The 52,434-nt window shown below is 67.4% G+C and carries 59 protein-coding genes, 2 tRNA genes and 1 pseudogene (2 of these 62 cut by a window edge); 18 read left to right on the top strand and 44 right to left on the bottom strand.

What is annotated here, in order from left to right; genetic code table 11:
• Window positions 1–625, bottom strand: partial view of an SIR2 family NAD-dependent protein deacylase gene (locus L0C60_RS01790; protein WP_234504452.1) — the 5' portion only. The gene continues 113 nt to the left of window position 1, outside the view; only the first 625 of its 738 coding nucleotides appear in the window; it begins with the start codon at window positions 623–625; its stop codon lies beyond the left edge, outside the window.
• Between the two features lie 34 nt (window positions 626–659).
• Between L0C60_RS01790 and L0C60_RS01785 the strand changes: the two genes are divergently transcribed.
• The 3 genes from L0C60_RS01785 to L0C60_RS01775 are packed head-to-tail and all read left to right on the top strand — an operon-like array spanning window position 660 to window position 3,734.
• Complete coding sequence (locus L0C60_RS01785; RefSeq protein ID WP_243092428.1) at window positions 660–2,105, top strand: NAD(P)H-hydrate dehydratase; 1,446 nt, start codon at window positions 660–662, stop codon at window positions 2,103–2,105.
• 28 nt (window positions 2,106–2,133) lie between these two features.
• Window positions 2,134–3,009 (top strand): homoserine kinase, encoded by an 876-nt coding sequence (gene thrB / locus L0C60_RS01780; protein WP_234504447.1) that lies wholly within the window; start codon window positions 2,134–2,136, stop codon window positions 3,007–3,009.
• Window positions 2,994–3,734 carry a DUF4388 domain-containing protein gene (locus tag L0C60_RS01775; protein ID WP_234504445.1) on the top strand — a complete coding sequence of 247 codons (741 nt, stop codon included), beginning with the start codon at window positions 2,994–2,996 and terminating at the stop codon, window positions 3,732–3,734. The genes thrB and L0C60_RS01775 overlap by 16 nt, the downstream gene beginning before the upstream one ends.
• Before the next feature lie 29 nt (window positions 3,735–3,763).
• Here the strand turns inward: L0C60_RS01775 and L0C60_RS01770 are convergent, their stop codons facing one another.
• The 3 genes from L0C60_RS01770 to L0C60_RS01760 are packed head-to-tail and all read right to left on the bottom strand — an operon-like array spanning window position 3,764 to window position 4,593.
• Window positions 3,764–3,847, bottom strand: coding sequence for a 30S ribosomal protein THX (locus tag L0C60_RS01770; protein ID WP_008632889.1), 84 nt, complete (start codon window positions 3,845–3,847; stop codon window positions 3,764–3,766).
• 11 nt (window positions 3,848–3,858) lie between these two features.
• Window positions 3,859–4,158 (bottom strand): 30S ribosomal protein S20, encoded by a 300-nt coding sequence (gene rpsT, locus L0C60_RS01765; protein WP_234504442.1) that lies wholly within the window; start codon window positions 4,156–4,158, stop codon window positions 3,859–3,861.
• Window positions 4,159–4,215: 57 nt separating this feature from the next.
• Entirely contained in the window at window positions 4,216–4,593 is a 378-nt protein-coding gene (locus tag L0C60_RS01760; RefSeq protein ID WP_234504440.1) for a hypothetical protein, read from the bottom strand.
• Between the two features lie 22 nt (window positions 4,594–4,615).
• Between L0C60_RS01760 and tyrS the strand changes: the two genes are divergently transcribed.
• Window positions 4,616–5,920 (top strand): tyrosine--tRNA ligase, encoded by a 1,305-nt coding sequence (gene tyrS, locus L0C60_RS01755; protein ID WP_234504438.1) that lies wholly within the window; start codon window positions 4,616–4,618, stop codon window positions 5,918–5,920.
• Here the strand turns inward: tyrS and L0C60_RS01750 are convergent.
• The 22 genes and pseudogenes from L0C60_RS01750 to L0C60_RS01645 all read right to left on the bottom strand — a co-directional run bounded on the left by L0C60_RS01750 (window position 5,917) and on the right by L0C60_RS01645 (window position 22,564).
• On the bottom strand, window positions 5,917–6,471 hold the full coding sequence (locus tag L0C60_RS01750; protein WP_234504436.1) for a Rieske 2Fe-2S domain-containing protein: 555 nt from the start codon (window positions 6,469–6,471) through the stop codon (window positions 5,917–5,919). The genes tyrS and L0C60_RS01750 overlap by 4 nt on opposite strands.
• Window positions 6,468–7,448 (bottom strand): c-type cytochrome, encoded by a 981-nt coding sequence (locus L0C60_RS01745; RefSeq protein WP_234504434.1) that lies wholly within the window; start codon window positions 7,446–7,448, stop codon window positions 6,468–6,470. Before L0C60_RS01745 ends, L0C60_RS01750 begins: the two co-directional genes overlap by 4 nt.
• On the bottom strand, window positions 7,445–7,861 hold the full coding sequence (locus tag L0C60_RS01740; RefSeq protein ID WP_234504432.1) for a cytochrome c-type biogenesis protein: 417 nt from the start codon (window positions 7,859–7,861) through the stop codon (window positions 7,445–7,447). The genes L0C60_RS01745 and L0C60_RS01740 overlap by 4 nt, the downstream gene beginning before the upstream one ends.
• Entirely contained in the window at window positions 7,858–8,394 is a 537-nt protein-coding gene (locus tag L0C60_RS01735; protein WP_234504429.1) for a TlpA family protein disulfide reductase, read from the bottom strand. Before L0C60_RS01735 ends, L0C60_RS01740 begins: the two co-directional genes overlap by 4 nt.
• Window positions 8,391–10,322, bottom strand: a complete 1,932-nt coding sequence (locus L0C60_RS01730) for a heme lyase CcmF/NrfE family subunit (protein WP_234504426.1) — start codon at window positions 10,320–10,322, stop codon at window positions 8,391–8,393. The genes L0C60_RS01735 and L0C60_RS01730 overlap by 4 nt, the downstream gene beginning before the upstream one ends.
• Window positions 10,319–10,747, bottom strand: a complete 429-nt coding sequence (gene ccmE / locus L0C60_RS01725) for a cytochrome c maturation protein CcmE (RefSeq protein ID WP_234504423.1) — start codon at window positions 10,745–10,747, stop codon at window positions 10,319–10,321. Before ccmE ends, L0C60_RS01730 begins: the two co-directional genes overlap by 4 nt.
• Window positions 10,748–10,838: 91 nt before the next feature.
• Entirely contained in the window at window positions 10,839–11,525 is a 687-nt protein-coding gene (gene ccsA, locus L0C60_RS01720) for a cytochrome c biogenesis protein CcsA (RefSeq protein ID WP_234504418.1), read from the bottom strand.
• Between the two features lie 57 nt (window positions 11,526–11,582).
• Window positions 11,583–12,248 (bottom strand): heme exporter protein CcmB, encoded by a 666-nt coding sequence (locus L0C60_RS01715; protein WP_234505146.1) that lies wholly within the window; start codon window positions 12,246–12,248, stop codon window positions 11,583–11,585.
• A gap of 41 nt (window positions 12,249–12,289) precedes the next feature.
• Window positions 12,290–12,856, bottom strand: coding sequence for an ABC transporter ATP-binding protein (locus L0C60_RS01710; RefSeq protein WP_234504416.1), 567 nt, complete (start codon window positions 12,854–12,856; stop codon window positions 12,290–12,292).
• A gap of 42 nt (window positions 12,857–12,898) precedes the next feature.
• On the bottom strand, window positions 12,899–13,567 hold the full coding sequence (ccdA, locus tag L0C60_RS01705; RefSeq protein WP_234504414.1) for a cytochrome c biogenesis CcdA family protein: 669 nt from the start codon (window positions 13,565–13,567) through the stop codon (window positions 12,899–12,901).
• Between the two features lie 9 nt (window positions 13,568–13,576).
• Window positions 13,577–14,125, bottom strand: a complete 549-nt coding sequence (locus tag L0C60_RS01700; RefSeq protein ID WP_234504411.1) for a c-type cytochrome — start codon at window positions 14,123–14,125, stop codon at window positions 13,577–13,579.
• Window positions 14,118–15,401: a sulfite dehydrogenase gene (gene soxC, locus L0C60_RS01695; RefSeq protein WP_234504408.1), complete on the bottom strand. Its 1,284-nt coding sequence runs from the start codon at window positions 15,399–15,401 to the stop codon at window positions 14,118–14,120. Before soxC ends, L0C60_RS01700 begins: the two co-directional genes overlap by 8 nt.
• A 68-nt stretch (window positions 15,402–15,469) precedes the next feature.
• Window positions 15,470–16,759: an FAD-dependent oxidoreductase gene (locus L0C60_RS01690; RefSeq protein WP_234504403.1), complete on the bottom strand. Its 1,290-nt coding sequence runs from the start codon at window positions 16,757–16,759 to the stop codon at window positions 15,470–15,472.
• An 11-nt stretch (window positions 16,760–16,770) separates the two neighbouring features.
• A complete protein-coding gene (locus L0C60_RS01685) occupies window positions 16,771–17,622 on the bottom strand; it encodes a translation initiation factor 2 (protein ID WP_234504400.1) in 852 nt (283 codons plus the stop codon).
• Window positions 17,619–18,053 (bottom strand): rhodanese-like domain-containing protein, encoded by a 435-nt coding sequence (locus L0C60_RS01680; protein ID WP_234504397.1) that lies wholly within the window; start codon window positions 18,051–18,053, stop codon window positions 17,619–17,621. The genes L0C60_RS01685 and L0C60_RS01680 overlap by 4 nt, the downstream gene beginning before the upstream one ends.
• A 2-nt stretch (window positions 18,054–18,055) precedes the next feature.
• A complete protein-coding gene (soxA, locus tag L0C60_RS01675; protein WP_234504394.1) occupies window positions 18,056–18,856 on the bottom strand; it encodes a sulfur oxidation c-type cytochrome SoxA in 801 nt (266 codons plus the stop codon).
• A 3-nt stretch (window positions 18,857–18,859) separates the two neighbouring features.
• Window positions 18,860–19,420: a sulfur oxidation c-type cytochrome SoxX gene (gene soxX / locus L0C60_RS01670; RefSeq protein ID WP_234504391.1), complete on the bottom strand. Its 561-nt coding sequence runs from the start codon at window positions 19,418–19,420 to the stop codon at window positions 18,860–18,862.
• Window positions 19,417–21,138, bottom strand: a complete 1,722-nt coding sequence (soxB, locus tag L0C60_RS01665; RefSeq protein ID WP_234504389.1) for a thiosulfohydrolase SoxB — start codon at window positions 21,136–21,138, stop codon at window positions 19,417–19,419. Before soxB ends, soxX begins: the two co-directional genes overlap by 4 nt.
• Window positions 21,139–21,176: 38 nt before the next feature.
• Window positions 21,177–21,302 (bottom strand): annotated as a pseudogene (locus L0C60_RS01660) (sulfur oxidation c-type cytochrome SoxA); the annotation flags it as partial.
• Window positions 21,303–21,347: 45 nt separating this feature from the next.
• Window positions 21,348–21,674, bottom strand: coding sequence for a thiosulfate oxidation carrier complex protein SoxZ (gene soxZ, locus L0C60_RS01655; RefSeq protein ID WP_071676640.1), 327 nt, complete (start codon window positions 21,672–21,674; stop codon window positions 21,348–21,350).
• A 16-nt stretch (window positions 21,675–21,690) separates the two neighbouring features.
• On the bottom strand, window positions 21,691–22,143 hold the full coding sequence (gene soxY / locus L0C60_RS01650; protein ID WP_234504376.1) for a thiosulfate oxidation carrier protein SoxY: 453 nt from the start codon (window positions 22,141–22,143) through the stop codon (window positions 21,691–21,693).
• A complete protein-coding gene (locus L0C60_RS01645; protein ID WP_234504372.1) occupies window positions 22,136–22,564 on the bottom strand; it encodes a SoxW family protein in 429 nt (142 codons plus the stop codon). Before L0C60_RS01645 ends, soxY begins: the two co-directional genes overlap by 8 nt.
• Before the next feature lie 249 nt (window positions 22,565–22,813).
• Between L0C60_RS01645 and cycA the strand changes: the two genes are divergently transcribed.
• The 5 genes from cycA to L0C60_RS01620 all read left to right on the top strand — a co-directional run bounded on the left by cycA (window position 22,814) and on the right by L0C60_RS01620 (window position 26,058).
• A complete protein-coding gene (cycA, locus tag L0C60_RS01640) occupies window positions 22,814–23,260 on the top strand; it encodes a cytochrome C-552 (RefSeq protein ID WP_234504369.1) in 447 nt (148 codons plus the stop codon).
• Window positions 23,261–23,316: 56 nt separating this feature from the next.
• The gene (locus L0C60_RS01635; protein ID WP_234504366.1) at window positions 23,317–24,267 is read left to right on the top strand and encodes an ABC transporter ATP-binding protein; all 951 of its coding nucleotides are present in this window, start codon (window positions 23,317–23,319) and stop codon (window positions 24,265–24,267) included.
• Entirely contained in the window at window positions 24,264–24,875 is a 612-nt protein-coding gene (locus L0C60_RS01630) for a thiamine diphosphokinase (protein ID WP_234504363.1), read from the top strand. Before L0C60_RS01635 ends, L0C60_RS01630 begins: the two co-directional genes overlap by 4 nt.
• Window positions 24,876–24,914: 39 nt before the next feature.
• Window positions 24,915–24,990: transfer RNA gene (locus L0C60_RS01625), tRNA-Lys, on the top strand.
• A 42-nt stretch (window positions 24,991–25,032) separates the two neighbouring features.
• Window positions 25,033–26,058: a DUF815 domain-containing protein gene (locus L0C60_RS01620; RefSeq protein ID WP_234504359.1), complete on the top strand. Its 1,026-nt coding sequence runs from the start codon at window positions 25,033–25,035 to the stop codon at window positions 26,056–26,058.
• Here L0C60_RS01620 and L0C60_RS01615 read toward each other — a convergent pair.
• Window positions 26,055–27,698 (bottom strand): CTP synthase, encoded by a 1,644-nt coding sequence (locus L0C60_RS01615; RefSeq protein WP_234504356.1) that lies wholly within the window; start codon window positions 27,696–27,698, stop codon window positions 26,055–26,057. The genes L0C60_RS01620 and L0C60_RS01615 overlap by 4 nt on opposite strands.
• A 114-nt stretch (window positions 27,699–27,812) precedes the next feature.
• On the opposite strand from L0C60_RS01615, the gene rplM reads away from it, so the two are divergent.
• Window positions 27,813–28,238 (top strand): 50S ribosomal protein L13, encoded by a 426-nt coding sequence (rplM, locus tag L0C60_RS01610; protein WP_234504353.1) that lies wholly within the window; start codon window positions 27,813–27,815, stop codon window positions 28,236–28,238.
• Window positions 28,238–28,624, top strand: coding sequence for a 30S ribosomal protein S9 (rpsI, locus tag L0C60_RS01605; protein ID WP_234504350.1), 387 nt, complete (start codon window positions 28,238–28,240; stop codon window positions 28,622–28,624). Before rplM ends, rpsI begins: the two co-directional genes overlap by 1 nt.
• On the opposite strand, the gene L0C60_RS01600 is transcribed toward rpsI, so the two are convergent.
• From L0C60_RS01600 to L0C60_RS01565, 8 genes are read right to left on the bottom strand one after another with little or no spacing between them, the layout of a single operon-like run.
• Entirely contained in the window at window positions 28,621–31,215 is a 2,595-nt protein-coding gene (locus tag L0C60_RS01600) for a UvrD-helicase domain-containing protein (RefSeq protein WP_234504347.1), read from the bottom strand. The two genes, rpsI and L0C60_RS01600, sit on opposite strands and share 4 nt — an antisense overlap.
• On the bottom strand, window positions 31,212–33,419 hold the full coding sequence (locus tag L0C60_RS01595; RefSeq protein ID WP_234504345.1) for a PD-(D/E)XK nuclease family protein: 2,208 nt from the start codon (window positions 33,417–33,419) through the stop codon (window positions 31,212–31,214). The genes L0C60_RS01600 and L0C60_RS01595 overlap by 4 nt, the downstream gene beginning before the upstream one ends.
• 15 nt (window positions 33,420–33,434) lie before the next feature.
• The gene (locus L0C60_RS01590; protein WP_234504343.1) at window positions 33,435–33,830 is read right to left on the bottom strand and encodes a hypothetical protein; all 396 of its coding nucleotides are present in this window, start codon (window positions 33,828–33,830) and stop codon (window positions 33,435–33,437) included.
• Entirely contained in the window at window positions 33,831–34,391 is a 561-nt protein-coding gene (locus L0C60_RS01585) for a hypothetical protein (protein ID WP_234504340.1), read from the bottom strand. It abuts the gene before it with no gap.
• A gap of 23 nt (window positions 34,392–34,414) precedes the next feature.
• Window positions 34,415–35,716, bottom strand: coding sequence for a sensor histidine kinase (locus tag L0C60_RS01580; protein ID WP_234504337.1), 1,302 nt, complete (start codon window positions 35,714–35,716; stop codon window positions 34,415–34,417).
• Window positions 35,691–36,335, bottom strand: a complete 645-nt coding sequence (locus tag L0C60_RS01575; RefSeq protein WP_234505144.1) for a response regulator transcription factor — start codon at window positions 36,333–36,335, stop codon at window positions 35,691–35,693. The genes L0C60_RS01580 and L0C60_RS01575 overlap by 26 nt, the downstream gene beginning before the upstream one ends.
• Complete coding sequence (locus tag L0C60_RS01570) at window positions 36,332–38,284, bottom strand: protein kinase domain-containing protein (protein ID WP_234504334.1); 1,953 nt, start codon at window positions 38,282–38,284, stop codon at window positions 36,332–36,334. Before L0C60_RS01570 ends, L0C60_RS01575 begins: the two co-directional genes overlap by 4 nt.
• Complete coding sequence (locus tag L0C60_RS01565; protein WP_234504331.1) at window positions 38,284–39,039, bottom strand: PP2C family protein-serine/threonine phosphatase; 756 nt, start codon at window positions 39,037–39,039, stop codon at window positions 38,284–38,286. The genes L0C60_RS01570 and L0C60_RS01565 overlap by 1 nt, the downstream gene beginning before the upstream one ends.
• Before the next feature lie 25 nt (window positions 39,040–39,064).
• Here L0C60_RS01565 and L0C60_RS01560 point away from each other — a divergent pair, with 25 nt between their 5' ends.
• From L0C60_RS01560 to L0C60_RS01540, 5 genes are read left to right on the top strand one after another with little or no spacing between them, the layout of a single operon-like run.
• Entirely contained in the window at window positions 39,065–40,780 is a 1,716-nt protein-coding gene (locus tag L0C60_RS01560; protein ID WP_234504328.1) for a hypothetical protein, read from the top strand.
• A 41-nt stretch (window positions 40,781–40,821) separates the two neighbouring features.
• Window positions 40,822–42,027, top strand: coding sequence for an MFS transporter (locus L0C60_RS01555; RefSeq protein ID WP_234504325.1), 1,206 nt, complete (start codon window positions 40,822–40,824; stop codon window positions 42,025–42,027).
• A gap of 7 nt (window positions 42,028–42,034) precedes the next feature.
• Window positions 42,035–42,523, top strand: a complete 489-nt coding sequence (gene rnhA / locus L0C60_RS01550; RefSeq protein ID WP_234504322.1) for a ribonuclease HI — start codon at window positions 42,035–42,037, stop codon at window positions 42,521–42,523.
• A 24-nt stretch (window positions 42,524–42,547) separates the two neighbouring features.
• A complete protein-coding gene (locus tag L0C60_RS01545; protein WP_234504320.1) occupies window positions 42,548–44,209 on the top strand; it encodes an acyl-CoA carboxylase subunit beta in 1,662 nt (553 codons plus the stop codon).
• Window positions 44,206–45,060, top strand: a complete 855-nt coding sequence (locus tag L0C60_RS01540; RefSeq protein WP_234504316.1) for a hydroxymethylglutaryl-CoA lyase — start codon at window positions 44,206–44,208, stop codon at window positions 45,058–45,060. Before L0C60_RS01545 ends, L0C60_RS01540 begins: the two co-directional genes overlap by 4 nt.
• Here the strand turns inward: L0C60_RS01540 and L0C60_RS01535 are convergent.
• Genes L0C60_RS01535 through L0C60_RS01525 form a run of 3 tightly spaced genes read right to left on the bottom strand, consistent with a single transcriptional unit; the run spans window position 45,057 to window position 46,988 of the window.
• The gene (locus L0C60_RS01535; protein ID WP_234504313.1) at window positions 45,057–46,007 is read right to left on the bottom strand and encodes a zinc-dependent alcohol dehydrogenase family protein; all 951 of its coding nucleotides are present in this window, start codon (window positions 46,005–46,007) and stop codon (window positions 45,057–45,059) included. The genes L0C60_RS01540 and L0C60_RS01535 overlap by 4 nt on opposite strands.
• 59 nt (window positions 46,008–46,066) lie before the next feature.
• Window positions 46,067–46,462 carry a DUF3197 domain-containing protein gene (locus L0C60_RS01530; RefSeq protein ID WP_234504310.1) on the bottom strand — a complete coding sequence of 132 codons (396 nt, stop codon included), beginning with the start codon at window positions 46,460–46,462 and terminating at the stop codon, window positions 46,067–46,069.
• Between the two features lie 37 nt (window positions 46,463–46,499).
• Window positions 46,500–46,988, bottom strand: a complete 489-nt coding sequence (locus L0C60_RS01525) for a DinB family protein (protein WP_234504307.1) — start codon at window positions 46,986–46,988, stop codon at window positions 46,500–46,502.
• A 30-nt stretch (window positions 46,989–47,018) separates the two neighbouring features.
• Here L0C60_RS01525 and L0C60_RS01520 point away from each other — a divergent pair, with 30 nt between their 5' ends.
• Window positions 47,019–47,216: a hypothetical protein gene (locus tag L0C60_RS01520; protein WP_234504304.1), complete on the top strand. Its 198-nt coding sequence runs from the start codon at window positions 47,019–47,021 to the stop codon at window positions 47,214–47,216.
• Window positions 47,213–47,830, top strand: coding sequence for a YkgJ family cysteine cluster protein (locus L0C60_RS01515; RefSeq protein WP_234504302.1), 618 nt, complete (start codon window positions 47,213–47,215; stop codon window positions 47,828–47,830). Before L0C60_RS01520 ends, L0C60_RS01515 begins: the two co-directional genes overlap by 4 nt.
• On the opposite strand, the gene L0C60_RS01510 is transcribed toward L0C60_RS01515, so the two are convergent.
• The 6 genes from L0C60_RS01510 to tilS form a co-directional block, all read right to left on the bottom strand.
• A complete protein-coding gene (locus L0C60_RS01510) occupies window positions 47,824–49,740 on the bottom strand; it encodes a DUF4900 domain-containing protein (protein WP_234504299.1) in 1,917 nt (638 codons plus the stop codon). The two genes, L0C60_RS01515 and L0C60_RS01510, sit on opposite strands and share 7 nt — an antisense overlap.
• Window positions 49,741–49,753: 13 nt before the next feature.
• Window positions 49,754–50,650 carry a prepilin-type N-terminal cleavage/methylation domain-containing protein gene (locus L0C60_RS01505; protein ID WP_234504296.1) on the bottom strand — a complete coding sequence of 299 codons (897 nt, stop codon included), beginning with the start codon at window positions 50,648–50,650 and terminating at the stop codon, window positions 49,754–49,756.
• A 12-nt stretch (window positions 50,651–50,662) separates the two neighbouring features.
• Window positions 50,663–51,142 (bottom strand): prepilin-type N-terminal cleavage/methylation domain-containing protein, encoded by a 480-nt coding sequence (locus L0C60_RS01500; protein ID WP_234504294.1) that lies wholly within the window; start codon window positions 51,140–51,142, stop codon window positions 50,663–50,665.
• Complete coding sequence (locus L0C60_RS01495; protein WP_234504292.1) at window positions 51,139–51,576, bottom strand: type IV pilin; 438 nt, start codon at window positions 51,574–51,576, stop codon at window positions 51,139–51,141. The genes L0C60_RS01500 and L0C60_RS01495 overlap by 4 nt, the downstream gene beginning before the upstream one ends.
• A gap of 95 nt (window positions 51,577–51,671) precedes the next feature.
• Window positions 51,672–51,763 (bottom strand) — tRNA-Ser (locus L0C60_RS01490).
• On the bottom strand, window positions 51,742–52,434 hold the 3' end of the coding sequence (gene tilS, locus L0C60_RS01485) for a tRNA lysidine(34) synthetase TilS (protein WP_234504290.1). It continues 843 nt past the right edge of the window; 693 of the gene's 1,536 nt are visible here — the last part of the coding sequence; the start codon falls outside the window, past its right edge; the stop codon is at window positions 51,742–51,744. The genes L0C60_RS01490 and tilS overlap by 22 nt, the downstream gene beginning before the upstream one ends.

The following is a 52,434-nucleotide window of genomic DNA, read 5'->3' as shown; positions in this document are numbered from 1 at the left end:
CCCCGGCGGCGAAGGCGATGCGCCCCAAGGAGGCGGCGGGCTCCACCTCGGCGCTGGTGCCCACCACCAGGGCCACGTCCGCCTCGGCAAAGGCCCTTTCCGCCCTTTCCCAAGCCCCCTCGGGCAAGAACTCCCCAAACCAGACCACATCGGGCCGGGCCCGGTGGCCGCAGGCCGGGCAAAAGGGCGGGGGCGTGAAGGCCTCGGGGAGGGGAAAACGCTTTCCACACGCCTCGCACCGGGCCCTGAGGATGTTGCCGTGAAGCTCCACCAGGTTCTGGCTCCCCGCCAGGGCGTGGAGGCCGTCCACGTTCTGGGTCACCAGGAGGAAGCTCCCCCCCCGGGCGAGCACCCTCCGCTCCAGCTCCACCAGGGCGTGGTGGGCGGGGTTGGGCTTGGCCTCCCGCACCTTGGCGATGCGCCAGGCGTACCAAGCCCAGACCCTCTCCGGGTCCCGGGCGTAGGCCTCGGGGATGGCGTACTCCAGGGGGTTGAAGTTCCGCCAAAGCCCCTCGGCGTCCCGAAAGGTGGGGATGCCCGAGGGCTTGGAGATGCCCGCCCCCGTGAGGACCGCCACCCGCTTGGCCTCGGAAAGCCGCTTCCTTGCCTCGGAAAGCCTTTCCATCCCCACCCCATCCTAGCGCGGTAGGCTAAAGGGGATGCGGCTTTTCACCCCCGAGGCCATGCGGGAAGCGGACGGGAAAGCGGCGGAGATGGGCTACCCCACCCTCCTCCTCATGGAGTGGGCGGGGATGAAGGCGGCCTTGGTCTACCGGGAGCTCTTCGGCGACGCCCCTGCGGTGGTCCTCGCCGGCAAGGGGAATAACGGCGGGGACGGCCTGGCTCTGGCCCGGCACCTCCACCTTGGGGGGGTGCCCGTGCGGGTCCACGCCGCCAGCGGGCAAGGGGGGGATGCCCTCCTCATGCGCCAGGCCCTGGAGGCCCTGGGCCTTCCCCTCCTTCCCCTGGAGGAGGCCTCCTGGGGGGCGGGGGAGGTGTTGGTGGACGCCCTTTTCGGCACCGGGCTCAAGGGGCCCCTGGAGGGGTTCTACGCCGGGCTCGTGGAGCGGGTGAACGCCTCGAGCCTGCCCGTCCTCGCCCTGGACCTGCCCTCGGGCCTCCCCTTCACCCCCCACGTGCGGGCCACGGCCACCCTCGCCTTCGCCGCCCTGAAAACCCCCCACCTCCTGCACCGGGAGGCCTGCGGAAAGCTCTTTCTAGCCGAGATCGGCCTGCCAAAGGCCCTCTTGGAGCGGGAAGACCTCCCCGAGGTGGCGACCCCCCAGGCCCTAAAGCCCCTCCTCCCCAGGCGCCCCCTCACCGCCCACAAGGGGAGCGTGGGCCGGGTGGGGGTGCTGGGCGGCTACCGGGGGGACACCCTGCGCTACGCCGGGGCCCCCATCCTCGCCGCCCTGGGGGCCTACCGCATGGGGGCAGGGCTCGTGCACCTGGCCGTCCCGGAGGGAACGCCCCTGGAACCCCTGGAAGCCGTCTTCCACCCCGTGCCCGCCCCAGCCCTTCCCCCCATGCGGGTGGAGGCCCTGGCGGTGGGCATGGGCGGGGGGCCTTGGGGGAAGGCCTGGGCCCTGGAGGCCCTAAAGGCGGGCCTGCCCACGGTGTTGGACGCCGATGCGCTTCATCCCGAGGTGGTGGCCCTCTACCGCCAAGCCGGCGTCAAGGCGGTCCTCACCCCCCACGCCGGGGAGGCGGGGAGGCTTCTTGGCCTCCCTCCGGAGGAGGTAACCCAGGACCCCTTGGCCGCCGCCCGGGCCCTGGCGGAGGCCACGGGCCTCACCGTGGTCCTCAAGGGAAACCCCACGGTGGTGGCGGAAGGAAAGCGGCTTTCCGTGAACCCCACGGGCAACCCCGCCCTGGCCACCGGGGGCACCGGGGATGTCCTCTCGGGGGCCATCGCCGCCCTCATGGCGGCGGGGCTTGCCCCCTTTGACGCCGCAAGGCTCGCCGTCTACCTCCACGGCCTCGCCGGGGACCTCCTAGCGGAGGAAAGGGGGGTGGGCCTCCTCGCCCGGGAGGTGGCGGAAGCCCTGCCCCGGGCGCGGCGGGCCTTGGAAAAGGGCCTAGGCCTGCCCTTCGCCCTGGTATAGTCTTGGGCAAGGGGTTTTGCCCCGGACCATGGACCTGCCCCGGCTTTACGTTCCCGCCACCCTGGCCAACCTGGGCTCGGGGTTTGACGCCCTGGGCGTGGCCTTGGACCTCTACCTGGAGGTGGAGGCCGCCCCGGCCCGGGAAGACGCCTTCTTCTACGAAGGGGAGGGCCTGGTGAAGGGCACGGACAACCTGATCCACCAGGGCTACCGGGCGGGAATGGCCGCTTTGGGCCTTAAGGCGGAGCCCCTGGCCATCCGCGCCTTCAACCCCATCCCCTTGGCCCGGGGCATGGGGAGCTCCTCCGCCGCCTTGGTGGCGGGGGTGGCCCTGGCGGACTGGGTTTCCGGAGGGCGGCTTGGCCGGGACGGGGTCTTCCGGGTGGCGGCCCGGCTGGAAGGCCATCCGGACAACGTGGCTCCCGCGGTCTACGGGGGGTTTGTGGCCGCCCTGAGCGACCCCCCCTTGGCCATCCCCCTGCCCAGGCCCGAAGGGGTGCGCTTCGTCCTCGCCATCCCCCCTTATGCCGTGCCCACCCCCTGGGCCCGGGCGGCCCTGCCGGAAACGGTGCCCTTGGCCGATGCCGTCTACAACCTGGCCCGAAGCGCCCTCTGGCCCGCCGCCCTGGCCTCCGGGCGCCTCGAGGCCCTAAAGGAGGCCTGCCGGGACCGCCTCCACCAACCCCACCGGGCCCACCTCATGCCTGGGGTCCTGGAGGCCATAGAAAGCGCCCTGGAAGCGGGGGCCCTGGCCGCCTTCGTGGGCGGGGCCGGCCCCACCCTGGCCGCCTTGGTGCGCCAAGGGGAGGAGGAAGGGGTGGCCCGGGCCCTGGAGGCCTACCGCGGCCAGGGCCAGACTTGGGTCTTGAACCTAGGGGAGGGATACTTTTGGAAGGAAACCTGAACACCATCCCTCTTACGGAGCTCTTGGAGCTCATCCACGGACACCGCCGCTCGGGGGTTTTGGAGGTGCAGGTGGGCCCTTTGCCCCTTTCCTTGCGCTTTTCCGCCGGGGAGGTGGTGGGGGCGGCCATCCTGGACTGGGAGGGCCTCGAGGCCCTCTTCACCTTCCCCCTCCACCCCAAGGAAGGCCCCTTCCGCTTCCAGCCCACCCCCCCCTCCCAAGAACGCCCCCTCCTCCCCTTCGCCGCCCTGCTGGGGGAGTGGGCCCGGGTCAACGACGAGTGGGACCGCTTCCGCACCCTGGTGGACTCCCCAAGCCGCGTCCTGGAGGCCATCCGCCCCAAACCCCCTCTAGAGGTCTTCCAGGGGGGGAAAAGCGTCCGGGCCGCCGCCAAGGCCTGGGGCGTACCCCTCCTCATCGCCATGGAGCGAGCCTACATGGGGGTTAGGGAAGGGGACCTTTACCCCTTGCGCCGCTACGCCTGGTACGCCCTGCGCATCCGCTACCAAGGGCGCAAAGGCAAAACCCTGGAGGAGTTCGGCCAGCTCCAGGCCCTCCTGGACGGCACCCGCAACCTGGGCGAGGTCATCGCCAGCGGGGTGCCCGTGGGCCTGGTGCGCCGCTATCTGGTCCAGGCCCTGAGCAGCGGGGAGCTTGCGCCCCCGGGGCGGGGCTGGCTCTTGCGGGACCTCACCTGGGAGATGGAAAAAGAAGGGGAAGCCTAGGCGCACCTAGGCTCCCAAGCCCCTTTGGGTTACTTCTTCTTGCGGGGACGGTACTTGCCGTAGGTGCCCCGCCAGATCTTGCCCCTACGGGTACGACGGTCACCCTTGCCCATGCTTTCCCTCCTTAGGCGCTAGCCCCTTGGGCGGAAAGGAGCTGGTGCACCTTGCGCATCAGCCGGGACTTCCTGCGGGCGGCGGCGTTCTTGTGCAGGGTAGAGCCCTTGGCCGCCTTGTCAATCAGGCTCTGGGCCTTGCGCAGGATCTTGATGGCCTCCTCCGCCTTGCCCTCCTGGGCCAGTTGGACGGCCTTTTTGCTCAGGGTCTTGATGGCCGACTTCTTGGCCTTGTTGCGAAGCCGGCGCTTCAAGGACTGCCGGTGCCGCTTCAGAGCGGAAAGGTTCCTCTTGGGCTTCTTCTGCGCCATCGTTCTCCCCTTATGCCCCCTCGGGGCAGACCAGGCCTAAGTGTAGCACACCCCGCCCTACGGGGCAAACTTGGTGGCCACCCAGTCGTAGCGCACCTGGCCCTTGGCCTCTTGGAGGCGGAAGCGGAGGAGGTACTCCCCCGAGGAAACGGGAAAGCGCACCTCCTCCTGGAAACGCCCGCTATAGCGTTTTTCCCCCAAGACCCTCCCCCCCTGGACCAGGGCCACCTCCAACCTCCCCTCCTGGAGGCTTCCTTCCACCCGCACCTTCACCGCATCGTAAAGCCCCGTGACCCGCAAGGGGTAGCGGGCCTCCCCCGTGTACTTCCAGTAGAAAACGGGCAGGAAGGGCGGGTAACCCACGGCGAGGCCGTACCGCTCGGCGTACCAGTAAAGGCCCAGGGCCGCCAGGGCCAAAAGGAGCAGGCTCCGCATTGCCCTAAGTATACTTGGGCACATGGCAGGCACGGGCCACATCCCGCCAGAAGAAGCCTTCGCCCTTCTCAAGCGGGGAGCGGAGGAGATCATCCCCGAGGAAGAGCTTCTCCTTAAGCTCAAGGAAGGCAGGCCCCTCACGGTGAAGCTCGGGGCCGACCCCACCCGGCCCGACCTCCACCTGGGGCATGCGGTGGTCCTGAGAAAGATGCGCCAGTTCCAGGAGTTTGGGCACAAGGTGGTCCTCATCATCGGGGACTTCACCGGGATGATCGGGGACCCCTCGGGGCGGAGCAAGACCCGCCCGCCCCTCACCCTGGAAGAAACCCGGGAAAACGCCAAGACCTACGTGGAGCAGGCGGGCAAAATCCTTAGGCAAGAACCCGAGCTCTTTGAGCTCCGCTACAACTCCGAGTGGCTGGAACACCTCACCTTCAAGGAGGTGGTGCGCCTCACCTCCCTCCTCACCGTGGCCCAGATGCTGGAAAGGGAGGACTTCAAAAAGCGCTACGAGGCGGGCATCCCCATCTCCTTGCACGAGTTCCTCTACCCCTTCGCCCAGGCCTACGATTCCGTGGCCATAAGGGCCGATGTGGAAATGGGGGGAACGGACCAGAAGTTCAACCTCCTGGTGGGGCGGGAGGTGCAACGGGCCTACGGGCAAGACCCCCAGGTCTGCTTCCTCATGCCCCTTTTGGTGGGCCTGGATGGGCGGGAAAAGATGAGCAAGAGCCTGGACAACTACATCGGGGTGGCCGAACCCCCCGAGGTGATGTTCAAAAAGCTCATGCGGGTCCCCGACCCCCTGCTCCCAAGCTACTTCCGCCTCCTCACGGACCTCACGGAGGAGGAGATAGAAACCCTCCTAAAGGCGGGCCCGGTCCCCGCCCACCGGGTCCTGGCCCGCCTCCTCACCGCCGCCTACGCCAGGCCCCGGATCCCCGCCCGGCTGGACCGGGCCTTCTACGAGAGCCTGGGCTATGACTGGAAGGCCTTGGGAAGGGACAAGGAGGCGGGCCCCGAGGAGGTGCGGCAGGCGGAGGCCCGTTACGATGAGGTGGCCAAGGGCGGGATCCCCGAGGACATCCCCGAGGTGGCCATTTCCCCCTCCGAGCTCAAGGAGGGACGGATCTGGGTGGCGCGGCTTTTTACCCTAGCGGGCCTCACCCCCTCCAACGCCGAGGCCCGGAGGCTCATCCAGAACCGGGGCCTAAGGATTGACGGGGAGGTGGTCACCGACCCGAGCCTGGAGGTGGAGCTCTCCAAGCCCCTGGTCCTGCAACGGGGGAAGGACCGCTTCGTGCGGGTGCGGCTTGCGGAGGGCTAAACCCCCTCCATGGGCCTTAAGGGCACCTCGTGGCCGGTGGCGTAAAGGGTGTCCCCCTCCGCCTCGAGGCGGAGCCGGGGCAGGGGGTAGCGGGGAGGGCCGTAAATGGCCTTTCCCCCAAGCAAAGGGTCAAAGGCGCCGAAGTGGCAGGGGCAGCCCAGGAAGGGCCTTTCGTAGCGGAAGTTGTAGAGGAGGGAGGCGGCCTCGGGGTCGGGGACGTAGTTCAGGGTGCACCCCTGGTGCGTGCAGATGCGGCTAAAGGCGATGTAGTGCTCCTCCCCTAGGGAAAGCCCTCCAGGGGGGGCCTCGGGGAGCCGCAGGAGAAAGGCCTGGAGTTTCCCCTGGGGCAGGGGGTAAAGGAAGGGCTTGGCCTGCCAAAGGGCAAGCTCCCCCAGCCGGGCCACCGCCACCTTGGGCCCCTCCCGCCAGACGGGTTCGCCCGCCTCGGGCCGGGGGCGGAAGCGGAGGTTATAGGTGCGCACGCCAAACCAGGCGAAAAAGCCCCCCGCCACCGCCACGGGCACGTAGAAGAAGAGGTCCCGCCGCCTCATAGCCCCTGGAGGTAGGCGAGAAGCGCCGCAAGCTCCCCCTCGGAGAGGGGCACGGGGGGCATCTGGCCCCTTCCCTTGAGCACGATTTCCCGCACCGCCTCCGGCGCCTTCAGGATGGGGTTTCCTTGAAGCTTCGGCCCCACGCCCCCTTCCCCTCCCGCCCCGTGGCAAAGGGCGCAGCGGGCCAGGTAGACGCTTTGCCCGTCCTTTCCCCCTTGGGCCTGGGCCCGGGCCATGGCGATGAGGCCTTCCACCCTTTCCTTGGCCTCGCCCCCCACCTCCAAGTAGCGCTCCCAGGCGGCGATGGCCCGGTCCATCTCCCCCTTTTGGAAGTAGAGGTTGCCCAGGAAAAGCCACCCCTCGGCGGCCTTGGGGTCAGCGTGCTGGGCGATTTCCAAGAACATCTGGGCCTCCTCGGGCCTCCCCCCCATGAAGAGGAGGATCCCCACCCGCCGCAAGGCCTCCACGTTCCTAGGGTCTTTCTTCAGCACCTCCAGGTAGGCCTCCGCCGCTTGGTCATAAGCCTGGAGCGCATAGGCCCTCCGGCCCCAGGCGAGGAGGTCCTCCACGGCCCCCGTCCTCTTCGCCTTATCCGCCAGGGCCTTTAGCTCCCGGGCCTCGGCCCGTTGCGTCACCGTGGTCTCCCCGGGCAGGCGGGGCAGGGTGTAGCGCCAAAGGCCTACCCCCAAAAGGGCCACCACCCCCAAGACCAGGGCCACGGGCAAGGGGTTGAGGGGGCGCCTTTCCGGCGGGCGGTAGCCCTCCAGAGCCCTTTCCAGGGCCACCATGCGGGCGAGGGCCAGCTTTTTCTCCTCCCCCTCGAGGGCCTCCACCTCGGCCCGCAGGACCTCCAGCTCCCGAAGAAGCTCCTCCCGCCTGGGGGGCTCGGGAAAGGGCTCCTTCGGGCCCAGGAGGGGCCTGAGGGCCAGGACAAGCCCCAGGAGGAAAAGGGCGAGGAAAAGGAGGGTGGCGGTCATGCCGGGGGCTCCTTTAGGCGGCGCTCCGCCTCCTCCAGTAGGTCCTGGGGTACCCTCTTGGGGCGGAAGTAGGCGAAAAGCCCCAAACCCAAGAGGAGAAGGGCCAAAGGGGGCAACACCCACGCCCAAAGGGTCACCCCCCGCCTCGGGGGCGCGTACAGGATCCACTCCCCGTACCGGTCCACGAAAAAGGCCTTAATCTCCTCCTCCGTCTTGCCCTCCTGAAGCATCTCGGCGATGAGGCGCCGCATCTCCACCGCCACCCCCGAGTTGCTCTCGGCGGCGCTCTCCCCTTGGCACACGGGGCAACGGAGCTCCCGGGCGATGCGGAACACCTCCGGGGAAAGGTCCGGGGGAGGCCCCGCTTGGGCGAAGGCGGGCACGAGCAAGAGGGCGAGCAAAACCCACCTCACGGCAACACCTCCTTTAGGTACTTCTCCAAGGTGGCCTGGTCTAGAGCCCCGGCATGGCGCGCCAGGACCCGCCCCTCTCCGTCTATGAAGAAGGTTTCCGGCACCCCGTACATCCCGTAGTCCACCCCCACCCGGCCCCGGGGGTCAAAGACCTGGGGGAAGGTGAGGCCGAACTGGGCGATGAACCTGAGGGCCTCCGGCTCCTTGTCCTGGATGTTCACCCCGAGGAAAAGCACCCGGTCCTTGTAGCGCTGCCAGGCGGCCTCCAGCACCGGGGCCTCCTCGTAGCAGGCGGGGTAGCACCAGCTGGCCCAGAAGTTGAGGACGATGGGCCGCTTGCCCAAGTGATCGGCCAGGCGGAAGGTCTCCCCCCACGCCGCCCGGTAAGGGGGCAGGACGGGCAGGGTGAAGTCGGGGGCGGGGCGCCTTTCCTTGGCCAGGACCGAGGGGAGCTCCTTGGGGTTTCGCTGCATGCCCCAGAGGAATAACCCCCCTAGGGCCAGCACCCCTAGCACCCAAAGCCAAGCCCTCATGCCGGGCTCACCCCCCTGACCTCCTCCCTGCGGGACGCCGGCCAAAGGATGTAGAGGGTCCCCAACGCCATAAGCCCCCCCGCCACCCACATCCAGAAGACCAAGGGCGTGACGATGAGGCGCAAGGAGGCCCACTCCCCCTTCTCCCGGTCAAAGTCCATGAGGAGGAAGTAGTAGTCGTTCCCCGGGGTGTAGACCACCTTGGGAGAGGGCAGGGGGGAGTTCATCTGGGGGTAGAAGTGGAGCCTGGGCCTAACCTCGCCGAAGCGGTCCGTCTGGACCAAGGCCTCCACGGCGAAGCGCCGTCCCTCGTCCAAGGCCCGCACGCCCTGGAAGGTGAGCCTCAAGCCCGCCACCTCCCAAGCCTGCCCCCGGTAAAGGGTCTTTTCGCTCTCCAGGCGGTAGGTCTGGCTAAAGGCGATGGCGAGACCCATGAGGGCCACGGCGAAGTGGACCACGAGGCTTCCCACCCGCCTTCGGTTCTCCAAGAAACCCCACGGGGAAAGCCCCGCCCGCACCCGCCCCAAGACCCCTTCCCGCACCAGGAGGAGGATGGCGGCCAGGTTGTAGAGGAAAAGCCCCAGGGCCAAGGAGGCCCCCCAGGTATACCCCCTCTGGAGGCCGAGAAGCGTGCCCAAGGCCAAGACGGCTAGGAGCAGGTAAAGGTTGCGGAAGACCTCCACCCTGGCCCTGCGCCAAGGGAGCAAGGGCCCCACCCCCATGAGGAGCAAGATCCCCGCCCCAAGGGGCGCGGAAAACTGGTTGAAGAAGGGGGCCCCCACGCTCACCTTGGCCCCGGCGAAGGCCTCCACCAAAAGGGGATAAAAGGTGCCCAGGACCACCACCAAGGCCCAGCCCGCGAAGAAGAAGGCCCCCAAAAGGAGCGCCCCTTCCCGGGAGAAGGGCCGGAAAAGGGCGGTGTCCCGCACCTCCCGGGAAACCCGGGAAAGGAGCCCTAGGCCAAGGGAGGTGGCGAGGAGGAAGAAACCCAAGAAAGCGGGCCCCACCGGCCCCTCGGCGAAGGCGTGCACGGACTGGATCACCCCGCTTCGGGTGAGGAAGGTCCCGAGGACCGTGGCGGCAAAGGCCAGGGTGACGAAGGCGAAGTTCCAGGCCTTGAAAGCCCCCCGGGTCTTTTGCACGATGGCGGTGTGCAAAAAGGCCGTGGCCAGGAGCCAAGGGACGAAGCTGGCGTTTTCCACCGGGTCCCAGGCCCAGTACCCGCCCCAGCCCAGGACCTCGTAGCTCCACCACATCCCCGCCACCTTCCCGGCGGTGAGGAAGCCCCAGGCCACCAGGGTCCACCACCGGGTCTCCTCCACCCAGGTCTGGTAGCGGCGGGTGGCCATGGCGGCGATGGCGTAGGCGAAGGGGACGCTCAGGCCCACGAAGCCCAGGTACATGAGCACGGGGTGGACGGCCATCATCCAGTGGTTCTGCAGGAGGGGGTTGGGGCCCACCCCGTCCTGGGGAGGGTTGGGGAGGGTTTCAAAGGGGCTGGCGATGGTGGCCATGACCCCAAAGAAGAAGACCTGGACGCCGAAGAGCACGGCAAGCACCAAGGAAGCCCGCCAGGGGTCTAGGCTCCGGCGGCTGGCCAAGAGGGTGTAAAGGGTTTGCAAGAGCCCCCAGAGGAGGATGCTCCCCTCGAGGGCCGCCCACGGGGTGACCAGGGTGACCCACAAGGGGTCCTGGAGGGAGTGGTTCTTGGCCACGTAGGCCAAGGAGAAGTCGTGGGTGAGGAGCCCCCACTCCAGGGCCAAAAAGGCGGCCAAGGCGGCGAGGAAGGCGGGGAAGACGAGGCGCCTGGCCCCCCGCAGATAGCGGCCATCCCCCTGCCCGTAGGCGAGGAGGGCAAGGGCCAGGCCCAGGAGGCTAAAGGCCAGGGCCAGGCTCACGCCCAGGTTGCCCAAAAGGGCAGGGGTCATTTGGCCTCCTCAATGAGCTTGCGCACCTCCTCCGGGGTCCAGCCCGCCTTGGGCGCCTGGTAGGTTTCCGAGTGCTTCACCAGGAGGTTGGTGCCCTGGAAGACCCCGTCTTGGAAGCGCCCCTCCACCACCACCCCCTGCCCCTCCTTGAACATCCCCGGAGGGGTGCCCTTGTGGAAGACGGGGACCTCCGCCACCCCATCGGTGAGGACGAAGCGGAGCTCTAAGCGGTCCTTGTCGTACTGCACGGTGCCCTGCTTCACCAACCCCCCGAGGCGCACGGGGCGGTTTTGGTAGCGGGCCTGGTCCTGAAGGTACTCCGAAGGGGTCAAGAAATAGACCAGGTTCTGCCCTAAGCCCCCAAAGACGAGGTAGCCCAGAGCCCCGAGGATCACGGCAAGGCCCAGGAGGTACTTGGTTCTCATCGGGCCCTCCTATAGCGCCAGAAGAGGTAGGCCAGGTAGCCAAAGACCGTGAGGTAGGTGAGGGCGTAGACCCAGGTGACGAAGACCTCGTTCACGCCTCCTCCTTCCTGGCCTCGAGGGCCGCCACCAAGGCCCGAAAGCGCACGAAGCCCAGGTAGAGCAGGGTGAAGACCAAGAGATTGAAGAGGAGGGCCTGGAGCATGGCGGGGTCCATGTGGACCTTGCCCGTGGTGAGGTCAATGGACTGGGTCTGGTGTAGGCTCCGCCACCACTTCACCGACATGTAACTGATGGGCACGTTGATGAAGCCCAAAACCCCCACCGCCGCCGCCGCCTTGGCCCGAAGCTCCGGGTCCTCAATGGCCCCCCTAAGGAGGAAGTAGCCCACGTACACGGCGAAGAGGATGGCGGTGGTGGTGAGCCTGGGCTCCCAGGTCCAGTACACCCCCCAGGTGGGGCGGGCCCAGAGCATCCCCGTCACCAAGGCCAGGCCCATGAAGACGAGGCCGATCTCGGCGCTGGCCAGGGCCACCCGGTCGTACCGGGGGTCCTGCCGCAGGAGGTAAAGGAGGGAATAGAGGAAGGTGACGAAAAAGGCCAGGTAGCCGAGCCAGGCCCCCGGCACGTGCAGGTACATGATCCGGACCAGATAGCCTTGGTTCACGTCCGGCGGGGCGGAAAGGGCCAGGTAAAGCCCCACCGGTAAAAGGAGTACCCCTAGGCCCAAGAAGGCCCAGGTGAGGGCATCCGGTCGTTCAGGGTGTGCCGCCTTAAGCATCGCTTGCCTCCACGCACCTAAGCATAGCCCGCCACCAGGTGAAAAATCTGTGGCCGTCTACCCCTCCATCACCACGGGGAAAAGGAGCGCCCCCGCCGTGAGGTAGACCAGGTCAAAGACCAGGAGGAGTTGCCACCAGGAAGCCACCTCCGCCACGGGCAACCCCTCCAAGAGCCCCGCCGTGGCCCTAACCCCCGCCAGGACCACGGGCACCACCAAGGAGAAAAGGAGGAGGGGCAAAAGCACCTCCCTTCCCCTTAGCCGGGCGAGGAGCCCGGCGTAAAAGGTGGCCACGCTGGCGTAGCCAAGCCCCCCCAACGCCAGGGTGAGGAAGAGGGGAAGGGCCTTTTCCAAGGGCAGGTAGAAGAGGCCCGCCGCAAGGAAAAGGGCCAAGGCGGAAAGGGGGAGGAGGAGGAGCATCTGGAAAAGGAGCTTCCCAAAGTAAACCCACTCCTTGCCCCCGGGGGTGAGGAGGAGGTCGTCCAAGGTGGCGTCCTCCACCTCGAGGGCGAAGGCCCGGGTGGAAAGGAGGGTGGCGAGGAAGGCCAAGGCCACCCACAAGACCCCAGGGGCGGCCCGGCGCAAGGCCCCTTCCTCCGGGCCCAGGGCCAAGGCCATGACGAAGAGCATCACCGCCAAAAAGCTTAGGGCGGAGAGCACCCCTGCCCGGTCCCGCACCTCTAGGCGCAGGTCCCGTAGGGCCAGAAGCCAAACCCGCCCCACCCCCAAGCCCCCCTTCCCGAGGCTCCTCTGCGTTTCCGCCTTCACGCCGCCCCCAGCCATAGGACCCGGTCCGCCACCTCCTCCGCCAGGGCCCGGTCGTGGGTGGCGAGGACCACCCCGCCTTCCTTCCGCCCCTTCGCCAAAACCCCTAAGAGGAGTTTCCGGCCCTCCACGTCCAAGGCGGTTTCCGGCTCGTCCAAAAGCCAAAGGTCCGGGGAAAGGAGCTCCAAGCGGGCGAGGGCCAGGCGCTTTTTCATGCCGCTGGAGAAGGCGGCAAGGGGCAGGTCCTCGGGCAGGCCATACCGGGCCAGGGCCTCCCGCCAGTCCCCTTCCTTTCCGTGAAAGGCCAGGTCGTAAAGGAGGTGCTCCCGGGCGGTGAGGTGGCGGTGGAAGGCGGGGGGGTTGGGGAGGAAGAGCGCCCTTCCTTCCCGCACCACCCGGCCCCGGGTGGGCTTCAAGAGGCCCGCCATGAGCCTTAGCAGGGTGGTCTTCCCCGAGCCGTTGGGCCCAAGGAGGGCCACCACCTCGCCCCGGGCAAGGGCAAAGGTGAGGTCCTTCAGGACCCAGTCCCGGCCAAAGCGCTTGGAAACGGCCTCGAGGCGCAACATGCTCCTCCTCAGTCTAGGGGTATCCCCGGGGGACAAGCGTCCCTAGAGGTACTTCTGCAACCACTCCGGCGTGATCCGGAGGAAGAAGGTGTTCAGGGCCGAGTACGTCCCGGTGAAGAGGAGCACCCCCACCACCACCAACACCACCCCGGCGAAGACCTCCACGTAGTGGGAAAACCGCCCCGCCCGCCTCAGCCACCCCTTGAGCCGCTCGGCGAAGAGGGCCACCAGCAAAAAGGGCACGGCGAGGCCCAGGATGTAGGCGAGGAGAAACCCCACCCCGCCCCCCACAGCGGTGAGGGTGAGGATGGCCCCCAGGATGGGGCCGATGCAGGGGGTCCAGCCCAGGGCCAGGGTGGCCCCGAGGAGGAAGGCCCCCAAGGGGCGGCCCGTCTCCCCCTCGTAGCGGAGGGAAACCCCCCACTTGGGCCTCAGGCCCAGCATGTAAAGCCCGAAGAGGACCAGGACCACCCCCCCCAGGCGGGCCAGGGTCTGGCGGTGCTCAAAGAGAAGCCCCCCAAGCAGGGTGAAGGGAAGCCCCAGGAGGAAGAACACCGCCCCGAAGCCCAAAACGAAGAAGAGGGCGTTGAAAAGGGGGCGCCCCCTTTCCCCCCCCAGGTAGAAGAGGTAGGTGGGCACCAGGGGAAGCACGCACGGGGAGAGGAAGGAGAGCACCCCCGCCAAAAAGGCTGCGCCCAAGGAAAGCGTCATGACCCCATCCTAGGGCAAGGTGAGCCAGGGGAAACGGCGCTTCGTCTCCGGGTCCACCTCCAAAAGCTCCCGGGCGGGCATGCGCACCTGGGGCAGGGTCTTCTCGTTGATGGGCTCGTCCGCCTCGGTGATGCCGTTCATGTAGAGGAGGAAGGTCACCAGGTGGTAGACCTCCTCGTCCGTTAGGGTTCCCGGAGCCCCGAAGGGCATGGCCCGGCGGATGTAGTCGTAAAGGGTGGTGGCGTACTGCCAGTAGTTGCCGATGGCGTACTCCACGGGCTCCGTGTCCGGGGTGATGGGGAAGGGCTCGGCCACCAGGCGGTTAAAGGGGTAGCCCTCCCCCCTGGCCCCGTGGCAGGAGGCGCACTTCTCCGCATAGATGCGCTCCCCCTCCGCCACCTTCCCCTCCCCCGGGGGAAGCCCCCGGCCGTCGGGCAGGACCACGGGCCTCAGGTCGTACTGGGCGGCGAGCTCCTCGGAAATGGGGGTGCCGAGGCCGTAGCGCGCCCCCAACGCCAGGCCCAGAAGGGCCACTGCGAAGAAGACCTTCTTAGCCATCAAACACCTCCCCGTCGCACCCGCCCACGGGGCCTGCGGCCCGCACGCCCAGGGGCTTGTCCCCGTTCACCACCCGGCCATCCGGCAGGATGCGCCAGGCCTGGATGGCGTTGTAGTGGTAGCGGTTGTTCTTGCCCCAACGCTGGAAGAACTCCTCCCGGGTGGGCTGGGTGTTCCCCTTCTCGTCCCAGGCCCGGCTCCAGAGCACCACCTCCTCGCCCCGCCACTGCCAGGGCATCTTGAAGCGGACAAAGGCGTAGCGCTCCACGGGGGGCTCGAGGGTGGCCTGCCGCCAGGTCTTGCCCTCGTCCAGGGAGATCTCCACCTTGGCGATGCGGCCAAAGCCGCTCCAGGCCAGGCCCCGGATCTCGTGGAAGCCCGGCCGGATCACCTGCCCCCCCGAGGGGTAGGTGATGATGGACTGGGGCTCCATCACCCAGGTGAAGGCGAGGACCTTCCCGTCGGCCATGACGTCCGTGTACTCGCTGGTCTCGTCCTTGGCCATGGCCGGCAGGTCCGTGACCAGGATGCGCCTTAGCCACTTCACCTGGATGCTCCCCTCCCAGCCCGGCACCACCAGGCGCACGGGGTAGCCCTGCTCGGGGCGCAACGCCTCCCCGTTTTGCGCATAGGCCACCAGAACGTCCTCCATGGCCTTTTCCAAGGGCAGGGAGCGGGTGTACATGGCGGCGTCCATGCCCTCGGGGATGAGCCACCTGGCCCCCGGCTTCACCCCCGCCTCCTTGAGGAGGAGGGCCAGGGGTACCCCGGTCCAGCTGGCGTTGGAGGCGAGGCCCCGGCTCCGGGTGGCGGTGAGGTTGGGGTCCGGGGGCTCCCGGTAGCCGTTCTGCCCGTTCCCGGCGCACTCAATGAAGTAGGTGCGGGTCACGGAGGGAAAGCGCTTGAGGTCCTCCAAGGTGAAGACCAAGGGCCTTTCCACCATCCCGTGGATCACCAGGCGGTAGCTTTTGGGGTCCACCTGGGGCACGCCGGCGTGGTGGCGCTCAAAGTGGAGGCCGTTGGGGGTGATGACCCCCTCCAGCTTCTCTAAAGGAGCGAAATCCGCCCCCGAGTGGCGGGTGCGCAGGTTAGGGGAGATGTAGCGCACCACCCCTTCCTCAAAGGGGCTCCGGCTCCCGTACTCGCTTAGCGGGGCCCCTAGGGTCTTGGTGGGGGCGAAGGTCTCCTCGTCCCAAGGGGGCGTCTGGGCTTTGGCCTTGAGGAGGCCGAAGAGGCTTCCTGCCCCCAGCATCCGGAAGAACTTCCTGCGGTCCATATACCCTCCCATCGTATCCCTAGGCCGCAAGAAAAACCCGCCCCCCTTGGGGGGCGGGAGGCCAGGCTTTAGGCGGGGCCGAACATGTCGTTCCAGATCCCCGTGGCCCAGCCGATGGCCGCTTGGCCGTTGGCCTGGGAGCGCTGGTTGTCCACGGCGCTTTGCGCCCTAATCTGCTTGGCCGCCTCGTCCCAGGAGTAGTTGGCGGAAACCCAGATGGCCTCCTCGGAATCCACGAAGGAGTAGCAGATGTTCTGGGGAAGCTCGGGGGGGATTTCCGCCAGGGGCTTGCCCCGAAGCCTTTCCGCCAGGTGCCGGGCCACGATGGTGCCGGAAACGTAGGCCACCATGCCGCTCTTGGGATAGGGGGTGTTGCCGGTGATGTCCCCCACCAGGTAGATGCGGTCGTCCTTCTCGGAGAGGAAATAGGGGATGCGCACGTTGGCCCAACGCTCCCCAAGCCCCGCCACCCGGACGAGCTCCCCCGCCTTCATGGGGGGGATGACGTTGGCGAGGGTAAAGGGCACCTCGCCGAGCTCCGTGAGAACCTGCTTCTTCTCGTAGTCCAGCCCGGTGATGCGGGTATTGGGGACGTACTCCAGGTAGTCCTTGTAGAGCTCGTTGTAGGCGGCGAGGAAGCCCGGGGCCTTGGAAAGGGGCTGCGGGTTGGCGTCCAGGACGATGACCTTGCCCTTTACCCCCTTGGTCTTGAGCCGCCAGGCCAGCATGGCCGCCCGCTCGTAGGGGCCCGGGGGGCACCGGTAGGGGGGGGTGGGGATGTACAGGACGAGCTCGCCGCCCGTTTCGTCAAACTGGTCCAGCAGGCGCCTCAGGGCGATGTGCTCAAAAGGCTTGAAGCCCACGGGCATGAGGTGCTTCACCTCGGCGTAGCCGGGGATGGCCTCGTACATGTAGTCAATGCCCGGGGCCAGGACCAGGAAATCGTAGGCCAGGTACCCCCCGGTGGTGCGCACCAAGCGGCGGTCCCGGTTGATGTCCAAGACCTTCTCCTGGACGAAGATCACCCCGTCCTTGACCACGTTGGTGTAGTCAAAGACGAGCCACTCCAAGGGCTTAACCCCCGCCAGGAAGAGGTTGGACATGGGACAGGACATGAAGATGGGCTTCTGCTCCACCAGGACCACCTCCACGTCCACCCCAGACTGGACGAGCTTCCGCGCCACCGTGGTCCCGCCCCAGCCGCCCCCGATGACCACCACCCGGGGCTTGCGGGTGCGGGGGAGCAGGGTGGCGGGGCGGGCGTAGAACTCCTGGGCGAAGGCCGTGCCCCCCAGGGCCTGTGCCGCCGCTAAAGCGGCCCCCGTCTTCAGAAGATCCCTCCGGTTCACCTTTGCCATAGCTCCCTCCTTCATTGACCAGGGCGGTAGGGTTCCCCGCCCACGGCTTCCAGGATGCCCGTCATCACCTGCCTGGCCTCTTGGAGCATTGTAACCGCCGGGGAGCCCATGACCCCGGGCATGATGGTCATGAGCATGGGCTCAATGGCCCCCACCAGCACGTCAGGCCCCATCTGCATGGCGAAGAAGCGGCAAGGGGCGGCAAAGCCCCCAGCGGGCTGGGTGAGGAACATGATCCGGGCCCACTCGCTCTTGCAGGGCATGATCACGGTCACGGGACCCACCTTGACGTTGGGCAGGAGGTTAAGCCCGGCGGAGGTGAGCTCGGTCTCCACCATGAGGACCACGTCCTCCACCTTGGCCCCCCGCACCCGGTAGAGCAAAGCGGGCATCATGCCGCTACTGGGGTCCGGCATCATGGCGGGAGCAACCTTGCGCACCGGGCCAAGCCGGCCCAAGGCCGCCTCGAGGCGCCACACAAGCCGCTCCACCTCGCCCCCGTACACCCCGAGCATGCCGAAAAGGAGCCTGCCGTCAAAGGCCCCCACCAGGTACTTCTCCCCTTCCCCGGTGATGAAGACCGTGGGGGGCAGGACGATGGCGGCCATGGGGTTCTTGCTCACCGCTTCCTGGCTCCCTCTATCCGGTTTTAGGACCACCAGGCGGTAGTCCGGGAAGCCCGGGCCCGTGACCTGGCGCACCTGCTCCCCCAGGTTCAGGACCCGGTCGGGCTCGAGGCCCACCCCCTTCAGGGCCTCCAGCACCCGGGCCTCCACGGCTTCCAACCTCCCTGGAACCTGCACCACCAAGGACTGGGCCAAGGAGAGGCCCAAAGCCACCACCAGCGCCAGAACCTTTTTCATGATCCTCCCTCCACTTCCAGGCCGGCGTCCAGCCAGCCCTTGAACCCATGGGCGATGTTCTTGGCGTTTTTGTAGCCTAGCGCCTGCAAGTAGGCCGCCACCACCGCAGAAACGCTCCCCGAGTTGCAGTAGACGAGAAGGAGGGCCTCCTTGTCCTTGGGAAGCTCGGCCAGGCGGTCCGGCACCTCGCCGGCGTAGATGTGCACCGAGCCCGGGATATACCCCCTTTTCCGCTCCTCCGCCGTGCGCACCTCCAGGATGAAGGGCTCAAAGAGGAGGAGGTCCTTGGCCTCGGTGGGGTAGACCAGGTAGCCCGCCGGGGGCACGCGCTTCAGAAAGGCCCCAAAGGCCCTCACCCAATCCCCCTCCCCTTCCCCCCGGGCCCGGAGGAGGAGAAGGGGCAAAAGGGCGAAGAGGTGGCGGCGGCGCATGGCTAGCGGGTGAAGAAGGGCAACTCCTCAAAGGAGTGCCCGGCCTTGGCCGCTTCGGCCAGCATGTAAAGGGTCAGGGCGATGTAGGGCTCGGAGTAGAACTCCGGAGCAGGGATGGCGATGGAATCGTAGCAGAAGGCGATGCGGTCCTCCATGGTGTAGAGCTTGTCCGCCTCAAAGCGGTAGGCGGGCCACTCGTTCCCTAGGCCCTCCTTGGGGCTCCGCACCGGCGAAAGCCGGACCCGCTTCCCGGCATTCTGCTCGTGGCAGACGGCACAGCTCATGTCCCGGGCCCCCGCCCGCTGGTACCAGAGCTCCCGGCCCAGGTTGTACATGGCAAGCTCCGCCGGGTGCTTGGGGACCACCTGGATCTTGGCCTTGGAGGAGAAGGAGGCGATGTAGGTGGTGATGGCCTTAACCTCGTCCCGCTTAATCTCTTCGGGTTTAAAGCCCTGCACCCGTTGCATGCAGGTGTAGACCCGGGTTTCCAGGTCCTCCACCCGCCCCGTGTCCGGGAAGTACCTGGGCAAGATGGCGTAAACCCCTTCCAAGACCCCAGGACCTTTGCCGAAGTCGCAGGCCTCGAGGGTCTGGCCGCTTGGGCCCTTGCGGAAGAAGAGCTCCTTGCCCTCCTCCACGAAAAGCTCCCCCGGCAGGACGCCGAAGGTTTCCAGGTACATCTGCCGCTGGCGCATGGCCTCCTCAAAGGGGTCCAAGGGCTTCTGCCCCTGGGTGTAGGCCCAAAACCCCCCCAGGACGCCCAAGGCCGCAAGCCCAAGAACGAGCGCTCGTTTCCTCCGCACGGCTCACCTCCGGTTGATGGGGGACTCGGGGTCTAAGAGGAAGGCCACGAGGTCGGCGGTTTCCTCGGGGGTGAAAAGCCCGTGGACCCCGCCCCGGTACATGAGGGAGCAGGGGACAAAGGCCCAGGCGTTGTAGATTTTCTCGTAGGTGTAGCGCACCACCGCCTCTGCGGTGCCCCGCTGGCCGTAGCCGGTGAGGCTTGGGCCCATGGTGCCGTAGGCCACCTCATTGGGGTCCCCGGCGTGGCAGGCGTAGCAGTTGCCCCGCCTGGGGTCCGTGAAGACCTTCTCCCCGTTTCTCCAGTCCCCCATGAGCTTGCCGCTTGCCGGGTACTTGATCAGGGCCTTCTGCTCCGCCAAAAACCCCGGGATGAGGTCCGGGGGAAGCTTGTCCCGGTACTGGGAGCAAAGGGCCTGGGCCTTGTCCTGGGAGAGCATCACCTGGGCGAACTCGTGCCCTCCCGCGTGCAACAGGGCCTCGAGGCGGGCCCTAAAGGGGCCCACCTGGGAAAAGGCCCCACCCAGCGCCAGAATGCCTAGCGCCAATAACCCTATTCGCTTCATCCCATCACCTCCGGCACGCGGTAGTTGCGTCCAAGAACCTTCACGTTGGGCTCGGGCAACACCCCGACCCGCCCCACGCCCTTGAGGTATTCCTCCAGCAGGGCGTAAATGGGCCTGGGCTCGAGGCCCGGCTTGGCCTCCCCCAGCCGCTGAAGCCTACCCCCGTAGGCCGCCACCAGATAGCGGCGCTCCGGCTCCAAAGCCTTACCCCCCACGGAAACCTCCCGCACCCGCCTGCCCGTGGGCGCATCGGGGTCCAGAACGTAGGAAAGGCCAAAGGTGCGGCTCACGTCCCCCCCCTGCTGGTAGAAGGGGTCAGGGGTAAAGACGTTGCTGGCGATGTCCTCCAAGACGCTCTGGATCTGCACTCCCCGCAGGCGGAAAAGGTAAAGCTCCGGGTAGGTGAAGCCGGTGTAGGCATAGAGGTGGTCCCGGGTGATGGCCTGCCCCGGGAGAAGGGTGGTGCCCCAGCGCACCGCCGGGCTAAAGACCACCTCCACCTCCGGGTAAAGGGCCTTCACCGCCTGGCCCACCAGATGGTCCCAGGTGGAGTAAAGGGTGTCCCGCTTGTAAAGGAGGGTTTCCGTGACGGCCAAGGGCGCAAAGAGGTGCTCCCGGTTCGGGGCCACCTTCTCCGCCAGCCACGCCTCCACCTCCTTCGCCTTGGGCAGGTGGTCCGCCAAGACGGGCAAGACCCGCACCCGAAGGTTGGCGATGCCGCCCTTGCGCAGCTTCAGGTCCACCCGCATCAGGGCCTTGCCGGCGGCGCTCCCCGCCACGATCCAGGTCTTCCCCACCCGCCAGGGCAAGGGGGTGAGGTCGTGGGTATGGCCGGAAAGGATCAGGTCAATGCCCCGGATGCGCTCCGCCAAGGCGGCGTCCAGCTGCATCCCCTGGTGGGAAAGGAGGACCACGGCGTCCGCCCCCTCGGCCCGGGCGGCGTCCACCGCCTCCTGCAGGCGCCGCTCGTCCAGGGCGAAGGAAAGCCCCTCGGTAAAGCTTTCCGGATGGGACACCTTCACGTAGGGGTAGGCCGCCCCCACCACGGCCAAGGTGTAGCGGCCTGCGGGATGGAGGCAGTAGGCGGGGAAGAGGGGATCCCCAAAGAGCTCGTCCACCACGTTGTAGGCCAGGTGCTCCCCGCGAAATTGCCGGAGAAGGGCCTCCACCCGCTCCCGCCCCAAGGTCCACTCCCAGTGGGAGGTCATGTGGTCTACCCCCGTGAGGTTCTGCCACTCCACGAGGGCTTGCCCATCCGTAAGCAGGGAAAGGCCGGAGTTGGTCCAGGTATCCCCCCCGTCCAGGACCAAGACCTTGGCCCCATCCGCCTCCGCCCGGGCCTTTTGCTCCCGGATCAGGGCGGTGAGGGCGGGAAGCCCCCCCACGGGGCCAAAGGCCCGGGCAAGCTCCACGAAGTCCAGGTAGGAAAGAAGGTACGCTAAAGGCGTTCCCCTCTCCACCCCGTAGTAGCGGAGGATGGCCTCCCCCGTCAGGTATCCGGGCCGCCCCATCAAGGCCTTAGGGGCGATGAGGTTTGGGGGCTCCATGAAGTAGTGGGGAAAAGCTTGGGCGTGGAGGTCGGAGAAGAAAAGGAGGGTGGCCTCCCCATAGGGGGGAAGATCGTAGAGGCGGGCCGGGTTTTCCAAGGCCTGGGCGAGGGCCTTGGGCCCCAGGCCCGCAAGGGTGGATAGGAGGAAAAGGACGTCCCTACGGTTCATCTAGACCCCACCGCCGGCTTGGTGTTGAACTCGGATTCGATGCCCGCGGTCTGCAAGAGGAGCTTCTTTTGCCTTCTGGCCTCCTCCCGGGGGTCTCCTTCCTGGGCCAAGCCGAGGGCCAAGAGAAGGGCCGCACCCACCACCCACCACGCCTTGGGCCGCATATACCCAACCTCCATAAAGGCGCCCGGTTTCCCGGGCGCCTCGCCTTAGGCCAGCTCCAGCTTGACCTGGGCCTCCCCCGTGTCGCCGCTCGTGTCTTTAAGCTTCACCGTGAAGGTCCCCGGCTTTTCCGCCTTGAACTTAAAGCCGTAAAGGGGGTTGGCGCTGGTGGAGGGACCGGGCCGGGCCTCCGCCACCTTTTCCCCCTCAAAGTAAACCTCTACCAGGTTGATGTAGTTGGCGGGGATGAGGTTACCCTGGGCGTCCCGCCGGGTGCCCGGTTCGTTAGGGTGCTGGGCCACCGCCTGTAGCCGAAACTCCTCTCCCGCCTTGGGCTTGGCCGGGGTCAGGCGAACGATGGTGCGGATGGGCATCTTCTACCTCCTTTCCTTAACCGCAGCCCCCCACGGTGACGCGGGTGCTGGCCGAGGCCAGAAGGAACTTGCCGTCCGTGGTCTCCACCACAGCCCGAATGGCGGTGGTTTCCGCCAGGCGGACCCGGGTGGCGTAGTAGGGCAGGGCCTTCATGGGCATGAAGGTCACCAACCTCGGCGTGGGGTTCTTGTCGGCGAAGAGGTGGATGGCCTTGACCTGGTTGGAGGGCAGGTTCACCTCCACCTCGGCGGGCACGTTGGCCCCGCTTTCGGCGATGGCGGGCATGGTGAGCTTCACCAGGTTGGAGGGGGTAAGGTCCTTAAAGCCCTTGCCCAAGGCCTCCTGCAAGGCCTTCTCCAAGTGGGCCAGGTCCTCCCCTTCCAGCCCTTGGGCCATGGCGGGTAGCCCCGCCACGGCCAGGGCGGAAAGGGCCGCACCGGTTGCCTTCAGAAACGCTCGCCTATTCACACGCACCTCCTTTGGCGCACATTTGGCGCAGCTCCAAGAGGAACTGCGCCCGGGGCCGGCTGCCAAAAAACCGGCCCACCTCCTCCCACGCCCCCTTCCTGGGGACGAGGAAGACGAAGGTAGGGGTGCCCGGCACGCGAAAGCGCCGGGCCAGGTCCTGCCCCTCCGGGGTTTCCGTGCCCACGGAGGCCACCACGAACCGCTCCTCCAGAAGGCGGCTTACCGCAGGGTCGGAGAGGACGAAGGTGTTCATCTGGTCGCAGTAGGGGCAGTGGGGGCTATGAAAGTACACCATGAGAACCCGGGCGTGCTCCTGGGCCAGGGCCTGGGCCTCACGGAAGGGATACCAACGGCCAAAATCCGGCGCGGCGAGGGCTAGGCCCATGAGGAGCGTCGGCCAAATTACCCGGTACACGTACATACCTTACACCACCTCGGTACACCCAAGGACATTTGTACCTTACCAAGTTTCGCCGCTAAAAATCAAGGGGTTAGCTACACTCGTTCAAGCAATCCTTCACGTTATACCCCCTGCAATGACCCACATAAAGGTCGGGAAATGCATACCCCCATCCCGTAAAGTGCCTTGGCGCTTAGCTTAAGCTTTCCTAAAGCCATCCCTCTTGACGGGTTTTAAGGGACAAACTACCCTATACCCCGGAGGGTAAAGATGAAGCGGACCATGGTGGCTCTCCTCCTTCTCGGCAGCCTGGCCTTCGCCCAGGCGGACGGCGCCAAGCTCTACGCACAGTGCGCGGGCTGCCATCAGCCGAACGGCCAAGGGATCCCGGGCGCCTTCCCGCCCCTCGCCAGCCAGATGGCGGAGATCCTCGCCAAGCAGGGAGGACGGGAGTACCTGATCAAGGTTCTCCTTTGGGGCCTCCAGGGGCCGATTGAGGTCAAGGGGATGAAATATAGCGGGGCTATGCCCGCCTTTGGCGGCCTAAAGGACGAGGAGATCGCCGCCCTCCTCAACCACATCGCCACCGCCTGGGGGGACGACAAGAAGGTCCCGGGCTTCAAGCCCTTCACCGCCGCCGAGGTCAAGGCCCTGCGGGGTAAGAAGCTCACCCCACAGCAGGTATTGGAGGAGCGGAAGAAGCTCGGGCTCAAGTAAGGAAACTTTGGGTGTACCCGGGGCCTTTAGGCCCCGGGCCCTGCTTTAATGGGGGGGTGCTCGCCCTTGACTTGGAGAAGCGTTTCCCCGGGTTTCACCTGGAGGTGCGCCTCGAGGTAGAGGCGGGAGAGGTCTTAGCCCTCCTGGGCCCCTCGGGGAGCGGCAAGAGCACCCTGCTCCGCCTGGTGGCCGGGCTTCTCACCCCAGACCGGGGCCAGGTGCGCCTAGGCCCCTTGGACCTCACCCCCCTCCCCCCCGAACGGCGGGGGGTGGGCTTCCTCTTCCAGGACTACGCCCTCTTCCCCCACCTCACCGTGGCGGAGAACATCGCCTTTCCCCTGGTGGAGGCCCGCTGGCCTAGGGAAAGGCGGGAGGCACGCGTACAGGAGCTTCTTTCCCGCATGGAGCTCACCCCCCATGCCGAAAAGCGCCCCGAGGCCCTCTCCGGTGGGGAAAAGCAACGAGTGGCCCTGGCCCGGGCCCTGGCGGCGAGGCCCCGGCTTCTCCTCCTGGACGAGCCCTTGGGGGCCTTGGACCTCCGGCTTCGGGAAGAGCTCCTTTTCTTCCTGCGAAGGACCTTACGGGAGGAGGGCATCACCACCCTCCTCGTGACCCACGACCAAGGGGAAGCCTTCCTCCTCGCCCACCGGGTGGCCCTCCTGCGGGAGGGCCGGCTCGTGCAGATAGGCCGGCCCGAGGAGGTCTATGCCCGGCCCAAGGACGCCTGGACCGCCCGCTTTCTCGGGCACAAAAACCTCCTTAGCCCCGAGGAAAGCACCCGCCTGGGCCTGCCCCCCAAGGCCCACCTCCTCCCCCCCAAGGCCCTTTCCCTGGGGGGAAAACGGCGGGGGGTGGTGGAGGAAAGGCTCTTCTACGGGGGGCGGGTGGGGCTATGGGTGCGGCTGGAAGGGCTAAGGCTCTACCTCGAGGCCCCAGAAGGCCCCGAGGAGGGCGAGGAAATGGGCCTCCACCTGGACCTTGCGCAGGCGGTAGCCTTGGAGGGATGAGGCGCTTCGCCCTTCTCCTGGGAGGACCCCTCCTCGTAACCCAGGCCCTGCGGGAGCGGCTTAAGGGCTTCCGCCTCCTGGCGGCGGACTCCGGGGGGAGGCACGCCCTGGCCTTGGGGCTTACCCCGGACCTGTGGCTTGGGGACTTTGACTCAAGCCCCGCTTGGCTCCAAAAGGCCCTTCCCGCTCCCAAGGAGGTCCTGCCGCAGGACAAGGACCTCACGGACGGGGAAGCCCTCTTGCGGAGGGCCTTGGCCCTGGGGGCGGAGGAGGTGCTTTTGCTGGGGGGGATTGGGGGGAGGCTGGACCACACCCTGGCCCACCTGGCCCTCGCTTTCGGCCTGGCGGAAAGGGGGGTAAGGGTGGCCCTCACGGACGGGCTCACCTGGGCTTACCCCCTCCTTCCGGGGGAGCACGCCTTCCCCATGGAAGCGGGCACCCCCTTTAGCCTCGTCCCCTTCCTCGAGGCCACCCTGGCCCTGGAAGGGGCCCGCTGGAACCTGCCCCCAACCCCCTTGGCGGCCACCACCCGCACCCTGGAGAACGAAGCCCTGGGGGAGGTGCGGGTACGGGTGGCGGCGGGGCGGGCGGTGCTCTACGTCTATTGACAGCGGGAAAAAGCGGGGCTACACTAGCTTTTGGCGTTTGGGCCGCTAGCTCAACCGGTAGAGCAACCGACTCTTAATCGGTGGGTTACAGGTTCGAGTCCTGTGCGGCCCACCAGAAGCCCCCCGGGGAAGCCCGGGGGTTCCTTATCATGTCCCCATGGACCGCCCCAAGACCCCCTTAGACCTCCTGTCCCTGGACCTCCCCGAAGGGGAGCCCTGGGGCTACGCCCTGGCGCAGAGCCTCCTCAAGGCCCCGTGGGCCTTCCGCGCCCTCCGGCCCACCCCGGGGCTTCTGGACCTCATCCGACTGGACCTCGAGGCCCTCTACCTGGAGCTTGAGCGCCTGCGGCGGGAATACCCCTTGGGAAGCCTCGGGGAGCGCCCACCCCATCCGGCGGAGGAAGGGGCCCTTAGAGCGCTCCTCGCCCGCGACCCCCTGGCCCTGGTGGAGGTGCTAAAAGCCCACGGGCCCTGGCCCTTCGCCCTCTACCGCGCCTTCCGCTTTGACGGGGAGGTGCACCCCCTTCCCTCCCCCCGCCTTCCCCGGGAAGGGGAGCTCTTGGGCTACGAGGCCCAGCGCCAGGCCCTGGAGGAAAACGCCCGGCGCTTCCTCTCGGGCAGGCCCGCCCTCCACACCCTCCTCTACGGGGCCCGGGGCACCGGGAAGAGCACCGCCGCCAAGGGGCTTCTGCGCCTGGAGGGGGCCCGGATGGTGGAGGTGGAGCCCCGGGCCCTTTCCCGCCTGGAAACCCTTCTGGAAACCCTGGCCCTCCTTCCCCAGCGCTTCTTCCTCTTCTTAGACGACCTCTCCCTGGACCCGGAGGGCGAGGCCTTCCACCACCTGAAGGCCCTTTTGGAGGGGAGCCTCGAGGGGCCTCCGGAAAACGTCCTCCTCCTCGCCACCTCCAACCGCCGCCACCTGGTGCGCCGCCTCGGGGAAAACCCCCTGCCCGGCGAGGCTCCCGAGGCCTGGGACGCCCTCCAGGACACCCTGGCCCTTTCCGAGCGCTTCGGCCTCGTCCTCACCTTCCCGCCCTTTGACAAGGCCCTCTACCTCAAGGCGGTGGCCCACCACCTGGGCCGGCCCCTCACGGCCAAAGAGGAGGAGGAAGCCCTCCGCTTCGCCCTGCAAAAGGGGTTTTCCGGCCGGGTGGCCCGGCAGGCGGCAAGCCTCCTAGGCTAGCCGTGGCGCAAGGCCGCCTCCACGAAGCCGGCGAAGGGGGGCGAGGGGCGCATGGGGCGGCTTTTGAACTCGGGGTGGCTCTGGAGGGCCACGAAGAAGGGGTGGTCCTTAAGCTCAATGGCCTCCACCAGCCCCGCCCCCCGGCCCCGCATCCCCGGGGTGATGGCGGAAACCACGAGCCCCGCCCGCTCCAGCTGGTCCACGTAAAGGGGGTTCACCTCGTAGCGGTGGCGGTGGCGCTCCATGGCCTCCTCCTTGCCGTAGAGGCGGTGGAGGAGGGTGCCCTCCCGGATGCGCATGGGCCAGTCGCCGAGGCGCATGGTCCCCCCTAGGCCCTCCACCTCCAGCTGCTCCGGCATGAGGTCAATCACGGGGTGGGGGGTATAGGGGTCAAACTCCGTGGAGTTGGCCCCCTTGAGCCCCGCCACGTTCCGGGCGAACTCAATGACGGCGATCTGGAGCCCCAGGCAGATGCCCAGGTAGGGGATCTTCCGCTCCCGGGCGTACTGGGCCGCCCGCACCTTGCCCTCAATCCCCCGCACGCCAAAGCCCCCGGGGACCAGGATGCCGGAAACGTCGGCGAAGGCCTCGTCCAGGTCCCCCGCCTCCAGGGCTTCGGCGTCCACCCACTTCACCTCCACCCGGGCCCGGTTCTTGATGCCCGCGTGCTTCAGGGCCTCGAGGAGGGAAAGGTAGGCGTCCGGCATCTTCACGTACTTGCCGGCGATGGCGATGCGCACCGTGCGCTCGGGGCGCTTGAGGACCTTGACCGCCTCCTGCCAGAAGGAGAGGTTGGGGAAGACGGGCTCAAGCCCCAAGGCCTTCTCCACCGCCCGGCCCAGACCCTGCTCCTCCAGAAGGAGGGGCACCTCGTAGAGGTGCTCCACGTTGGGGCTAGAAAAGACGTGGCCGGGGCGGACGTTGGTGAAGAGGGCCACCTTTTTCCGCACCTCCTCGGGCACGGGTTTCACCGAGCGCAGGACGACGGCGTCGGGCTGGATGCCCACCCCCCTTAGGGTGGCCACGGAGTGCTGCGTGGGCTTGGTCTTGAACTCCTCGCTGGTTTCCAGGTAGGGGACCAGGGTGAGGTGGATGTAGAAGGTGTTCTCCTCCCCCTCGTCAAAGCGGAACTGGCGGATGGCCTCGAGGAAGGGGAGGCTCTCTATATCCCCCACCGTGCCCCCCACCTCCACCACCACCACCTCCGCCTTCTGCTCCTCCGCCACCTTGCGGATGCGGTCCTTGATCTCGTCGGTGATGTGGGGGATGACCTGGACCGTCTGGGAGAGGTACTCGCCCCGGCGCTCCTTCTGGATCACGGACAGGTAGACCTGGCCCGTGGTGAGGTTGTTCCCCCGGGAGAGGTCCATGTCCAAAAACCGCTCGTAGTGGCCGATGTCCAGGTCGGTTTCGGCCCCGTCGGCGGTGACGAAGACCTCCCCGTGCTCGTAGGGGCGCATGGTACCCGCATCCACGTTCACGTAGGGGTCAATCTTGATGGCCGTGACCCGGTACCCCCGGGCCCGGAAAAGGGCCCCCAGGGAGGAGGTGAGGATCCCCTTCCCCAGGCTAGACACCACGCCCCCGGTGACGAACACGTACTTCCTGGGCCTTTTTGGGCTATCGGAAACCCTGTTCACGGGACTTTAGCCTACCACATCTGGCGGAAGGGCCTGGTTTGTGGTAGAGTCTTCTTTGGCGTTCTTGCGGGGTCCCCCGATCCCCCGGCAAGAACTTCTAGGAGGGCCCTGGTCATGCAAACGTACGTGCCGAAGGAGATTAAGCCCCGTTGGGTTTTGATAGACGCCGAGGGCAAGACCCTGGGGCGGCTCGCCACCCAGATCGCCACCCTCCTCAGGGGCAAGCACCGCCCCGACTGGACCCCCAACGTGGCCATGGGGGACTTCGTGGTGGTGGTCAACGCCGACAAGATCCGCCTCACGGGGAAGAAGCTCAAGCAGAAGATCTACACCCGCTATAGCGGCTACCAGGGGGGCCTCAAGGAGATCCCGGCGGAAAAGATGCTCGCCACCCACCCCGAGCGGGTGCTGGAGCATGCGGTGAAGGGCATGCTCCCCAAGGGGCCCTTGGGGCGGAAGCTCTTCAAGCGGCTTAAGGTCTACGCCGGGCCCACCCACCCCCACCAGGCGCAGAAGCCCGTGAAGCTGGAGGTCCAGTGATGGAGCAGTATTACGGCACCGGCAGGCGTAAGGAGGCGGTGGCCCGGGTATTCCTAAGGCCCGGAAGCGGCAAGGTCACCGTGAACGGCCAAGACTTCCAGGACTACTTCCAGGGCATCGTGCGGGCGGTGGCCGCCCTGGAGCCCCTTCGGGTGGTGGACGCCTTGGGCCGCTTTGACGCCTACATCACCGTGAGGGGTGGCGGCAAGAGCGGCCAGATTGACGCCATCAAGCTGGGGGTGGCCCGGGCCCTCTTGCGCTACAACCCCGACTACCGGGCCAAGCTCAAGCCCTTGGGCTTCCTCACCCGCGACCCGCGCATGGTGGAAAGGAAGAAGTACGGCAAGCACAAGGCCCGCCGGGGACCCCAGTGGTCCAAGCGCTAGGCGTAGCCCTTCCCTCCCCCCGGGACCCATCCCGGGGGGTTTTGCCTTCGCGCCTCCAGGGCCTCCCGCAGGGCCTCCCGGGAGAAGGCGTGGACCTTCCCGTGCCTTAGGTAGACGAGCCTGGCCTCCGCCTCCACCCCCAGGGCCCTTCGCACCGCCTCGGCGTAGAGGGCGAGCTGGAAGCGGTAGGCCTCGGGCTCCATCTTCTGGTCGGTCTTGTAGTCGTCCAGAAACCACCTCTCCCCCACCCGGTAAAGGCGGTCCAGAACCCCGTACCAGACGGTGCCCCCCAGGGGGAGGACCAAGGGGAGCTCGGGGTGGTCCTCATCCCGGGCCTCGAGGGCGGGCAGGACCCCGCCCAAAAGGGCCTGGTAGCGGGAAAGGAGGCCCTTCACCTCGGCGAGGAGGGCCTCCTTTTCCCCCTCGGCGAAGGGGAAGACCACCTCCTGGAGGAGGAGGGACGCCATGGCCGCCTCGTCCCGGGGGTCCAGGTTGCGGGCGATGGCGTAGTGGACCAGGGTGCCCAAGGCCCTGGCGTACTCCGGCATAGCCTCCCCTTCCAAGGCCTCCGCCAAGGGCTTGGGCTCCTCCTTGCGGAGGGCGCTCGGGGAGAAGACCCGGGGCAAGGGGCTCTGCTCGAGGCGCCAGTTGGCGTAGGGGGCGGGTTTTTGGCTTTCTACCCCCTTCCTTGCAGGCGCCTGAAGGGTGGGGGCCACGGGGTGGCGGCGCACCAAGGGGTCTTCCCCATCGGGTCCTAGGCCCAAGAGGGAAAGGGCTTCCGCCCAAGGCCCGGGGCGCCCGGAGAGGCTTCCCGTGAGGAGGAGGACGTCCCTTGCCCGGGAAAGGGCCACGTAGAGGAGGCGCAAGGCCTCTTCCCTCTGGGCCTTCTTCAGGGCCTGGGCCAAGGGCCCATAGCCTGGGGTCCCCTTCAGGGCCACCTCTCCCCTCTCCCCCACCAGGAGGGGCTCCTGGTCCGGGCGCTCCCCCCGGGCCAGGTCAAAGACCGCCACCGCCCGCCACTCCAAGCCCTTGGCGGCGTGGACGGTGAGGAGGTGGACGCCCTCGCCCCCCTCGGGGAGCTCCCCGGCCTCGTGGTCCTTGGCCCGCACTTTAAGCCACTCCAGGAGGGCCTCGAGGTCGGGAAAGCGCTCGCGGGCGGCCAGGAGGAGGAGGGCGTCCAGGTTGGCCCGGGCCCGGGGAGGGAGCTTTTTCAGGAAGCTTTCCTCCTGCGCCAAGGTCCTTAGCGCCTCCAGGGGCCTCCGCTCCGCCAAGGACCTAAGCCAGGCCAGGCGCCCCCTGGTCTCCTCGGGCAGGTGGGGGATGGGGTCTTCCCGCCTTAAGGCCTCCTCCACCTCCCCAAGGTCCAGGCCCAAAAAAGGCCCCCGCAGGAAGGCGAGGAGGGAGAGGCGCTCCTCGGGGGTAGGAGGGCCTTCCAGGAGGGAAAGCCTCAGGGCGTGGTAGAGGTCCCGCACCTCGGGCCGGGTGAAGAAGCTCTGCCCCCGCCGCAGGACGTAGGGCACCCCCTGGGCCCGGAAGGCCCTTTCCAGGAGGGGAAGGCTCGTGCGGCTCCGCACCAGGACGGCCATCTCGCGAAACTCTACCCCCTCCTCCCGGAGCGCCTTAAGCCTCTCCGCCAAGAGGTGCGCCTCAAAGGCCCGCTTGGCCTCCAAAGGCGCCTCCCCCACCACCCAGTGCACCTCCACCCGGCCCTCCTCCTCCCTAAGGGAGACCAGGGGAGCCCGCTCCTCCTCGGGGAAGAGGGCCAGGAAGCGGTTGAGGAAGTCGGCCACCCGCTTGGCGTGGCGGCGGCTTTCCCGAAGCTCATGCCTTTCCGCCCGGGCCAGGGCTTGGCGGAAGACCTCCACCCGGGCGTTGCGGAAGAGGTAGATGGACTGCTTGGGGTCCCCCACGGCCACAAGCCTCGCCCCCGCCTTCTCCAAGGCCCCGAAGAAGCGGGCCTGCAGGGGGTTTACGTCCTGGTACTCGTCCACGAAGAGATAGGGAAAGCGGGCCACCAAGCGCTCAAGGGCCTTCGGGTGATGCGCGAGCTTCAGGGAAAGGGCCTCGAGGTCGCTTGGACTTAAGGCCTCCGAAAGCCGCTTGCGGTAGCCCGAAAGGGCCTCCCCGTAAAGGTCCACGAGGAGGCGGTTCTCCTCCCCAAGGGGGGAAAAGGCCTCCGCCAGGGAGCGCTTCTCGTAGAGCTTCTGGAGGCGTTCCTCCCAATGGGAGGGAAGGCCCTTGAGGTAGAGGAGGCTTCGCACCTCCTCCAGGAACACGCCCTCCGCCAAAAACTCGTCCAAGACGGCAAAGTCGGGGTCTAGGGAGAGGAAGGGGGCGGTGTGGCGCAGGGCCTCGGCCATGAAGCCGTGGATGGTGGTGAAGACTGCCCCATAGACCTCCCGCTTGGCCTCCCCGTCCCCCAAGGCCTCCACCGCCTCCAGGATGCGCCCCCTCAGCTCCTCCGCCGCCTTGCGGGTGAAGGTGATGGCGGCCATGCGCCTAAGGGGAACCCCCGCGCGGAGGCTAGCCAGGAGCTCCTGCACCAAGGTGTGGGTCTTCCCCGTGCCCGCCGAGGCCACGTAGAGCTTCATAGCGCCTCCTTGCGGCAGACATCGCCCAGTTGGCAGGTATGGCAGTGCGCGCCAGGCTTGGGGTCAAAAACCCCCGCTTCCCACCCCTGCAGGGCCTCCTCCACCCGTGAGCGCACCTCCTGTGCCTGGGGAAGGAGGCTCTTCCGGTCAAAGGGTGCCTTGCGCCAGGGCCTGGGGCGTTCCAACCAGGCCCAGGTCCAGAGGTACACCCTGTCCACGTCTTCCCGTCGCAACAGGGCCTCCAGCGCCATCCACTCTGTCCAGCGGTCCCTCGGGTTCAGGTCGGGGTCCTTCCCCTGGGGCAGGAGGCGGTAGAGGTGCAGGGTCTTCCCTTCCCGCCGCACGCCGTCTAGCCGGAGGGCGTAGCGCTTGCCCCGCCAAAGCTTCCAAAACTCCATCCCCTCCAGGTGGTCCTGGTGCTTGGCAAGCCAAGGGCCCACCTCGGGGTCTTCCTTGAGGCGCGCAAGCTCCCTGGGCAGAAGGTGCCAACCCAGGGCCTCTTGCTCCCCGTCCGAAAACCCAAAGCGCTCGGCGTAGGCGCGGAAGGGGCACTCCCGGTAGCGGCGGAGGACCTCGAGGTGGGGCGGCGGGGCCTTGCTCCGGGGCGGGGGGGATGCGAAGGGCTCAAAGGGCAGGGCCTCTAGAAGGCTTGCCGGGGGCAAGGGCTCTGGCCTTTCCCCCTTCTCCAAGGGCTCATAGGGCCCCGAGGGCCCCGCCTCCGGGTAGAGGAGGAAGACCTCCTCCCCCCGGCTCGCCACCTCCTCTTGGAACAGGGGGTCTAGCCCCCGAAGCCGCCGGGGAAGCCCCTGGAGAAGGCCCCTCTCCCGCAACTCCTCCAGGAGGAAGTAGTCCTCCCGCTCCCCCAGGGTGTACCGCCCGGCGAGCCACTCCAACACGTAGACCCGCCGGGCCCTCACCCCCGTGGCCCGCAAGGGGGGAAGGAGGGGGACGCCCCGTTCCGGCTCGGGGGGCAGGGTTTCGTCCAGGAGGAGGCTCCGCCACCAGGGAAGGGGATTTCCCCGGTCCACCCGCAGGGCCAGGCGGAGCCGGGCGAGAAAGGGCTCCTTGGCGGAAACCCCAAGCCGCTCCAAGACCGCTTCCCCCCAGGCCAAGGGGTCCTCCCCTGGGGTCCTCAGGGCGCAAAAGGCCCGCCACTCCTCCAGGAGGCCCTCCCGCTCCGCCAAGGCCCCTAAGGCCTCCTCCCCCGCCAGGCCCAGGCGGAGGGCCTTCCGCCCCAGACGGGGAAACCCCAAGGCCAAGAGGTCCCTTCCCGTGGGAAAGGGGTTGAGGAGGGCAAGGACCCTTTCCCCGTCCTCCGTGTCCGCCAGGGCCCGCTCCCTGCCGTCCACCAGGGGAAGGCCGTACTCCTCCTTGAGGAGGAGGAGGCCGGGGATGCGCCCTTCCGGGGCCACCACCAGGATGTCCTCCGGGCTAAGCCCCTCCCCGCCCAGCTCCTTGGGGGCGAGGGCCCGCTTCAGGGCCCGGAGGAGGTAGCGGCTCTCCTCCACGGGGTTGGCGAGGGCGTAGACCTGGCGCCGGATGGGCCTTGGCGAAAGCTCCTCCATAGGCTCAAGCCCCTCGGGGAGGAGCTCCAGGGTGAGGAGGACGGGGACCTCCTGCGCCAGGCGGCGGAGGAAGCGGAGGTCCAAGGGGCCGATCTCCCGGAAGCCGTCCACCACCACCAGGCCCGGCCTCGGAAAAAGCCTTAAGGGCACCTTCCCGGCCAAGCGGCGGAAGTCATCGTAGTCCAGGGCCCTTCCCTTAAGCCTCTCGTAGCGGAAGTAGACCCGCCTCAGCCGCCCCGCCTCCCCCTCCTTGGGCAGGGCGAAGGGGGAAAGGCCAAACCGCTTCAGCTCGGCGATGGCCCGGGCGAAGAGGCGGGCCTCCCCCGGGGCCACCTGGGGCCCGAAAAGGGTCCGCAAGGCCTCCCCCACCAGGGCCACCCGCCCCGCCCCGGGCAGAAGGGGGCGAAGCCTCCCCGCCTCCGCCACCACCCGGTAGTAAAGGGCCTGGAAGGAGAGGAACTCCAGGCCCAAAAAAGCCCCCCTCTGCGCCAAGAGGCGGTAGAGGTAGGCCCGTTGGTGGGGAAGCCCCACCCACCACACCCTTTCCCGCCGCCCGAGGGCCTCCAGGGCCTTTTCCAGGGCCCAAGCGGTCTTCCCCGAAGCCGGCGGCCCCACCACGGGATAGAGGCCCGGCTTCATATGGGCCTAGTTTACTCAGGGAGAAAAGCCTTCTAAGGGCAAAGGGGAAAAGTCCTTGGCCAAGCGCAAAACCCCCACCACCCGCCCCCGGTGAAGGACGAAGCAACGGTACTCCTTCTCCCCCACCACCACGAAGCGGGCCAGGGTGAGCTCGCGCAGGAAGGGCAGGGGCCGCCGGCCCAGGGGGCGGCCTCGAGGGGGTCCGGCGTGGGGCATGGGCCTTCCCCCCTCCAGGGCCAGGAGGAGGAGGGGGTGTTCCCGGCCCAGAAGGACCAGGACCACCCCGTCCTCCCGGTAGAGGGCCTGCACCTCCAGGGTCCGCACCACCTCCACGCAACGGGCGAGGGCCCGCTCCTCCCCTCCTTGGGCCCAGGCCAGGCCCAAGAGGAGGAGAAGGGCGAGCCCCCGCATCTAGAAGCCCCGCTCCGCCGAGATGAGGGCCAAAGCCGCCCGGGCCAGGAGGAAGGCCCTACCCGGCTCCTTCTCCAGCCTGCCCTTGGCCTCCGCCACCAGGTCCTTCACCAAGGGGTCCTGGGCGCGGTAGTAGGCAAGCTCCTTTTCCGCCCGGTCCACGGCCAGCCTCGCCCCCTCCGCCCACCGGGGCGCCGAGGCCCTTGCCTCCTTCCCCCAGGCCCGAGGCCCAGGGCCATGGCCGTGGTGGAAGCCCATGCGGGGAGCGGGGCGGGCGGGCGCCTTCGCCTGAGGCTCTCCCTGGGCCGCCCGGTAGAGGAGGAGGGCCGCCTGGGCCTCCCGGGCCGCCTTGAAGTAGGCCTTGGCCTCAAAGTCCTTCTCCGCCCTGGCCTGCACCGCCTTGGCCCAGTCCAGAAGCTTGGCCTCCCCCTGGGCGGTCTGGGCCAGGGCCTGGAGCCGGGCCAAAGCCGAGGCCGCCAGGGCCGCCTGGCGGTACTCCGTCCCTTGGGCCAAGGAAAGGCCCATAGCCAAGAGAACCACACCGAAAAGGGCTTTGCGCATCCCCATCACCTCCGCCCCCCAACCTAGCCCCCTTGGCCAAAGCCCGCAGCGGGGGAAACCTTAAGCGGAGCCAAAGGCAGGTAAAGCCCCACCGCCGCCCCGCCCCGGTTCTCCGCCCGCGCCCTTCCCCCGTGGGCCCGGGCCACCGCCGCCACCAGGGCAAGCCCAAGCCCCGTTCCCCGTCCCCCGTGGACAAAAGGCTCCAGGACCCGGGGAAGGAGGGTTTCGGGGAAGCCGGGCCCGCTATCCACGAGCCAAAGCCAAACCCCCTCGCCCTCCCTGAGGATCTCCGCCCGCACCGGGGGCTTCCCGTGGCGGCGGGCGTTTTCCAAGACGTTCTCCACCGCCAGGGCCAGAAGCTCGGGGTCCACTAGGACCTCCGCGTCCCCCACCCCCTCCACGCCCCGCTCCCGCAAGAAGGCGGCGAGGCTTACGGGCTTTAGGCGCAAGGGGGTGGCCTCCAACTGGGAAAGCCGAAGGAGGCCCGCGAGGAGGGCCTCGAGGCGCCCCACCTCCCGCAAGGCCCCCTCCAGGGCCTTGGGCTCCCCCTTTCGGGCCAGGACCTCCAGGTACCCCTTTAGGGCGGCCAAGGGGTTCCTGAGCTCGTGGGAGGCGTGGCGGGCGAAGCGGCGGGCCTGGGCTTCCTTTTCGGAAAGCTCCTCCAGCAGTCCCCGCACCCGGGCGAGGAGGCCGTTGAGCGCCTCCACCACGGGCCTAAGCTCCGCCACCTGGGGGGAAGGGAGGGGGGCGAGGTCCTGTGGGGTGCGGCCCTGAAGGGTTTGGGCGAGCGCCTTCAGGGGCCCCAAGGCCCAGGAAAGCCCCAAGGCGGCCAGGGCGAAGACCAGGAGCAAAACCCCACCCCCCCAGGTGGCGTAGAGGAGGAGAAGGCGCCGCCCAAGCCCCGCCACCCCCTCCAAGGGCACCGCCAGGCCAAACCCCCCGCCTTCCCGGGGCAGGGCCACGTAGAGCACCCCCCGCCACACCCCTTGGTAGGCCCGCCCCTCCGCCAGGGCCGGCAGGAGGGCGGGGGGCAGGGCGAAGGGGGCGAGCTCGGTGGTGCGCACCCCTTCCCCCACCACGAACCCCGTGCCGCCCCCGAAAACCTGGCTTAGGCGGAAAAGCTCCGCCAAAAGCGCCTTCTCCTCCTTGGGGCCCTCCTCCTTGAGGAGGAAAAGCCGGGTCAAAAGGGCCCGCCGCAGGTCCTCCGTGGCCGCCCGCTCCGCCTCCCGGGCCGAGAGGAGGGCAAGGGGAAAGGCGAGGAGCAGAAGCGCCAAGAAGAGGAGGGCGAAAAGCCTCGCCCTAAGGGAGGAAAAGGCGGTACCCATAGCCGCGAAGGGTCTGGATGGGGTTCGGCTCCCCCAAGGCCTTGCGCAGGGCGGAGAGGTGGACCTCCAGGGTGGCGGGCTCCACCACCTCCCCCCAGACCTTAAGCATCAGGGCCTCTTTGGAGAGCACCTCCTCGGGGTGTTCCAAAAAGGCCTTGAGGAGGAGGAAGGCCTTGGGGGAAAGGCTAAGCCGCCTTTCCCCCCTATAGGCCTCCATGCGCCTCGGGTAGAGGCGGAGGTCCTTGTAGGAGAGGACCTCCTCGGGCCTCCTAGCGCGCCTCCCCAGGGCCTCGAGGCGGGCCAGAAGCTCCTGGAGGCTATAGGGCTTCACCAGGTAGTCGTCCGCCCCCTCCCTCAAGCCCTTCACCCGCCACTCCACCGCATCCAAGGCGGTGAGCATGAGCACGGGCACCTCCGAGCGGGCCCGGATCTCCTTGAGAAGGGAAAAACCGTCCCCTTCCGGCAGAAGCACGTCCAGGACCACCACCTCCGCCCAAGGGAGGAGGGCCAAGGCCTCCTTGGGGCTTTCCGTGGCCCTCACCTCGTGCCCCTCCAGGGATAGCCCCAGGCTGAGGGCCTCCCGCACCCCAGGGTCGTCTTCCACCAAGAGGACCCTCATGCCGGGTTCCGCCATGCCCCCAAGGCCCGCACGGGGGCGTAGACCTCCAAGGGCGGAAGGGCCTCCCCCGTCTTTAGGTCCAGGCGGTGGAGGCGGCTTGACCCCCTGCGGGCGGCGTAGAGGATGCCCTCCAAGGGCAGAAGCTCCACCAGGCTCCGGGCGTCCTCCCCTTCCAAAAGGGGCAGGGGCCAGGAGGCGAGGAGGGCCCCGGAGAAGTCCACCACCCGCACCTTGGCCGCCTCCACGTCGTAGAGGTAAAGCCTGTTTCCGTCCGCCCCCACGCCCCCGAGAAGCCTGAGCTCCTCGCTTTCCCTAGAGCGGCGGAAGGCGTAGCGGGAGAGGTACCGCCCGTCCAGGCCCAGGCGTTGCACCTGGCGGTTCCCGTAGTCCAGGACGAAGAGGGACCCCGCCGCCGCCACCAGGGCCTTGGGGTCTTGGAAGGTGCCGCGGCCCGGCCCCTGCCCGCCAAAGCGCCCCTGGTACCGCCCTTCCAGGTCCAGGCGGCTGATGGTGGCGGTCTCGGCGTCCAGGACGTAAAGGGCCCCGTCCGCCACCGCCAAGGAGGCGGGGAAGAGGAACTCCCCGGGCTTCATCCCGTAAGGCCCTGCGGAAAGGAGAAGCTCCCCTTCCGGGGAGAAGCGGTGGAGGAGCTTGGCCCCGTGCTCAAAGACGGAAACCCAAATCCCCCCTTTGGGGTCGGCGGCCACGGAGAGGGGGGGGGCGGAGAAGTGGCCCGGGGCGGAACCGATGCCGGAGATGAGCCTGGAGGCGGTGCCCTTCAGGTCCAGAAGGCGCACGCTTCCCTTCTTGGCCTCCACCCCAAGGAGGAGGTAGAAGGGGTGGGGCAGGCCCTTTTCCTCCTCCCAGGGCCCCTCGAGGCCCCGGATCACCTCGTCCAGGCTGGGCCGCTTGGCGGGGTCCTTCTCCAGCATCTTGAGGACCAGGTCCGAAAGGGCCTGGGGGATTTCCGGCCTGAGCTGCTTGGGCGGGGTGGGCACCTGGAAGATCTGCTGGTGGATCACCGTCTCGTACCCGCCCGTGAAGGGGGGCTGGCCCGTGAGGGCCTCGTAGAGCACGATGCCCAGGGAGTAGATGTCCGAGCGGTGGTCCAGCTTCTGCCCCTTGGCCTGCTCTGGGCTCATGTAGACGGGGGTGCCGATGCGGGCCCCGGTGATGGTGAGCCGGGTTAGGACCTTCCCGGCGGCGATGCCGAAGTCCATGAGGCGCACGCCCCGGGGATCCACCCCGTCCTCCCTGAGGGCCCCCTTGAGGACCATGATGTTCCCCGGCTTGATGTCCCGGTGGACGATGCCTTGGGCGTGGATGTGCTTGAGGGCGTCCGCCACCCGGGCCAGGATGGCCGTGGCCTGCTTGAGGCTCAGGCGCCGCTCCTCTATGAGCTTGTCCAGGCCCTCCCCCTCCAGAAACTCCATGGCGATGAAGTGCACCCCGTCCACCTGGCCGTGGTCGTAAACCTTGACGATGTTGGGGTGGTCCAGCTTGGCCAAGACCTCCGCCTCCCGGTGGAAACGGCGCACGAAGCGGGGGTCGCCCACGAAGCGCTCCTGGGGCACCTTTAGGGCCACCAGGCGGCCCGTCTTCTTGTCCTTGGCCTTGTAGACCGTGGCCATCCCCCCTACGCCCACCTTCTCCAGGATCTCGTAGCGTTGGGAAAGGGCCTGGGTCTCCTCCGTGGTCTTGGGCCCCTCCCGCTTGGCTGCCCTGGCCGGGCGGCGGGCAGGCCTCCGCCTCGGCCCCAGGTAGACCCGGGGGGCGGCCAAGGCGCCGAGGGCGAGGAGGAGCCAGGGAAGGGCCACTTCCAACCTAACCCCCGTGGCCACCCCCGCCCCGGTGAGGAGAACGAGGAGGGAAAGGAGGGGCCAAGGGGAAAGCCGCGCCGCCAAAAGGGCGGTAAGGAGCACCAGGAGAACGGCCAAAAGTCCCTGCATCACTCCACCCGTAAGGCCACGGCGGTGACGTTGTCGTCCCCGCCCCGGCGAAGCGCCTCGGCCAGGAGGGCCTCGAGGCTCCCCTGTAAGTCCTTGCCCAAGGCCCACTCCTCCTCGGGCACCAGCCCATAAAGCCCGTCCGTGGCCAGCAAAATCCCTTCCCCAGGGGCGAGGCGCACGGGGATCACGTCAAAACGCGCCTCGGGCAGACCCAGGGCGCGGGTGAGGACGTGGCGGTAAGGGTGGCGCTCGGCCTCCGTGGGGGTAAGGACGCCCTCCTTCACCCTCTCCGCCACCCAGGAGTGGTCCTCCGTGAGGCGCCTAAGCCCCCCTAGCCCCAGGAAGTAGGCCCGGGAGTCGCCGATGTGCCCCACCACCCCCTCCTTGAGCCAGTCGGCGTAGAGGAAGGCGGTGAGGGTGGTGCCCATCCCCTTCCTCCCGGGCTTTTCCGCCTCCTTCTCCACCCGTTTCTGCGCCAGGGTAAAGGCCTTTTCCATGACCTTGGAAAGCCCCACCGCCGGCCGGCCCGTGGAGAGGTGCTCGGCGTAGGCGCGCACCGCCTCGGACAGGGCCTCAATGGCCACCTTGCTCGCCCACTCCCCGGCCTCGAGGCCCCCCATCCCGTCCGCCACCGCCAGGAGGAGGAGGTTGCCCTGGGGCACCTCCAGCCTCAGGACCCGGTGAAAGTCCTCGTTGTTCTGGCGGCGTCCCACGTGGGACACGGCGGCCACGCTAAACCGGGGAGCCAGGCGCATCGGCCTCATTGTATAGGATGGAAACGTGGAGCACCTGGCCGACCTGGTGGACCTTTACGAGTACCGGGTGGAGGACCTGGTGGCGGGCCGCACCCCCAAGGGGGGCAAGAAGGCCCTTTTGGCCCTTCGCGCCTTTCTGGCCCAAACCCGCCTCCCCGGCCCCCTGGCCAAGCGTTTCCGCCAGGCGGACGCCCGCTTCCGCGCCCTCCGGGGAAACCTTGCGCCTCCCCCATCCCCCCCCGAACTCCCCACCCTGGTCCCCGAGGAGCCCGAAGCCCCTCCCCCTCCCGACACCGCCCCCGCCCTCAAGGCCCTGGCCAAGAAGGTGTGGCGGCTATGGGTGGAGCGGGAAGCCAAGGCCCGGGCCAAGGACCTCCTCCCGGGCAGGCGGGAGGAGCTCAGGCTCATCCACGCCTTCTTGCAAAACTACCTGGACTACCGGGAAAAGGAAGGCTTCAAGCGGGACTTCAACCTCTCCCGCTTCGCCCCCACCCACCCCATCCCCTCCCTTTCGGAAAGCCTCTTGGACCTGGAGGACCCCAAGGTGGCGGAGGCCCTCCTCCTGGAGTTCCTGGAAACCGCCCTCCACATCCCCGAGGACCTCCCCTTGCCCCCCGAGGAGACCAAGGCCTACGTCCGGCGCTTCCTGAACCGCATCCTGGAGTGGGAGGAGGCCTACGGCCTGCCCCCTAAGCGGGACCTCCTCGCCTTGAGGCGGGCCCTGGAGGAGGCCCGGCGCCTTGGCGCCAGCCCCCAGGAGATCGCCCACCTGGAGGAGCGCCTAAAGAAAGAGGCCCAGGAGGAGAGAAGGCGGGAACTCCTTTTGGAAGAGGAAAAGCGCCGCTTCCAGGTGGCCTCGGAAAAGGTCCTCGCCCTCCTCAACCTGCTTCCCACACCCCAGGGGGAAACCCCTTGGCCCAAGGTGCCCGAGCCCGGTGGAGGGGAGGAAAGCCTCCTCACCCTTCCCCTTTCCCCAGGCCGGATCCCCCTCGGCCCCCTGGTCCTCACCTTAAGCCAGGTGGAGGGCGTCTGGCACCTGGGCCTAGGGGGGGAGGACCACATTCTGGAGGAAACCCTGGTCCTCCCTTGGGAGGACCTCGAGGTCTGGGCGGTGCGGGAGGGGAACCTCTTGCACCTCCGCTTGGAGGCGCGAAGCGGCCTCAGGCTCTACGAGCTTCTGGCGGAAGGCCGCCTCCTCGCCCTCCTCCTATCCCCCAAGGAGGACTACGCCTACCTGCGCCTCCTCCGCGCCCTCTCCGCCAAGCTCAAGGGGGAGTTCCAACCCCAAGGCTTTGGGAAAGAGCTTGCGGAAAAGTTCCGCCAAGCCCCGGAGGAAGCCCTCCAGGACTTCGCCCGCAAGCTCTTGGACCTCACCCTAAGGCGCCTGGGCCCCGCCGATCCCCATCCTCCCCTCGCCCAGGTGGGCGAGGCCTTGGGAGTTTCCCAGGAGGCCCAAACCCTGGCGGAAGCGCTCAGGGAGTACCTGGGCCGCCGCCCTCCCACCCGGGAAACCCTGGGCGGGGAGGTGCACCTCCTTTCCTTAACCCCAGAGCCCCTAGCCTTAAGGCTGGGCTCCTCTGTCCTTTCGCTCCGCCTAAAGGAAGATGTGGTCTACGTGGGCCAGGCGGGGGAAGTGCCCAAACGGCTTAGGGACCTCCTGGTCTACCGCCTTCCCGAGGCCCATCTGGTCCTGGCCCGGGAAGGGAGGCGCCTTGCGTATCTGGTGGTCACGCCCCCCTAGCCGCCAGGGTAATCTGGTATAATCCCCGGAAAGGGGGTTTTATGAAAGTCCTCCGGCACAAAGCCTTTGCCCGGCTCATCCTGGCCTACCTGGTTTCCCAAGCGGGAAGCAAGATCCACCGGGTAGCCCTTCTCGTCCTCATCTACCTCCTGACGGAAAACGCCCTGTGGGTTTCCTTGACCCTGGGGGTGCAACTCCTCGGCACCGTGGTCTTCTCCCCCCTCCTTTCCGCCTGGGCCGACACCCAAGACCGCAAGCGCCTCCTCGTCTGGTCGGACCTCCTGAGGGCCCCCCTGGTGGCCCTCATTCCCCTCCTCGGGGCCAAGAGCCTGCCCTTTTTGCTCCTCCTGGTCTTCCTCATAGAGCTCCTCCGCGACCTCCACGACCCCATCCAGAACGCCGTGGTGCCGGATCTGGTCCCCAAGGAGGAGGTGGACGAGGCCAATAGCCTCATCCTCCTCTCGGACCGCCTCTCCGAGGTCCTCTTCGTGGGGGCAGCCGGGGTCCTGGTGGCGGCGGTGGGCCCCGCCTACGCCTTTTACCTGGACGCAGCCACCTATTTGGCCTCGGGGCTTCTCCTCCTCGGGCTTCCCTCCTTGCGGCCGGAAAAGGTCTCCAAGGCGGGCTTCTTTGCCCGGGTAAAGGAGGGCCTGGGCCACCTCTGGCAAACCCCTCCCATCCGCCGGGCCGTGGGCACCCTTTTCGCCGCCGCTGCCTTCGGCTCCGTGGAAACCGCCTTGGGCGTGGTGCTCGCCCTCAAGTGGCTAAAGGTGGGCTCGGCGGGCTTTGGCTTCATGGAAGCAGCCATGGCCCTGGGGGCCATCCTGGGGGGGCTTGCCCTGCCCAAGCTCCTCGCCAAGGTGCCGCGGGAAAGGCTTTTCCTCATGGCCCTCTTGCTCTTCGGCCTTTTTGAGGCCTCCGTGGGCCTCGTCCCCGTCTTCGCCTGGGTCTTGGTGGCCTTCTTCGTGGGAGGGTTCCTCAACATGGCCTTCATCGTCCCCGCCCGCTCCATCCTGCAGCTCAACACCCCTCAGGAGCTGCGGGGGCGGATCTTCGCCGCCTTCGGCGCCGTGATGAACGCCGCCGTGCTCCTGGGCACCATGCTGGGCGGGGCCCTGGAAGGCCCCTTGGGCGCCCCCACGGTCTTCCTCCTGGCCGGGCTTGGCGTCTCCCTCGCCGCCGCCTACACCCTCCTCACCGGGGGCATCCCCGCCCCGAAGGAGCTGCGCCAGACCCAAGAGGCATAGTGAGGACGTGAAACGGGTGGCGCTTTTCACCGACGGGGCCTCCTTGGGCAACCCGGGGCCTGGAGGGTGGGCGGCTCTCCTCCGTTATGGAAGCCGGGAGAAACTCCTTTCGGGGGGAGAACCTTGCACCACCAACAACCGCATGGAGCTCAAGGCGGCGGTGGAGGGCCTCCTGGCGCTTAAGGAGCCCTGCGAGGTGGACCTCTACACGGATAGCCAGTACCTCCAAAAGGCCTTCACCGAAGGCTGGTTGGAAAGGTGGCGGAGAAACGGCTGGCGGAAGGCGGAGGGCGGGCCAGTAAAAAACCAAGACCTGTGGCGGGCCCTCCTCGAGGCCATGGCCCCCCACCGGGTGCGCTTCCACTGGGTGAAGGGCCACGCCGGCCACCCGGAAAACGAGCGGGTGGACCGGGAGGCCCGGCGCCGGGCGGAGGAGGCAAAGCGAAAGGGCCTCCCCTGCCCCCCACCCCCGGAAGGCACGCTTTTTTCCTCCTAGGCGAAAAAGCGTTATACTCAAGCCATGCTGGAAACCGCCCTCCGCCCCGAGGACCGGGAAAACCCCGCCTTCAAGGCCAACAAGGACGCCTGGGTGGCCCTGGTGCGGGACTTTAGGGAAAGCCTGGAGAGGGTACGCCAAGGCGGGGGCCCGAAGGCCATTGAGCGGCAGCACCAAAAGGGCCGCCTCACCGCCCGGGAGCGCATCCAAAGGCTCATAGACCCGGGCACGGAGTTCTACGAGCTCATGGCCTTCGCCGGCTACGGCCTGTACGAGGAGTGGGGCGGGGCCCCTGCGGGCGGGGTCATCACCGGTCTAGGCCGCATCGCCGGCCGGGACTGGATGATCATCGCCAACGACGCCACGGTGAAGGCGGGGGCCTTCTTCCCCATCACCGCCAAGAAGGTGATCCGGGCCCAGACCATCGCCTTGGAAAACCGCATCCCCACGGTCTATCTGGTGGACTCCGCCGGGGTCTTCCTGCCCCTACAGGACGAGGTCTTCCCCGATCAGGACGACTTCGGGCGCATCTTCTACCTTAACGCCCGCATGTCCGCCCTGGGCATCCCGCAGATCTCGGCCATCATGGGCAACTGCGTGGCCGGGGGGGCCTACCTTCCCGTGATGACGGATGTCCTCATCATGACGGAGGGGAGCGGGCTCTACCTGGCGGGTCCCGCCCTGGTGAAGGCGGCCATCGGGCAGGAGGTGTCCTCGGAGGAGCTTGGGGGGGCAAGGATGCACGCGGAGGTCTCGGGCACCGTGGACTTCTACGAGCCCACGGACGAGGCCGCTATAGAACGCATCCGGGCCCTTGCCGCCCTCTACCCGCCCCCCCGGCTCGCCCCCTGGGCCGAGGAGCGGAAGGAGGTGCGGGAGCCCCTCTACCCCATAGAGGACCTCTACGGCCTCATCTCCCCCGATGGCGCTAGGCCCTACGACCTAAGGGAGGTGATCGCCCGGATCGTGGACGGCTCGGAGTTTTTGGAGTACAAGGCGCACTACGGGGAGACCCTGGTCACGGGCTTCGCCCGCATCGGGGGCTTCCCCGTGGGGATTGTGGGGAACCAGCGCCTGGTCCTCAAAAAGAAGGGGCGGATTGAGGTGGGCGGGGTCATCTACCCCGAGGCGGCGGACAAGGCGGCGCGGTTTATCCTCGAGGTCAACCAGATGGGCATCCCCCTCCTCTTCCTTCAGGACGTCACGGGCTTCATGGTGGGCAAGGAGGCGGAGCAGGCGGGAATTATCCGCCGGGGGGCTAAGCTCGTCAACGCCGTCTCCAACTCCGTGGTGCCCAAGATCACCCTGATCCTCGGGGGCTCCTTCGGGGCGGGGAACTACGCCCTGGCGGGGAAGGCCTACGCCCCCCGCTTCCTCTTCGCCTGGCCCAGCGCCAAGTACGCCGTGATGGGCGGGGCCCAGGCGGCCAAGACCCTCTTGGAGTTGGAGGTGGAAAAGCTCAAGCGCCAAGGCCAAGCGCCCTCGGACGAGGAGCTAAGGGAGCTCTACGAGCGCATCAAGGGGCGCTACGAGGAAACCCTAGACCCCCGGTACGCCGCCGCCAGGCTTTGGGTGGACGGGGTGATCTTCCCCCACGAAACGCGGAAGTGGCTTATCAAGGCCCTCGAGGCCTGCGCCCTGAACCCGGAGAGGGAGCCTTTTAGGGTGGGGGTGTTCCAGGTATGAAGGCCAAGTGGGTGGAATGCCCCCGCGACGCCTGGCAGGGCTTTGCCCGCTTCATCCCCACCGAGGAGAAGGTGGCCTTCTTGAGGAAGCTTTTGGAGGCGGGCTTCCGCCATCTGGACCTCACCAGCTTCGTCTCCCCCAAGTGGGTGCCCCAGATGCAGGACGCCGAGGAGGTGCTCAAGGCGCTTCCTCCCCCAGAGGGGCGCACCTACCTGGCCATCGTGGCCAACGAAAAGGGCCTGGAGAGGGCCCTGGGGGCGGAAAACCTCACCCACGTGGGCTACCCCTTCTCCCTTTCGGAAACTTTCCAGCGCAAGAACACGAACCGCTCCATCGCCGAGTCCTGGCCCTTGGTGGCGGGGATGGTGGAGGCGGTAAGGGGGCGGCTTGGCCTCGTGGTCTACCTCTCCATGGCCTTCGGCAACCCCTACGGGGACCCTTGGAGCGTGGAGGGGGTCCTCGAGGCCATCGCCCGGCTAAGGGACCTGGGCGTAAAGGAGATCGCCCTGGCGGACACCTACGGGGTGGCGGACGCCGAGCGGGTCTTCGCGGTGCTGAGCCGGGCCGTGGAGCGCTTCGGCCCCGAGGGGCTTGGGGCCCACCTCCACGCCCGGCCCGAGGGGGTCTTGGCCAAGGTGGAGGCGGTCTTAGAGGCGGGGGTCTATTGGCTGGAAGGAGCCCTGGCGGGGGTGGGGGGGTGCCCCTTCGCCGGGGACGAGCTCGTGGGCAACCTGCCCACGGAAAGGGTCCTGCCCTTCCTGGAAGAAAGGGGCTTCGCCACGGGGGTAGACCTAAGCCGCCTCCCCTTTTTGGCGGAGGAGGCGGCGCTTCTCAAGGTCCGCTACGCCTAGAAGGTCAGCACGATCTTCCCGCGCCCGTGGCCCGAATCCATGCGGGCATGGGCCTTGCGCAGGTTTTCCAGGGTAAAGGGCAAGACCTCGGCCAGAAGGGGCTTGGCCTGGCCCCGCTCAAAGAGGGGGCGCATCTCCTCAAGCCGCTTGCGCTCCCGGGTGAGGAAAACCCCATAGAGGGTTTGGTTTTTGGTATATAGACCAGACAGGTTCCCCTGGGGAGGGAGGATGGTGGCGATGCGGCCAAAGGGGCGCACCACGGGGATGACCCGCTCCACCAGGTTCTCCCCCGCCGTTTCAAAGGCGGCATCCACGCCTAGGCCCTCCGTGGCCCGGAGCACCTCCTCCTGCCAAGCGCCCCGGTAGTCTAGGGCAAGATCCGCCCCGAGTTCCCTTAACACAGGGAGGTTCTCCTGGCTCGCCGTGGCGATGACGAAGGCCCCAGCAGCCTTGGCAAACTGAACGGCGAAGGAGCCCACGCCCCCGGCGCCCCCCATGACGAGCACCGTTTCCCCGGGGCGCACCGCCAAACGGCGCACCACCGCTTCCCAGGCGGTTCCTCCGGCCAAGGGTATGGCCGCCGCCTCGGCAAAGGAGAGGTTCTTGGGTTTCCTCGCCACGAGGCCAGCCGGCACCGGGGTGAACTCCGCATACGTCCCGTGGGGATTGCCGAAGATCTCCGGGGTGTAGTAAACCTCATCGCCCTCCTTGAGGTCCTTCACCCCAGGGCCCACCTTAGCCACCACCCCCGCGGCATCGTAGCCCAGCACGAAGGGAGGCTCCACCCCTGCCCAACGCCCCGCTGCCCGGATCTTGGCGTCCACGGGGTTCACGGCCACGGCGAGGTTCTTCACCAGGACCTCCCCAGGTCCCGGCTCGGGCACAGGCAGGTCCCCTTCCTCTAGCATGTCCAGGCCACCAAAACCCCTAAGCACCACGGCACGCATAGAGCACCTCCGGGCTCCAACCTACCGCAGGCCACAGCCCCCTTTTGTGAAGAAGGTTGCTAGGCCACTTGTCGTAGGTAGATGCCGGGGTCCGTGGGGTTGGCGATGGCCAAAACCCGCTGGACGAGCACCTCGGGGGGCAGGTCCAAAAGGGCCGTCATCTCCCCCGGGGAGACCACGGCCTCGTAGAACCTCCGCGCCCCTCCCTTTAGGAGGAGGGCCATGAGCTCCGCCAAGGCCTCCTCTCCCCCGGGAAAGGCGGGGCCGAAGGCGTCGGGGGTGAGGAGGTCCTTCTTTCCCCCGTGGATGAGGAGGGCATAGCGGGCCCTATCCCTCCGGTCCTGCCAGTCGGTGATGAGGTAGACCTTGGCCTCGGGAAGGCGAACCCCCCTTAGGGCCTCCTCCAGGGCCTTCAAGGTGAGCTTGGGCGCCGCGCGCAGGCCAACGCGTTCCATGCCTCCATCTTACGCCCAAGGGTAGGGGGCAAACGCCCTAGAGGAGCTTGCGGGCGTAGATGACCTGGCCGGCGTGGTGCTGGGCGTGCTCCACCAGGTGGTGGAGGACATGGGCCCTGGGGGCCCTCACCCCCAGGTGGCCCACGGCGACCTCCTCGGCCAGGGCCTCCTCCTTGACCCCCTTGAAGGCGGTGAGGAGGACCTCCCAGGCTTCCTTAAAACGGGCCACCACCGCCGCTTTTGGCTCCGCCTCCCCCTGAAGCTCCCACTCCCGGCCCCGCTTGGCCCACTCGGGGAGGGGAAGGCCTAGGGCGTAGGCCCCTAGGCGCAAGGAGCTTCCGGTGATGTGGCGCACCAGGCCGCCGATGGGGTTGGCCCCCTCCTTGGGCCGCCACCAGAAGGCCTCCTCCGGGAGGTCAAAGGCCCACTTCTCCAGGTGCAAGGCAACCTCCTCCAAGCCCCTAATCCAAGCGGACACGGCCGGGGAGACCCCGGGCACCAGGGGTTCCAAGAAGGGTGCGGGCATGGCCCCAGTTTACCCCGCTAGACTGAAGGCATGGAGCCTTTGGCCCTTTTGGGGCTCCTCCTTCTCGCCTACCTCCTATGGCCCAGGCGGCCCGCCCGCTGCCCCAGGTGCGGCCTCCCCCGGGGCCTGGCGGAGGAGGTGCGCCGGTATCGGCGCTTCTGCCCCCACGTGGCCTTCCGCGCCTGCCCCTTTGACCCCCGGAAGGGGCTCTACCGCCTAAGGCGATGACCCCAGAGGAAGCCTGGCACGCCCTGGACCTAGACCTCGCCGACTACCTGGCGAAAAAGGGCCTCAAGCCCTCCTGCCGGGCGGGGTGCTTTGCCTGTTGCTTCGGCCTCGTGACCCTTTCCCGCCTCGAGGGCGAAGCCCTCCTCCCCCACCTCACGGAAGCGCAGAAAAACCGGGTCCTGCGGGAAGGGAAGCGGCGCCTCGCCCTCCTGGCCCAGGGAAAGGACGAGGAGGACTTCCCAAGCCGCTTCTTCCGAAGCCGCACCCCCTGCCCCTTCCTGGAGGAGGGGCTTTGCGGGGTCTATCCCCATAGGCCCCTGGCCTGCCGGGGCCTCCTCACCGCCGGCGACCCCGCCCTCTGCGCCCCCGAAGCAAAGACCCCCAAGGGGCACTTCCTCCCCACTCCCTGGCGCATGGCCCACCGCAAAATGGAGCTTCTTTGGGAAGAGGAGGAAAGGCGCTACGGCCACGTGGTGGTGGGGGAGATGGTAAGCCTTCTCTACCTTCTCCTGAAAGGGCTTCCCCAGGGCAGGGAGGAGGTGGAAAACCGCCTAGCGGCCCTGGGGGTCCTGGGGGGAAGGTGGGGGTTCCAGCTAATCCCCACCGCTCAGTAGACCTGTTCCCGCTGCCCGTAGCTAAAGACCGCTACCCCCGTCACCTGGTCCTGCCCCGTGGTGGGGAAGAAGGGCGGGGCCACGCCCTGAAGGAAACGGCGGTCGTAGGTGAAAGCCCGTCCGTAGCCCGTGGAATTCTGACCGGTCTGTGCATTAAAGGTTCCGAAAGCTCCGTAGTACTTTTGGATGATGCCCCCAATAAGGTAAACGTTCCCCTTTTCCGAGATGGAGTTATAGTTCTCCACCGCCACCACCCCCTTGGCGCTCATGAGAGAACCGTGGATGTGTAGGTTGCGAGGGGCATCTTTGTCTATGAGTACATCACCATCCTGGCTGTAGACGCCAAGGACATTCCGCGCGTTGAGGTTGTCGCAGGTAGCAGGGGTTACCGTGCCGTCCACGTTCCGGGTAGGCACCCCGGAGCAAGGGGGGGTTTCGTACTTGAGGTCGCCGGTAATCTGAATGGTGCCCGTGGCCGCCACGGTGATCTGGGCAAACTCCGCAAGGGCAGGGCCTGCCGTGCTCGGATCGTTGGGGCTAGTCCTCTGGGGACCCCGCAGGCTCTGGATCGCCCCATCGCTAAAGATCACCCCGTTGAAGTACACGTCGCTTCCGTTCCGTTGCACGGCCTGCCAGGTGGTCGTCTGGCCCTGGGCAACCTCCTGGTAAAGCTTCCGGTCCTCCCCGTAGCGGTACTTTTCCGTTTTGGTCTGATTGCAGTTGTTATTCTGACAATAGGTCACGGTAATGTACTGGTACTTGGTCACCCCCACGGGGAGAGGCAGGCTGCAAGGCACCTCGAGGCCGGTGGCCTCGTTCACACACACCCGCCTGAGCTCCAGGCTGGTAATGGTGCGCTGGAAGTACAGACCAGCGCTTTGCGCCGCGCTCCTCTGGTCCTGGTTGTTCTGGGGCAAGGGAATAAAGGGAGCGTTCCAGTCCACCCCCGCCGCAAACTGGGGAGCGTGGGTGCCGTAGGTGTTCCGGTAGGAAGGGGCGTTAGCGGAGGGTTGCATATCGCTTGCACGCACGAGGTTCCCTCCGTTAACGCCATAGAAATAGGCCCCAGGCCTGGTCTGGCCGCTGCAACCACTATCCCCCGGGTTGGTGCACCCTGCGCTCGTCACCTCACCCCCAAACCAAGGCTGGCGGTAGAAGCGGAAGTGATTGTTGGTGTGGACAGGGCCATCAAAAAGCGTACGGTCCGTAAACCACACGTCCGTGCCGTTTGGCAGGGTATGGATGTGGGTAAAAAGCGCCCACCTAGCAAAACTTGCCCGCCCCACAACAAACCGGTACTCCCCCTGCAAGACGATGTTGCGGCGGTAAGGCCCAAGCCCCGCCTCCGCCACCATGACGAAGGGAAGGGCATAGGTCTGGGATGCCCCGCTCCCTACACCCCGCGGGGCCCCCTCTACAAAACGCCCCTCGGGGAGGCGGGTATTGGGCGGAAGGCTTTGCCCACAGGCGCTTGCGGTGAAGTGGACCCTTAGGGTCACCGTGGCGTTCAGACCGGAAGGAGCCAGGTTCCGCGGCGTCCCCCCAGGACACAGGTAGCCATCCACCTGCGTTTGGAACTGCAAGGCCACCTGCGCTAAGGCCTGGGCCACGGCCACGGGATCGGGATTGGAGCCCGTTTGACAGTTGCTGCTCCCCCCATAGGCCCAGCAGTCCGTGGTGCTGGCGGTGCTCCGCACAATGGCGCTCAAACGGTCCCGGGCCGTGGTGCTTAAGAAGGTTCCCCCTGTGTTCGCAGCACCCCGGGCTAGCATCAGGGTCTGGACGATCCCTTGATCCTGGCCGCTATGGCGAATCTCGCCCAAGGTACGCAGGAAAAGCAAGGTGCCTATTCCCGAAACCACCAAAACGGTAGCCAGGGCGATAACCAAAGCGATGCCTCTTTGCCGCATACCCTCTCCCCCTTTATTGGCAAGGCAGAATGCGCCGCACCTGGTACTGGGTGTTAGAGGAGAGCTCCACTTGGCTCGTGTACACCCGGTCCACGGGACGGCCGCGGGAAAGCATCTCTGCACCCAACACCAAGGAGAGGCGCCTCAGGGTGTAGGTTTTGCTGTTTTGCGTAACCTGGTACGGTGGCGTGCCCGTGGGGTTGGCATAGCTATAGCTCCCCGGGTTCACCAGGACATCTCCTTGGCCTGCCTCGTAAACATACTGGATCGCAAAGCGGCTCAGGTTGAAAGCCACTGGGATTTCTCCGCCCGAGCCCTCCCGGTAAAGGAGCTCTTTCGTGGAGGCGTTGTATTTAAACCCCAGGGTGCGCACCCGGAAAAGAAGCGTGTTGGGCGTGTAATCAATGGTGTTGCCGCACCCGGCATGAACCACGTGCCAACGGTTGGGCTGTCCCCCCACAGCGTTTACCCCTGTAACCGGAAGGATAACCCCATCCCCATTGGCGTTGACCATCAGGACGTGGTCCCCAGGGGAAATCCCTATAGCCGAAGCCTGGCTTGCTAGCACGAGGATCTTAGCCTCCGCAGCTTGTTTGAAGCTATTGTTGCCTCCGCTGTCATGGGGCAAAACGGGATACCCTGCTCCCCCATCAATGAGGGCGAAGGAGATACTCCCCTCTCCCGAGGGATACGGGGTGGAGGCCAATCCGCCAAACACGGCGCTACGCAAGTCTTGGGTAAACACCTCCACGATGCGCCGAAGCTTAGCTTGGAGGCTTGCGGCAGCGTCCAGGTCCGAACGAAACCCCATGAACTGGACCATTCCGCCGTAGGCGATGGCCATCACCGTGGCTAGAATGACCAGGGCAAGGAGGAGCTCTAAAAGCGTGAAACCGGTTTTCCTTCCCATGGCTTCCTCCTGTCAGTTAATGCCCTCCAGAGGGGGAGACGAGGAACCTGAACCGGAAGGCGGGGCCGAAAAGGTACGGGCTTCCGTGCAGTGCTCCTGCCCGCCTTGCCGCCAGCACACCCGGATGCGGTACTCGTTCACGCTCACACCCAAGGCATTGGCCCAGCTTGGCGTTCCCACATTGGCAATCTCCACCCGGTATAGGTCCGGGTTGGCAAAGCGGGCCTCCTGGGGAAGATCGGGGAAGGTTTGCCGAAGCTCCCCGTACCCGTACACGATGGGCGTGGCGCCAGCCAGGAGAAAGGTATCCCCCCCCACGATCCTCCGGCCCAGGTAGTTAAGGACCTGCACCGCTTGGGTCCGGGCACCCGAAACGGAGGTCTGCCTAAGGCTGGATACCAAAACGGCGTTAAAGGCCAACAAGACCAAGGCCAGGATGGAAAGGGCAATGAGCACTTCCAGCAAGGTGAGCCCTAAAACACCTCTTCTCATGGCACCCTCTTGGCCTCCCCAATCAGGGAGATGGTGTACGTGTAGGTCCGCCCACCCACCGAGGCGGTAAACGTCAGGGCTTGGGAAAGGGGTTGTCCTTGAGGGTTCTGGACCTTTCCGGGAGGGGTAAACCGGGCAATAGCCCCATTCCCAAGGGATAGGGTCACACCCTGGGGTATATCCCAAGCGCGAAGGACCGTGGAACCCCGCTTCAACTCCAGGCGGTTCCCGTTGCGCTCTAGGGTGAGGTTTTCCCCTCGGCTCGCCGCCTCGGTGGCCCCTTGCCAGAAGACGTTTTGCAGGGTGTTAAGAAAAGCCGCATGCTCCTGGCCCAAAAGGGTCCTGCGCCCGTTCAAGGCCCCCAGGGCCAAGACCACCGCCAGGATGGCAAGGAGCACCACGAGCTCCACCAAGCTAAGTCCTCTTGCGTTCACTCACACCTCCCTTTCTGTAAGCATCCTAGAGCCTAAGCCATGGGAGGCGCATCCCCCAAATGGGGGATATAAAAGGGCGGCCCGAAGGCCGCCTTTGGCGGAGGGGGCGGGATTCGAACCCGCGAGGCCCCTTGCGGGGCCTACCGGTTTTCGAGACCGGCCCGTTCAACCGCTCCGGCACCCCTCCCTGAGCCGGGCGAAGAAGTCCCTTAAGAGCTTAGCACACTCCCCTTCCCGCACGCCACCCAGGACCCTTCCCCGTTGACCAAACCGGGTGAGGGCCCCCTCCTTCAGGTTCTCCGCCCCGTAGACCACCTCCACCCCCGCCTGGGTTAGGGCGTGCTGGCACATGAGGCAGGGCTCGAGGGTCACGTACACCCGCCCCCCCCGGGCCTCCTTGCCCGCCTGCCGGAGGAGGAGCATCTCGGCGTGGGCCGTGGGGTCGCCCTCCGCCTCCACAAGGTTGTGGGCCCGGTAAAGCCTATCCCCCACCACCAGGACCGCCCCCACGGGCACCTCCCCCTGGGCCAGGGCCGCCTTGGCCTCCGCCAGGGCCTGGCCCATGCGGCGCTCCTCCTCCCCCATGGGGTAAAAGCCTAGGACCTCCACCACCCGGCTTCCCTCCGCCCGCACGGGCCAGAGGCCCTTGAGCTCCTTGGGCACCCCCTTTTCCGCCAGGAAGTCCCTTAGGCGCTTCCTCCCATAGGGCATCTCCAGGTAGTCTCCTGGCGCAGGAAGGCGGAAGCCCGGGGGAAGAGGAAGCTTGGGCGAAGGAGGGATGAGGAAAAGCGTTCCCCCCTTGCGGCGGGCGAGGAAGCCCTCCGGCAGGGTGGCGGGCCTCCCGGCCAAAGCCCCTTC

The sequence above is a fragment of the Thermus hydrothermalis genome, assembly GCF_022760925.1.
Taxonomy (GTDB): Bacteria; Deinococcota; Deinococci; order Deinococcales; family Thermaceae; genus Thermus; species Thermus hydrothermalis.
Note: the sequence above shows the minus strand (reverse complement) of the source record. Positions and strands in the feature narration are given on the sequence as shown.

Coding starts and splice junctions, on each gene's coding strand:
- L0C60_RS01785 (WP_243092428.1), top strand. CDS start 660: ATGCGGCTTTTCACCCCCGAGGCCATGCGGGAAGCGGACGGGAAAGCG.
- thrB (WP_234504447.1), top strand. CDS start 2,134: ATGGACCTGCCCCGGCTTTACGTTCCCGCCACCCTGGCCAACCTGGGC.
- L0C60_RS01770 (WP_008632889.1), bottom strand. CDS start 3,847: ATGGGCAAGGGTGACCGTCGTACCCGTAGGGGCAAGATCTGGCGGGGC.
- rpsT (WP_234504442.1), bottom strand. CDS start 4,158: ATGGCGCAGAAGAAGCCCAAGAGGAACCTTTCCGCTCTGAAGCGGCAC.
- L0C60_RS01760 (WP_234504440.1), bottom strand. CDS start 4,593: ATGCGGAGCCTGCTCCTTTTGGCCCTGGCGGCCCTGGGCCTTTACTGG.
- tyrS (WP_234504438.1), top strand. CDS start 4,616: ATGGCAGGCACGGGCCACATCCCGCCAGAAGAAGCCTTCGCCCTTCTC.
- L0C60_RS01750 (WP_234504436.1), bottom strand. CDS start 6,471: ATGAGGCGGCGGGACCTCTTCTTCTACGTGCCCGTGGCGGTGGCGGGG.
- L0C60_RS01745 (WP_234504434.1), bottom strand. CDS start 7,448: ATGACCGCCACCCTCCTTTTCCTCGCCCTTTTCCTCCTGGGGCTTGTC.
- L0C60_RS01735 (WP_234504429.1), bottom strand. CDS start 8,394: ATGAGGGCTTGGCTTTGGGTGCTAGGGGTGCTGGCCCTAGGGGGGTTA.
- L0C60_RS01730 (WP_234504426.1), bottom strand. CDS start 10,322: ATGACCCCTGCCCTTTTGGGCAACCTGGGCGTGAGCCTGGCCCTGGCC.
- ccmE (WP_234504423.1), bottom strand. CDS start 10,747: ATGAGAACCAAGTACCTCCTGGGCCTTGCCGTGATCCTCGGGGCTCTG.
- ccsA (WP_234504418.1), bottom strand. CDS start 11,525: ATGCTTAAGGCGGCACACCCTGAACGACCGGATGCCCTCACCTGGGCC.
- L0C60_RS01710 (WP_234504416.1), bottom strand. CDS start 12,856: ATGTTGCGCCTCGAGGCCGTTTCCAAGCGCTTTGGCCGGGACTGGGTC.
- ccdA (WP_234504414.1), bottom strand. CDS start 13,567: ATGACGCTTTCCTTGGGCGCAGCCTTTTTGGCGGGGGTGCTCTCCTTC.
- L0C60_RS01700 (WP_234504411.1), bottom strand. CDS start 14,125: ATGGCTAAGAAGGTCTTCTTCGCAGTGGCCCTTCTGGGCCTGGCGTTG.
- soxC (WP_234504408.1), bottom strand. CDS start 15,401: ATGGACCGCAGGAAGTTCTTCCGGATGCTGGGGGCAGGAAGCCTCTTC.
- L0C60_RS01690 (WP_234504403.1), bottom strand. CDS start 16,759: ATGGCAAAGGTGAACCGGAGGGATCTTCTGAAGACGGGGGCCGCTTTA.
- L0C60_RS01685 (WP_234504400.1), bottom strand. CDS start 17,622: ATGAAAAAGGTTCTGGCGCTGGTGGTGGCTTTGGGCCTCTCCTTGGCC.
- L0C60_RS01680 (WP_234504397.1), bottom strand. CDS start 18,053: ATGCGCCGCCGCCACCTCTTCGCCCTTTTGCCCCTTCTCCTCCTCCGG.
- soxX (WP_234504391.1), bottom strand. CDS start 19,420: ATGAAGCGAATAGGGTTATTGGCGCTAGGCATTCTGGCGCTGGGTGGG.
- soxB (WP_234504389.1), bottom strand. CDS start 21,138: ATGAACCGTAGGGACGTCCTTTTCCTCCTATCCACCCTTGCGGGCCTG.
- soxZ (WP_071676640.1), bottom strand. CDS start 21,674: ATGCCCATCCGCACCATCGTTCGCCTGACCCCGGCCAAGCCCAAGGCG.
- L0C60_RS01645 (WP_234504372.1), bottom strand. CDS start 22,564: ATGTACGTGTACCGGGTAATTTGGCCGACGCTCCTCATGGGCCTAGCC.
- cycA (WP_234504369.1), top strand. CDS start 22,814: ATGAAGCGGACCATGGTGGCTCTCCTCCTTCTCGGCAGCCTGGCCTTC.
- L0C60_RS01630 (WP_234504363.1), top strand. CDS start 24,264: ATGAGGCGCTTCGCCCTTCTCCTGGGAGGACCCCTCCTCGTAACCCAG.
- L0C60_RS01620 (WP_234504359.1), top strand. CDS start 25,033: ATGGACCGCCCCAAGACCCCCTTAGACCTCCTGTCCCTGGACCTCCCC.
- rplM (WP_234504353.1), top strand. CDS start 27,813: ATGCAAACGTACGTGCCGAAGGAGATTAAGCCCCGTTGGGTTTTGATA.
- rpsI (WP_234504350.1), top strand. CDS start 28,238: ATGGAGCAGTATTACGGCACCGGCAGGCGTAAGGAGGCGGTGGCCCGG.
- L0C60_RS01600 (WP_234504347.1), bottom strand. CDS start 31,215: ATGAAGCTCTACGTGGCCTCGGCGGGCACGGGGAAGACCCACACCTTG.
- L0C60_RS01595 (WP_234504345.1), bottom strand. CDS start 33,419: ATGAAGCCGGGCCTCTATCCCGTGGTGGGGCCGCCGGCTTCGGGGAAG.
- L0C60_RS01590 (WP_234504343.1), bottom strand. CDS start 33,830: ATGCGGGGGCTCGCCCTTCTCCTCCTCTTGGGCCTGGCCTGGGCCCAA.
- L0C60_RS01585 (WP_234504340.1), bottom strand. CDS start 34,391: ATGCGCAAAGCCCTTTTCGGTGTGGTTCTCTTGGCTATGGGCCTTTCC.
- L0C60_RS01580 (WP_234504337.1), bottom strand. CDS start 35,716: ATGGGTACCGCCTTTTCCTCCCTTAGGGCGAGGCTTTTCGCCCTCCTC.
- L0C60_RS01575 (WP_234505144.1), bottom strand. CDS start 36,335: ATGAGGGTCCTCTTGGTGGAAGACGACCCTGGGGTGCGGGAGGCCCTC.
- L0C60_RS01570 (WP_234504334.1), bottom strand. CDS start 38,284: ATGCAGGGACTTTTGGCCGTTCTCCTGGTGCTCCTTACCGCCCTTTTG.
- L0C60_RS01565 (WP_234504331.1), bottom strand. CDS start 39,039: ATGCGCCTGGCTCCCCGGTTTAGCGTGGCCGCCGTGTCCCACGTGGGA.
- L0C60_RS01555 (WP_234504325.1), top strand. CDS start 40,822: ATGAAAGTCCTCCGGCACAAAGCCTTTGCCCGGCTCATCCTGGCCTAC.
- L0C60_RS01545 (WP_234504320.1), top strand. CDS start 42,548: ATGCTGGAAACCGCCCTCCGCCCCGAGGACCGGGAAAACCCCGCCTTC.
- L0C60_RS01540 (WP_234504316.1), top strand. CDS start 44,206: ATGAAGGCCAAGTGGGTGGAATGCCCCCGCGACGCCTGGCAGGGCTTT.
- L0C60_RS01535 (WP_234504313.1), bottom strand. CDS start 46,007: ATGCGTGCCGTGGTGCTTAGGGGTTTTGGTGGCCTGGACATGCTAGAG.
- L0C60_RS01530 (WP_234504310.1), bottom strand. CDS start 46,462: ATGGAACGCGTTGGCCTGCGCGCGGCGCCCAAGCTCACCTTGAAGGCC.
- L0C60_RS01525 (WP_234504307.1), bottom strand. CDS start 46,988: ATGCCCGCACCCTTCTTGGAACCCCTGGTGCCCGGGGTCTCCCCGGCC.
- L0C60_RS01520 (WP_234504304.1), top strand. CDS start 47,019: ATGGAGCCTTTGGCCCTTTTGGGGCTCCTCCTTCTCGCCTACCTCCTA.
- L0C60_RS01515 (WP_234504302.1), top strand. CDS start 47,213: ATGACCCCAGAGGAAGCCTGGCACGCCCTGGACCTAGACCTCGCCGAC.
- L0C60_RS01510 (WP_234504299.1), bottom strand. CDS start 49,740: ATGCGGCAAAGAGGCATCGCTTTGGTTATCGCCCTGGCTACCGTTTTG.
- L0C60_RS01505 (WP_234504296.1), bottom strand. CDS start 50,650: ATGGGAAGGAAAACCGGTTTCACGCTTTTAGAGCTCCTCCTTGCCCTG.
- L0C60_RS01500 (WP_234504294.1), bottom strand. CDS start 51,142: ATGAGAAGAGGTGTTTTAGGGCTCACCTTGCTGGAAGTGCTCATTGCC.